The organism is Sphingomonas sp. TDK1 (assembly GCF_001650735.1).
In the GTDB taxonomy this organism is placed as follows: Bacteria; Pseudomonadota; Alphaproteobacteria; order Sphingomonadales; family Sphingomonadaceae; genus Sphingomonas.
This window is the reverse complement of the sequence record NZ_LXVY01000017.1, coordinates 106,557-153,516: the sequence shown is the minus strand read 5'-3', so window position 1 is coordinate 153,516 and position 46,960 is coordinate 106,557. Positions and strand designations below refer to the sequence as shown.

Below are 46,960 nucleotides of genomic sequence, written 5' to 3'. Positions count from 1 at the left end.
CGTGCATCCGCCGGACGGATACCTCCCCTCCGATCCCCACCAACCTTCCACATGTTCCCTTTACGTTCTACCATCGTAGCCTTTCCGAGTCGCCAGGGAGGAGCAGATATGTCGATCAGAATCGAACCACTGGAGAACGGCCGGCTGAAGCTTTCCGGTGACGTCGAGGACGAGATTCGCCTGTCCGCACGGGCGCTCGACGAGGGCTTCGCCATCGCGATCTCGGACGGCACGCTGGTGCAGGGACGCTTCGATAATTGGGTCGACGAATGCCGATTTTCGGTGATCGTCGAGGGCGCCGGTATCGCTACAATCAGCCGCGCGGAGCGCGGCGACGTGCTCGATCTGGCGTGGAAAATCGAGTGGATCAGCGTCGCGATTGCCCGCGACATGCGCTGCGCCAAACGCAGCGAAGCGCCGCAGATGCAGCGCGAATTATCGTTCATCGACGCCGGGAAAATCGCCGCCTAGATTAAGCGGCGGCGCTGCGTTCCAGTGCCGCGATCCGCTCTTCGCAGATCACCTGCACCGCCTGACCAAGTGCCTCGACACGCTCGCCGAGCCACGCTAGTTCTTCCTCGCTGATGCGGTAGTGCTTCGAATAGCGCGCCTTCACATAGGCCTCTTTGAGCTTCTCGAAGCGGGCACGATCGGTGCGCTGGTCACGCGGCCAGGCATCGACAAGGCGTGGATCGATGCGCTCTGCCTGGGTCCGCAGAAAGCCCAGATTATGCACGTGCGGCGTGTAGAAGGTGCAGACCAGCAATACGCAGTGGTAAAGGCGTTCCGTAGCCTGATGAAGCATGAAGGCCGATTCTTTCAGCCACCCCCGCTTTAGATCATCCTCGAAATTGATGTGTGCGCGCATCGCAGACGGGTACCACTCGCTGTAATACTCCTGCGCCATGGCAAGCGCCTGCTTGGGCGTTTTCGGCTTGGGCTGGTGAAGTTCGGTGTCGTTGCTCTGGTACAGCGCGATGCCGTCTCGGGCGACATCCATGAAAAAATAGCGGCCATGTGCGAGCCCGTCATTCACCTCCCGCAGCGTGTGGACGATGAAATTGACCGGCGTGCGCAGCGTTTTGGTGATCGCCAATTCGCGGTTGAGCCGGTCCTCGGCAGTGGCCCAACATTCGACGCGATCGGTGAGCTTGTCGTGGTTGACGATGACCAGCAGGTCGAAGTCCGACTGATAGCCCTTGGCAGTGTGGGGCTCGTCGACCCAGCCGCCGCGCGCATAGCTGCCGTAGAGGATGACCTTGAGGATGCGCGCCTGTTTCTTCCAGTCCGAGGTGGCAATGGCAATCGCGTCGCCAAACTCCTCGAACAGGATCTGGACGACACGCTCCAGCTCGCGCTGCTTCGCTGGTGGCAGATGGTCGAGGCTGGTCCTCATGGATCAATCCTAACGCGCTGATGCGGCGGCGTACACCTCGCCCGGTGTCGCCGGGCGTGGTGTCGCATCGCTCATGGCTGTTCGCCTCGCTCTGCACGACCGAGCGCTATCAGCACGCGGGCAACGGTTTTCGTCACCTCGTCCACCGTGCAGCCATGCAGTTCGGCCGTTTCGATGTAGTCCAATTCATCGAACCGCACCGATCCGAAGATCGCCCGGTCCCGTTCAAAAAGGGCACGAAAAGCGCGGCGCATCCGCCGCAGGCGAAGCCAGCGCATCATAGCCCCGCCTCCTCGTCCGAGGTGAACCCAAGCAGGTAATCAGCCGCCTTGCTGGCAGCGCTCGCCGCGCGGAAGATCGCCCTTTCATCCTCGCGCAGCACTGCCAGCCAGCTGCCGATATAATCGGCGTGCCGAACGGTCGGCCGGATCGCCAGAGACGCGCAGGTGAACGCGCTTGCCATTTCGGCAACCAGCTCCTCGCGGGCATAGGCCGCGCTGCCGAATGCGCCGGACTGGTCGCGAGCCAGCCGCGAGCCATGCCCGGTCCAGTGCCCAAGTTCGTGCAGCACGGTGCGATACCAGTTGATCCGGTTGTAGAATGCCAGCTGCGGCGGCACCGCGACATAGTCGCCGCCTGGGCTGTAATAGGCTTCGCCACCCCCGATCCGGATATCTGCCCCGCATGCTTCCATCAGCGCATGCGCGGCCGGAATGCGGTCGGCTTCTGCCACGGGCTCGCCCTGCGCCACCACCGTCAGCCGATCGGGCAATCCCTCGCACTGGTCGACATTGAATACGGTGAACCGCTTGAGAAACGCCAGCTGCCGCGCCTCGCGGTCCTCGTCGCGTGCCCGTTCGGCTTCGTCCTTTGGCGTGAAGCGATCCGCATAGCAGATCGTCGTCCCGCGCTCGCCGCGCCGCACGTTGCCCCCGGCCGCCTGCGCCTGTCGAAAGGTCAGCCAACGCTGCGAGCCATACCGCCCCTCGATCACCGCCGCCCAAAGAATCAGCACATTGATCCCCGAATAGCGTCGTCCGGTCACGGCATTGGCCGGCATTGCACAGCCACACGCCGCAGCATCCCAAGGCTGCACCCAGGGCAGCCGTCCCTGTTCCAGTTCGGCAATCACTTGTCCCGTCACCTCGACATAGAGGCTCGCCCGGTTCTCGTGTCCGACACCCATGGTCCCTTCTCCTTCCAAAACACCGCAACCGGCGCCGGAAGGGCGGGGGGAGCGGCAGGAGCGAACCGGCAGTCCTGCCGTCAGAGGCAGGCCGCACCCGCAGGGCCGTAACGGAGTGGAGGAGCCGGGCACCGCCCGGCTTGCGGCATGCCGCGGCAGGACTAGAGGCGAGCGACGCTCCCCCCGCCCTTTCCCGCGTGCCGGCGCACCAACGCCGCCGCGCATCCGCGCGGCGACCATCCTGTCAGCGCAACCGCGCTGCCGGGCGCCACCGGGGCCCGGACCAAGAACCGCACCCTTGCAACCGGGCGGGCCTCGCGCGGGCGGCGTGCGCGCGCCAGCACGTGCGCCAGCCGCCGCCCGTGCCTCCCGCCGGGCAAGTGTGCCACGCGGGCACCAACAACCCGCGCGCCCTGGTGTCGCCGCAGGCGTGCGCCAGCGCGCGCACCGCACCCGCGTTCCGCTGCCGGCACCTGCCGGCCGCCGATCCACAGGATCGGCCCTGCGTCAGCGATCAAAACCCGAAAGGGCCGAGACGGCCACGCCGACTCGGCGCCGCGTGAGCGGCGTGCGAGCGCAATCATGCAGCAAGCATGAGACGCCCAGAATGGTCCACCAAGCCGCCCGTCGATCAAATGGCGCGGCTGAACAACAATCGGCCCGCCCTCATTCAAATCCGTCTCGCCAAGGCGCTAGGACCACCACAGCACTGCCGAAAGCGCAGGTTAAATCGCAACGGAGCGACACATGGTCACGCGTGAGGACCTCTACCGCCTTATCTGGGCGATGCCGATGACCAAGGTCTCGGCGCAACTGGGCATCTCCTACGGCAAGCTGGTACAGATCTGCACCGCGCTGGGCGTACCAAGGCCGGCGCAGGGCCACTGGACACGCCTCGAGCTCGGCAAGGCCGATCCTGTCCCACCGCTACCCGCAGCAGCGGAAGGACAGCCCACCACATGGACCGGCGACGGCATGCCCCTCCCAAAGCCACGACCCGCAGCCCGCGCACCTCGGAAAAAGGCAGTAACCGGCACCACGCCTCCGGCGATGCACACGCTCCTGCGCGGCACGAAGGCACAATTCTTGAATAGCCGCCCGGCCAGGGATGATGGCTTCCTCCGACCGTACAAACGCGCCCTGCCCGACCTGCGCACCTCCTCCGCAGCGCTCGATCGTGGGCTGCTGCTGGCGAATGCCCTGTACAATGCCTTCGAAGAGGCTGGTCACCACGTGGTCCTCAGCGGGCTCAATTCTGCCGCCCGCCGCCTGCAGATCGACCCGAGAGAGGCACCAATAAAGGGACGGCAGTACGACCCGTATCCGCAACCATGGCGGCCAGATCGACCCACACTCGTCCAGACAGACGGGGTGAGCATCGGCCTCATCGTTCTCGAAATGACCGAGCACGTAAAAATGCGCTATACGAACAACGCCTTCGTCCGAGACAGCGCCGAGCTTGCCGCACGCCTGGAGCGGTCCCACGTCTCCGGCTGGACAACATTCGAGGATGTGCCGTCGGGTCGGCTCCGTATCGTCGCCTATGCTGCAGACTCGGGCATCGACTGGTCGCAAAGCTGGCAGGAATCGGAGGATCAGACAGCATCGCTATCCCCCGAAACCATCGTCAAAGCCGTGCTGGCGCAAAAGCGCCAGCTTTTGGATATGGCAGAGGAAGCCGCGCGCCGGGCCGAGCTTCGACACCGCGCATGGTTAGAGGAACAGGAGAAATGCCGCCGCCGCGAGGACGAACGCAACATCGCCAAATCATACGAGGAAAGCCTGGCAACTCTACAAAGCGCTATCCAGCGATGGTCGAGAGTGATGGAGATCGAGCAGTTCTTCTCTCAGGCCGAACAGCGCGCAGCAACACTCCCCAGCGAAGCCCGAACGAACGTGTTGGAGCGGGTCAGCCTTGCCCGAAACCTGATCGGTCATCAGGATCCCCTCGATCTCCTTCGAGAATGGAAGGCGCCTGCCGAGATATACCAGCCGCTACATGCCGACTCCGCCGATACCGTGCGGCAGCGAACGCGAAGCAAACTTTGAGCGGCCGATTGGCGGAAGCCGTGCTCTGGAGTCGGCTGAACATGAGGCCAGCCAGGGAGGCAGCATCCGACCAACTTACGACGCTCGACCAGATGCATTTGAAAGACAGCTTCCATAAAAAGCTGCCTCGCGAGCAGAAACGCTTCGATCACCGTGAACCGGTCCGACTAGATGAGCCGTGGCTCTTTAGATCGGCAAGGTTTCCCCGTCTGCGGGGATGAGCAGGCGCTGCGCATACCCGTCTCGCTTGGAGAAGGCACGAAGATCGGCGCGGCTGAGGATACAGTGGTTCACGCCCTCCATGTGGCTGGCGATCAGCATCGCGTTCGGCGCGGCACGATGCACCGCAAGAACGTCCGTCGGCCCCATGATGATCGGATCCAGTCCGATCACGGTCGCCATGCCAGCGTTCAGGATGATGACGTCGGGCGCGTAAGTGGCGATGGCGCGCTCGACTTCGCGGTTCCAGATCGTGTCGCCGGCGACGTACAGCGTCTTGTGCGCCGGGTGACGCATGACGAAGCCGCTGACAGGCCCGAGGATCTGCGGCAATGCCTTCAGGTCGGCGTCGGTGCCGTGCTGGCCGCCCGTGCGGCTCAAGCGCACGCCTCGGAACTCGGTGTTCTCGGTCAGAATACGGACATCTGCGAAGCCTGACGCATGGAGTTGGGCGGCATCGCTGGCGTTCTGCGCGAAAATCGGCAGCGCCTTGTTCAGCTTGGCCTTCGCCGCCTCGTCCCAATGATCGGGATGCAGGTGCGTGACGATCACCGCATCGACGTCGAGGATCGAAGCAAGCGGTATGGGCAGCGGCACGAGCGGGTTGCGCCTCTGGCTGTTTGCCGTCCCTTCGAAGCCGGGATAGGCGTCCTTGTCCGCCAGCACCGGGTCGACGAGGAAGCGGATGCCGCCATAATCGATGCGCAGGGTGGCATTGCGGACCTGTGTAAGGCTGGCGCTGGAGGCCGGGCGCGCGATGGCACCACGGATCGACAAGGGTGCAGCGAACAGCGCGGAGGCAAATAGCGTGGCGCTGGCCAGTGTAATCGCCTGGCGACGGTTAAGTGCATCGGGTGTGTCGGATGCATTGGCCATTCTACCATCTCCCTCAACTACATTGGATCAACCATCTGGCGAGTCAGCCTTTAAGTCGCACGCGGAGCTGGCCGCGCCGCAGGCGGAACGGCCCGTACGATGCATGGGCATGGCAGCGCCTCCTCCTGGCTGAGATGGGTTCCTCAAACCCCATCTCGGCAATCTCCGAGGGAGACGTCGGTATGCCGCCCCCGGGCCATCGGCCTAGTTGGCCGCGGCTGCGGCGGCCTCGATGAAGGCGGCGACATCCTTGGGGTGGGACAGCATGACGGCGTGGCTGCTGTTGATCTCGGTCAGCTTGGCCTTGGCGCGGGTCGCCATGAAGCGCTGGGTGGTCGGCGAGACCATATGGTCCTGCGTCGTCAGCATCCAGCGGACCGGCTTGTCGTGCCACGCCGCCGTATTCAGCTTGGTCTGCACGGCAGCCAAGCCCCAGGGGACCTGCGACACTGCCATGAAGCCCGTGATGGAAATGTCGACGTCCGCCGCGAAGGCCGTCGGGAACTTGACCGGGTCGACGAGGATGAACCCGTCTTCCGGCGGCAGTAGCGGCGGACCGGATTCGCCCGGCACCGGCCGGGTCGCCAGCTCGAACACCGATTCCCCGGCATCGGGCGCAAGCGCCGCGATATAGGCGAGGCTCTTCACCTTGGGATCTGCGCCCGCTTCGGTGATGACCGCGCCGCCATAGCTGTGGCCGACCAGCACGACCGGCTTGCTCGCCTTCGCGATCACCTGGCGGGTGGCCGCGACGTCCCCGTCGAGCGTGACGGTCGGGTTCTGGACGACCAGCACCTCATAGCCGTCCTTGGTCAGAATGTCGTAGACCGGTTTCCAGCCCGAGGCATCGACGAACGCGCCATGCACCAGCACGATCGAGACGGGCTTGTTCGGCGCGTTCGGGTGGGCGGTGGCGGAAACGGTTGTGGCCATAGCGAGGAGCACTCCTGCAATAAGATGTTTCATCGACGTCACTCCAGGTTGATCGGGGTACGCGCTCGCCGCCGGGGGCTCGTGAAAGCACCCAGACCGAAGCGTGCGCGCGGCGTGCGCGTTCAGATCGCGTTCGGCCGGCGGTCAGGCATGGCCGAGCTTGCGATCCAGCGCCGCGATGAGGGCCTCGGCGATCGGGTGGTCCGAGCGCGGATTCTGGCCGGTGATCAGTTCGCGATCCTCGATGACATAGGGCTCGAAGTCCGGACCGGTATCGACGACCGCGCCCGCGAGACCGAGCGCATAGGGCATGTCGAAATAGATTTTGGCGTGGAGGATCGTGTCCTCGATCACCTTTTCCTCGGACTTCTGGAACACGGTCATGCGGTAGCCGGCATATTGCCAGCCTCTGGACCATTCCTTCGCCTTGGCGTGGTCACCCGCAATCAGTGCGGCGCGGAACTCGCGCGCATAGGGCATGGCGGCGGTCGCGGAGATCGGGCCGTGACAGAGCATCGCCGTCGGCTTCTGATGCGCGTGGAAATGGCGAAGGATTTCGCCGAGTTCCTGCTCCTGCATCAGGTCGACGATGGGGGCCTGGCCGCCAGGGATAAAGACCCCGTAATAGGATTCGATACCCTCGTCGAGGATCGAGCGGAGCGTACGGGCCTGCATCGCCGGGGCGTCGATCCAGAACAGCTTGGCGTGCTCGTAGGCGTGCACGTCGCCCCCGAAGTGCGCGGGCGAGTCCGACGCCTTGTCCATCGTCGGGCGGGCACCATTGGGCGTTGCGAGCACGACGTCGTAGCCGGCATCGATGAGCGCCAGCATCGGGACCACGGTCTCGTTCAGGTAGTTGCCCGTGTCTCCCCAATATCCACCTTGGGTTTCGATGCGGTTCGCATTGGAACCGATGACGACGACCTTGCCTTTGCTCATCCTGTCCTCCCTGGCCTCCATCGGCACAGCAGCAGTGCAGGCGTATCTAAGCCCATTGATCCTCCAGGAGGCGTCAATTGCGGTAACGTCGCGTAAAGGGAGGTAGGTCGCTCCCTGAACTGCGCATTGCGCTACATTCTCCACATTTGACCGGGCTTAACTGCGATCCGGAGACGATCTGCGCTACGTCGGCCTTCGCCCGGCACAACCCCGTCTGGCGGCACGCTGCACCAGGAAATTGCACCGCAGCTGAAGAGGAAGCGAGATGACCAGCAACGTAAAGACCGTCGCCGTGCTGACCGCGGGACCGGGCAGGGAAGCGGAATTGCGGACGCTGCTCGAAGGTCTGGTGGAACCGAGCCGGGCGGAGCCGGGAAATCTGCGCTACGACCTATGGGCAGATCAGGCCGAGCCGGGAGTTTTCGTCCTCGACGAGCTCTATGTCGATGCCGCGGCGCGGGAAGCGCACCGCGCGACGCCGCACTTCCAGCACTATCTGGCGACCATCGCGCAGCTGGCGGAACGGAAGGCATTCAACCTCGAACCGCGCATCGTCGCCTGACCAGGAGGAATTCGATCATGGCCCTCAAAGATATCCTGCCCGGCAGGCTTGGCTTCGGCGCTGCACCGCTCGGCAACATGTTCCGCGCGATCCCCGAGGACGAGGCGCTGGCGACGGTGGAAGCGGCTTGGCAGGATGGGATCCGCTATTTCGACAATGCGCCTTTTTACGGCGCCGGGCTGGCGGAACTGCGCATGGGCATCGCCCTCAAGGACAAGCCGCGCGACGACTATGTGATCAGCACCAAGGTCGGCCGTATCGTTCTCGACGAGGTCGAGCAGGGCGCTCGCGACAATGGCGAAAAGGGCGATGTGTTCGCTCATGGTCGCGCGAACAAGGTGATCAACGATTATTCGGCCGACGCAACGCTGCGCTCGATCGAAGACAGCCTGAAACGGCTCCAGACCGACCGCATCGATATAGTCTGGGTCCACGATGTCGCCCAGGACTTTTACGGCGACGCTTGGCTCGAGCAATTCGAGAGCGCGCGCATGGGTGCCTTCAAGGTGCTCGACCGGCTGAAGGGCGAGGGCGTGATCAAGGCTTGGGGTCTTGGCGTCAATCGCGTCGAGCCGATCGAGATTCTTCTCGACCTCGACGCGCCGCAGCCGGATGGGTCGCTGCTCGCCGGCCGCTACACGCTGCTCGATCACGGCCGCGCGCTGCAGCGCCTGATGCCCAGGATCCTCGAACGGGACCTCGGCATCGTCGTTGGCGGACCCTATAGCTCGGGGGTGCTCGTCGGCGGGCCGAACTTCGAATATGCGCCGGCCAGCGCCGAGATCCTCGCCAAGGTCGCGTCGATCAAGGCCATTGCCGATCGCTACGGGATCAGCATGAAGGCTGCAGGATTGCATTTCGCGCTGGCCCAGCCGGCGGTCGCGGCGGTGATCCCCGGTGCGAGCAGGCCTGCCCGCATCGCCGAGGACCGCGCGGCGCTGACGGAGAAGGTCCCCCCGCAGTTCTGGGGCGCGCTGCGCGACGCAGGTTTGATCGATCCCGCCGCGCCTTTCGGCGCAGGGGGGTGAGGCTGCAGCCCGTGGTCTGGCCAGGAGTCGAGCCTTGCTGATAAAGGCGCTATTGTTCGGCGACGATATTTCTGGTGCCCGGCGGCACGAGGTCGATTACGAGGAGTTCGGCCGGCCGAGTCTCCAGGTTGCGGGCATCGTGCCATGTCTCCGTGTCCTCGACGATGAAGTCGCCTGCCTTGAAGACGCGGAAAATGCCTCTGCCCGCCGGCTGTCCCACAGCGATTGCGCCTGACAGAACAAAGCCGAAGCGGGGATAGACATGCTTGTGCAACGGCAAAACGGCGCGCGGACCGATGCGGTATTTCGTGACAACGGTCTCGATCTGCCCTTCGGGCATCACGATGGGCTTGCCCGATGTCGTCAGCGTCGTGCGTACGATTTCCCGGGTATGCACCGAGGCTGATCGAGGCCGCTCGCCCACTGCCGCATGCGGCACCTTTGCCGCAAGCGTGAGGGGCGCCGTCGCTAGAGCAAGTGCTGCCGCTACAAGCTGAAAAACTCGACTGTGGTGCAAGGCTCTTCCTCCCACGACGATGCTCGATCCAAGTGCCGGGGATGTCGACGCGTGTCGAGTTAACTGGGGTAAAAACCGGTGTCGGGGCGATGACCACGCATCTTGTCGCAGTCTCCCTGCTGCCTCGCAGCGCATCGGCGAACGCAGTAGGATGGTCATGGCTATCGTGGACAACACAATAATGGCCAGAAATGACGCAAGTATATGTTGCCTACCGACAGCACTTGCCAAAACCTGCCATTGCGGCGTCATTAGGTAAACGACAGCTTAGTCCCACTTTTCGCCATCGCCAGCGGGTGAACTCCGACACGAGCGCAAGTCTGGTGCAGGCGCCTCGCCGAGTCCACGCACGGATGGGATCATTGACTTTACAAGCGCCGGTACCGCGGAAGTCGAATACCCGCCGTTTCTTGCTCAGACTTGCATTTCTGGGCGCCAGATGCCAATGTCTCATCCTGCGTTAGACCCAAACAAAGCTGGAATCGCCAGCCATTTTGGAATCGAACCCACCCAACATTTGCCGGTGACGGTATATCGCGCGGTATCAGGGCTGACGGTATCTTGTTCAATTCTTTGAATTAACTTTCATATTTCAGCCAGTTCGATTCCGTCCCCGGCACCATCCACCTTTCCGCAGACATCCAGCAACGTTGTTGTCGCTTCGCCCATAAGAGGTGAAGTTCGCTCCCATATGTGGTCACATCCTCGCGACCCTCCGGAATCCGCCATTTTCCTGACGTTTCGCGTAATGGCGCCTTATGGGAAAGGCGGCACGAAGGCCCGCCGAGACTGCAGATACGGCTTGCGGAACGCCCGCTTTGGGCCCCCTGAGGTTTCGTCCGGACCCGCCTGAACCTTCGTCAGCTGCTTTGTCCGTCAGGATCTTGAACGGTCTCATGCGGAGGATTGGTAAGCGCCATCAACGATTGACGCCCGTTCTGATGGATTGGCACGTTGGCTTTAGACATTACTGACACGATGACCCCAAACGGCACGACGGGCGTCGGCCAGAGCCGGTCGTTTATGTGCGTCTGTTCGTACCGAAACCGGCCGCTGAACGTCCCTTGTATCTAGGCATCAGCCGTCGGCGACGGCGACATTCGATGGTTCGAGGCGGCCCCCGATTTCCGCTTCACGCAGCTTGCCCATGATCGCCTCCGGCTTGTACTTGTGACTCATTCCATTCCTCCCGCGTTGTCCCAACCGGGATCGTCGACGGGGCCCTCGGAAGGGGGCAGATCATAACGATGTCCCCATCGGTTCACCGGACCTATCACGCTTGGACATCCACGGTCGCGTACACAAAAACAGCATGGTTCGACGCTATCGGGGGCCTTGAAAGCCCTCGCCACACAGGGGGGATGACGAAGGAGGGACATATCCGACGTTTATTGCGCTCTGTCCCATCATCGGCGAGCGGCATCCCTTCCTATCTGCTGGCGCATTTTGCAAAGAGCCAACTCTGGCACGCCAGCACCCTGCTCTTCGGCTTCTTTCTCACGGAAATCAGCCGCGTCGCACCCGATGCCATGGGGTGGATATTGACAGCGTCGCTGCTGCTGAATGGGCTGGTCGACCTCGCGCTCGGCAAATGGTGGGGACAGCGTGTCGACAGTCTCGGCGCGGCCTATCGGATGCAGGCTCGCGCTGCCCCGCTGATCTGCGCCTGTTTCTTGCTGTTCTGCCTCACGCCGCTGGTGTGGGAGGCGGCCCGCCCGCTCTGGGCATTGGGGACGCTGCTCGGTTTTCGTGCCAGCTATCCGCTGCTCGACGTGGCGCAGAATGCGGCACCGTCGTTGCTGCCGATCACCGCCCGTGAGCGACGCGGGCTGATCGCCCATCGCAACATCGCTTCGGGGATTGCCGGAATCCTGGTGTGCGCGGTGGCAGCGCCGCTGCTCATCCAGTATCGCGATCCTTGGGGCTACCTGTTGTGGGCCGCGGCCGTGGCATCCTTGGCCTGCGCTTCCGCATGGCGATTGCCACGGGCCGGCGGCCGCGTGGCGCCCCTGCGGCCCGTGCTGTACCATGCGACGCCCGCGTCGGTGCCTTTCTCCACGGTTCTGGCCGCGCTGGCCGGCGTGACGTTCGCCGGCACCGTTTTTCGCGCCACCGAGCCCTATTACGCCGCCTTCGTTGGCCATAACGCGGCGTTGCTGCTCTGGACCGCGATCGGCGCCACCGTCAGCCAGCCGCTTTGGCTCTGGTGCCGAAACCGCTGGTCGATCGAGGCGATGCTGGCCGCAGCGGCCGCCCTGTCGCTACTTTCTGCCGCGGTCCTGCTCGGCACGCAGCGCGCATCGACCGCCAGCGCGATCGCCGTGGGACTGGGCTTCGGCGCGGGATCGGGCGGGCTGTGGCTGATGCTGTGGTCTGCGATGGCGGATCGGGCGGCGCAGGGCAATGCCACGCGCCATGTCGGGGCGTTCACCTGTGTGTCGAAGCTTGCCCAGTCGGCAGCGATGCTGCTGACCGGGCAGGTGCTCGCCCTTTCCTCCTATCGTACCGCGCTGCGCGACCCGTTTTCGCTGCCGTCGCTGCTGATGGTGGGGATGCTGCTCGCCATCGCCGGCATCTGCATCGCGCTCGCCCTCGACGTGGCGTTCAGGCGAACAAGGTCTGATGGAAGATCAGCGCCGCGGCGCCCAGCGGACCCGAGAGTTCGGGTTCGAGGCCGGCTACCTGGGTGAGGGTCGCGGGGGCGCGGCGCCCGCGACGGATCGGCCAATGGTTTTCCGGCCAGTCGATGCCGTCGAGGATCCGCTGCGCGAGCGCGCGGGGCAGGCGTCCGCCAAGGATCAGCGCCTCGCAGTCGAGCGTCAGCCGCAGCGCGCCGAACAGATAGGAGAAGGACGGCTGATGCGCCGCCACCCAGGCATCGACCCCCGGCCATTGGGGATCGAAGCGTGCGACCATGTCCGAAATGCCGTCGCACCGGGTGCCATGGGCGGCGAGACAGTCGTGCAGCGTTGCCAGATTGGGGGTGATCCGTCCGCTCGACAGGAACAGGCCGCCGATCTCGCCGGCATTGCCGTGGCGCCCGCGCAGCAGGGCGCCGTCGACGACGATCCCCGCGCCGAACCCGGCGGCGACGTTGATGTAGCAGAAGCTCGCATAGCGCGCACCGACGCCGAGCAGGCGCTCGCCCAGCGCCGCGGCGCTGGCGATGTTCTCGACCGCGACCGGCAGGGCGACCTGGCGGGCGATCTCGGCGTCCAGTGCGACCAGCGCCCATTCCTCCAGTTCCGGCGCCGGATTCACCGTGCCCGGATCGACGAAATAGCCCGCCACCGCGACGCCGAGCCCCAGCAGCCGCCGCCGATCGACGCCGGCCTGCGCCAGATAGTCGGTGCCGAAGCGCACGGCCGCGTCGAGCATCGCGCCGCGCGGCATGCCGGGCAGCGTCACCTCGCGTCGCGCCCGGACGGTACCGGCCAGATCGACCAGCACGACATCGGCCCGGTCGGTCATCACCGACAGGCCCAGGCTGAACGCCGCATCGGGCTCGATCTCGATCGACGTGCTCGGCTGGCCGCGGCCGGCGATGACGGGATCGCCGCTCCGTACCAGTCCCGCGGCCTCCAGCTCTTCGGTCGCGCGGAAGATCGCCGTGCCCGACAGCCCGCTCTCGCGGATCAGCACGGCGCGCGAAACCCGGCCATGGCGGCGCACCATCGCCAACACGCCCCGCGCCCGCTTGGACAAGCCCTGACTCTTCACGCCTCGTTCCTCATCGCGACTGGCTAATCGCGTCTTTCTCGCCGCGCCAGTGGCTGCTGTCAAAATAATATCATACAGAGTGATATATATCGAGTCGCGATCAACGCGAGAATCACTCAGGGGATGACAATGACGAACGGGAACGGAACGCAGCGCCTTGCGGCCTTGCTGGCGGGGACGATGCTGGCAGGATTGCCGCTCTCGGCGCTGGCCCAGACGGCGCCGGACGCGCCTGTCGCGGCGGGGCAATCGGCGGGCGAAGGCGGCGAGATCGTCGTCACCGGCTTCCGCGCGTCGCAGCGCTCGGCGGTGAAGGCGAAGAAGGACGCCGCCGTGATCCTCGACGCGGTGGCGCAGGATGATGTGGGCCGGCTGCCCGACCTCAATATCGTCGAGGCCAGCCGCCGCATCACCGGCGTCTCGGTCGTCGGCGGCGCCGACCCGACCAAGAACCGCGACATCTATCAGCGCGCCACCATCCGCGGGCTCGACCCGCGCTACAATCTCGTCACCATCGACGGGATCCCGCTCGCCTCGCCCGACTGGATCTATCGCGGCGCCCGGCTGGACATGCTGCCGGCCTCGCTCGTCGCCAGGATCGAGGCGATCAAGAGCCTGTCGCCGCGCTATGATCCGCACGCGCTGGGCGGCCAGATCAACCTGGTGTCGAAGAGCGCGTTCGACCAGAACGGCGACCGCTTCTTCGTCGTCAACGCCAATGCCGGCTATAACGACACGGCAGGCAAGCTGGTACGCGGCGGCAGTGCTGCGGTGCGTGCCGATGCCACGGCGGCGCGGCGGTTCGGGCCGGACGAACAGTTCGGGGTCGTCGCGTCGGTGGAATATCAGCGCCTTCCCTCCACGGCGCGCGCGGAGCTTCCCGGCGATACGCCCGGTGCGGGCTGGAGCTATTATACCGCCGCCGGCGCGCGCACGCCCTTCCCCGGCGCCTCGACCGGATTCCTGTCCCCGGTCCGCAACCAGGATTATTTCTTCGAGAATCTGCGGACGCGCCTGTCCGGCAATCTCAAGCTGGAATGGCACCCGGACGAGGCGACGCAGCTGTCGCTGTTCGGCGGCTATTATCACGATACCGACACGGAGACCCGCTACGAGGCGCTGACCCAGCCCACCGGCGCGCCGACCGCGACCACCGCCACCACCGGCCGCTTCGCGCAGGGCGACACGCAACAAGGCCTGACGTTCCAGCCGGTCAAGCGCGACACCTATCTGATCGACCTGAAGGGCCGCCATGACTTCGGCGCGGGCTGGGTGCTGGACGCCACGCTCGCCCGCTCCAAGGCGACCTATCGCGAGCATCGCGAGATGATCAAATATGACGTCGCCCCCAAGCCGGGCGCGGCGTCGAACGGCTTCCTGCCGGCCTATGGCTATAGCTACACGATCGTCGACGGGCGGCCGCGGCTGGCCTTCAACGATCCGGCACAGGCCGCCAACCCGGACTCCTACAAGGCGCTCTATTATCGCGACATCCACCGCGACCAGGATTCGACCGTGGACTTCGCGACGGTCAATCTCGGCTATAATGCGGCGGCCGAGGATCGCGGGTTCGGCGTCAATCTCGGTGCGGCGGTGACCCGCTCCGACGTCGCCTATGACCAGCGCTATCTGGAATATGTGCCGGGAACCGCGGCAGGCCAGGCAAGCGTCGGCACGCTGACCGGCCTGATCTATCCGCAGAAGCCCGCGACCTATGAGACGCCGGGCGTCCCCTATCTGCTGATCAACCGCGCCGCCGCCTGGGCGCGCTTCAACGCCAACCCGTCCGCCTTCGTCGCGACCAACCAGCTGGCCAATAATGTCGGCGACGACTTCCACGACCGCGAGACGGTGAAGGCGGCCTATCTCCAGGGGATTTTCCGCACCGATCGGTTCGATCTTCAGGCCGGCGTCCGCTACGATCATGCCGACCTGACCGTCGACACCAACCAGCTGCTGAGCGCGACCAGCTACACCCCGCAGCGGCGCCTGACCGACTATGGCTTCTGGCTGCCATCCGCCCTCGCCACCTATGCGCTGGGCGACGGCATGCGCCTGCGCGCGGGCGTGTCCAAGACGATCGGCCGCCCCGACTTCAGCCAATATGCGGCGCGCACCACCTATGGCGTGGGCACCGACGGCACGCTGACGATCAACACCGGCAACCCCGATCTGAAGCCGCGCGAGGCGTGGAATTACGACCTGTCCTATGAATGGTATCTCGGCAGCGCCGGGATGGTCTCGCTCGCCGCCTTCGCCAAGGACATTCGGAACGAGATCTTCACCTCGACGCAACAGGGCAGCCCGACCAGCTTCGGCGGCACGACCTACCAGACCGTGTTCGTCACCACGCCGCGCAATGCCGCCAAGGCACGGGTGAAGGGTCTGGAAGCCAGCTACACCCTCGATCGGATCGCGGCGGTGCCGGGCCTCGGCTTCAACACCAACGTGACGCTGCTCGACGGATCGTTCGACCAGCCGGTCAGCGCGGCGGGCATCGCGAGCGGTCTGCCGGCCGTTCGGCGGACCAGCGGCCTGATCCAGCAGCCCACCTATATCGGCAACGTCACCCTGTTCTACGCCACCGGCCCGGTCGAGCTGCGCGCCTCGTACAACCGGATCGGACGCGCGCTGCAATCGGCTGACGGCGATACCCCGACGCGCGACCTGTATCAGGAGCCCCGCCAGCAGCTGGACCTGCAGGCGCGATTGACGCTGCATCACGGCCTGGAACTGGTCGGCCAGGTGCAGAACCTGACCAAGGAGCCCTTCATCGTGCGCCAGGGCGTCGGGCGCGACTATGTCAATTACTTCTTCCCAGTGGGCCGGACCTTCTGGCTGGGCCTGTCGTGGAAGCCGAAGCGGTGAGCCGGCGCGGCTTCTGGGCCATGCCGCTGCTGCTCCTGACGGCGACGCCGTCGGGAGCCGCCGCGCAGCGGGCCGACGACAGCGTGCAGATCGTGCTGAAGTTCGCCAAGCGCGGCTCGCCGGGGGGCCCGGTCGCGCGCTTCGACCCAGCGTCTTGCCCTGCCTGCACGCCGGTCAGCACGCCCTTGTTCAACGCCGACAATCCGCGTGAGACGGTGGTGGCGCTGCGCGTTCCCCGACGCCGGACGCTCGAGCTTGGCTTCACGGGACCCAAGGGTGCCGTGCGCCGCGTGATCCTGTCGGGGGGCGACATTCCCTTCCGGCCCGTGGCGGGCGGCGTCCTCGTGCAACTGCCCCCGGTCGCGTCCGACGCGATCACTGCCGCCGAGGTCGCGACCCACATCGTCGAGCCGGGCATGGTGTTGCGGTTCGAGCATGCCGATCCGGCCCGCCGGGCGGGTGCCTATGCGACGGGCGTCTTCCCGGACCTGCAACGTCGCGCCGCCGACACGCTGGAATTCGCCCAGCGCGAGGTGGTGCGCCGGCTCGGCCTGGGCGAGGAGGTCGAGCGGCTCGGCCTCGGGCGCATCCAGATCATGGGGTTCGATACCAACGCCCCCCATGGCCATAGCGACGCGCCGCCGCACATCCACATGCATCTGCGCTGGCCCAGCGACACGGGAACGCAGATCGGCCATTTCTATATCGGACCGGACGGTCTGCTGTCGCACAACATCGTCGGCGTGAAGAACGGCGACGGCAGCGTGCGCCGCTATGGCCGAGGCGAGGTGTTCACCACGATCGGTCCCGACGGCCGCGCGGTCTACAGCCACCGGATCACCCCCGAAGGCTGGCTGGAGATCGGCCGCCCCGGCGCCGCCCCCTGCCGGATCCGCCCCGATGGCAGCGCGGGCTTCCAGACCGGCGGCCGCGTCGACTGCCCCGACGGATCCTCGACGCGGATCGCGGTTGCCGACGATCTTGCCGGCACGCTCACCGTGGTGAGCGGCGGCGTGACCGAGCTGTTCCGCTACGACCCCGATACCGGCGCGCTGCTTTCTCCGGCCGCCGCGCCGCCGCCGCCGCCTTCGGTCTTTTTCGGCCCGGAGACGCGCGCGCCCGGCCCCGTTCCCAACCCCGCCAGCGAACAATGAAGGATTTCCGCAATGGGTATTCGTCTACCGGCCATGACGGCCGCGCGTCTGGCGTGGGTGATACGCCATCGGCGCAAGCCGAGCGCTTGATACCGAAAGGATCGGCGCGATCTTGAAGGACACTGCGGGTTCACGAGCCGGGCGATAACGAGAGGTTGCGCGCCATATGGCTGCGAGGCACCGACATCGCCCGGCCGCCCTGTGGTCCTGTAGTCCTGCAAGGGGCCCCTGCGGGGCCCGCGATCAACCAAGGCCGAGGAAATTTCCGGCAGCAGCCTCCGCCGGCTGCCAGGACAGCCGCCGCTCCGCGAGCCACGCGTCACGATAATAGGTGCAGCTGTAGCGCTCGCCGCCATCGCACAGCAGCGTCACCACGCTGCCCTGCTCCCCCGCCGCCGCCATCTCCTCGACAATCTGCATACAGGCCCACAGATTGGTACCGGTCGACCCGCCCACGCTGCGACCGAGCGCCGCGGAGAGCGCGCGCATCGCACCGATGCTGTCGCCGTCCGCCACCGCGATCGCACGATCGATGACGCTGGCGAGGAAGCTGGGCTCGACGCGCGGCCGGCCGATCCCTTCGATACAGCTGGCACAGCCCTGGGGCAGCGTCGCCAGCGTGCGATCGGCGAAATGGCGGTGGAAGATCGAGTCGACCGGATCGGCGACGCATAGCCGGGTCGCGTGCCGCTGGTAGCGCACGAAGCGTCCGATCGTCGCCGAGGTGCCGCCGGTGCCCGCCCCGCACACGATCCAGCTGGGAATCGGAAAACGCTCCTCGGCCATCTGGCTGAAGATGCTTTCGGCGATGTTGTTGTTGCCGCGCCAGTCGGTGGCGCGCTCGGCATAGGTGAACTGGTCGAGATAATGGCCGCCGGTCTCCACCGCGAGCCGCTGGGCGACATCGTAGACGGTGCGCGGATCGTCGACCGCGTGGATCTCGCCGCCGTTGAAGCGGATCGCGTCGAGCTTGGGCGCCGCCGTCGAGGCCGGGACCACGGCGATGAACCGCAGCCCCAGCATCCGCGCGAAATAGGCCTCGCTCACCGCCGTCGACCCCGACGACGCCTCGATCACGCAGCTGCCCGGCCCGATCCATTCGTTGCACAGCGCATAGAGGAACAGCGAGCGGGCGAGCCGATGCTTGAGGCTGCCGGTCGGGTGCGAGCTCTCGTCCTTGAGATACAGGTCGATCCCCGGAAACCGGGGCAGCGGCACATGGATCAGATGGGTATCGGCCGAGCGGTTGAAATCGGCCTCGATCTTGCGCACGGCCTCGTCGAGCCAGGCGCGGCCCGCGCGTCCGGGTGCGTTGTTCATAGGATCGTCCGTACCTGCCATAATTCAGGGAAGAGCACGACGCCGAGCATCCGCTGCAGATAGGCGACGCCGGACGTGCCGCCGGTGCCGCGCTTGAAGCCGATCACCCGCTCGACCGTGGTGAGATGGTTGAAGCGCCAGCGGCGGAAATAGTCTTCGAAATCGACGAGCTTTTCGGCCAGTTCGTAGAGATCCCAATGCGCTTGCGGATCGGCATAGACCTGCGCCCAGGCGGCGACCACCTCGTCGCTGGCGCTGCGCGGATCGCGGAGATCGGCTCGCTCCGGCCCGATCGCGAAGCCGCGGCGGGCGAGCAGCCGCAACGCCTCGTCATAGAGGCTGGGCGCCGCCAGAAGGGCGCGCAGCGCATCCTCCAGATCGGGGCGATGGCCGTGCGGCTTCAGCATCGCGGGATTGCGATTGCCGACGATGAATTCAATCGCGCGATACTGATAGGACTGGAAGCCCGAGGACTGCCCCAGCGACGGGCGGAACTCCGAATATTCGCTGGGCGTCATCGTCCGCAGCACGTCCCAGGCGCCGTTGAGCTGTTCGAAGATCCGCGTCACCCGCGCAAGGTGCTTGAACGCCATGCGGGGCCGGTCTTCGGCGATCGCCATGGTCGCCGCCCGCAGCTCGTGCAGCGCGAGTTTGAGCCATAGCTCGCTGGTCTGGTGCTGGACGATGAACAGCAGCTCGTCATGCGCCTGCGACAAGGGGTGCTGGGCACCCAGGATGCCGTCGAGCCCCAGATAGTCGCCATAGGACATGCGGTCGCGGAAAGCGGTTTCCGCGCCGTCGGTCGCCGGATCGAAGGCTGCCTGCATCAAGCCAGCCCGCGACGCATCAGCAGCGCCTCGATCTCCGGGTCGCGCCCGCGAAAGGCGCGGAAGCTCTCCGCCGCGGGGCGGCTGGCGCCATGTGCCAGCACCTGGGCGCGGAACTGGTCGCCGATTGTCCGGTCGATTCCGCCGGCGGCGACGAATCGCTGGAAGCCGTCGGCCGCAAGCACCTCCGCCCAGAGATAGCTGTAATAACCGGCGGCATAGCCGCCCGCGAAGATATGGCTGAAGGCGTGCGGAAAACGGTGCCATTCGGGCGGGCGGACCACCGCCACTTCCTCGCGCACGATCTCGAGCACCTCCATCGGGTCGCTACCCAGCGTTCCGAGATGGAGCACCAGATCGAACAGCGCGAACTCGATCTGGCGGACGATCGACAGGCCGGACTGGAAACGGCGCGCCGCCAGCAGCTTGTCGAACAACGCCTGGGGCAGCGGCGCGAAGCTCTGGTAATGGCCGGACATGCTGGCCAGCACCGCGCGATCCCAGCCGAAATCCTCCATCAACTGGCTGGGCAGCTCGACCGCGTCCCATTCGAAACCGTTGACCCCGCCGATGTTCGGGCGATCGACCTGCGTGCAGAGATGGTGCAGGCAGTGGCCGGTCTCGTGCAGCAACGTGAGCACGTCGCCATGCGCGAGCAGCGGCGGCACGTCGCCGCCGCGGGGCGCGAAATTGCAGACCAGATAGGCGACCGGCATCGCGACCTCGTCGCCATCCCGCAGCCGGGGGCGCGCATCGGACATCCACGCTCCGCCCCGCTTGCCCGCGCGCGCATGGAGATCGAGATAGAGCCCCGCGAACACCGTGCCGGCCTCGTCCTCGACATCGTAATAAGCGGCGTCCGGATGCCAGAGCGCGATGTCGTCCCGCGCCGTGAGGCGGATGCCGAACAAGCGCTCGAGCAGCGCCCTCCAGCCCTGGAGCACGCAGTCGATCGGGAAATAGGCGCGTACCGCCTGCTCGTCGAGCGCATAGCGCGATACGCGCAGCTGCTCGCCCGCATAGTCGATGTCCCAGGGCTGGAGATCGTCGATGCCGAGCTCGGTGGCGGCGAAGGCGCGCAGCGTGTCGAGTTCGCGTTCGGCGATCGGCCGGGCGCGCTCTGCCAATTCGCGGAGGAAGTCGAGCACGCTCCCCGCATCGGGTGCCATCTTGGTGGCGAGCGACGCGGCGACGGGATCGGCAAAACCGAGCAGCCGCGCGCTTTCGTGCCGCAGCGCCAGGATCCGCGCGATGCGCGGGCCGTTGTCGAACCGGCCGGCATCCGGCCCCTGGTCCGAGGCGCGCGTGCCCGACGCCCGATAGACGCGGGCGCGCAGGTCACGATTCTCGGCGAACGTCAGGATGGCGCGGATGCTGGGAAAGTGCAGGGTCACCAGCCATCCGTCCAAGCCTTTCGCTTCGGCCGCGGCCGCGAACATCGCGCGATCCGCCTTGGACAGCCCAGCGAGCAGGCGCGGATCCGTAACATGCTCGGACCAGTGATCGGTGGCGTCGAGCACCGCACTGCCGAACTCGGTCGCCAGTTGCGACAGCTCGAGCGCGATCTCGCCATAGCGTTGCCGCGCCGCCGGTTCGAGCGCCACGCCGCCCAGGGTGAAATCGCGGATCGCGCGCTCCACTGCCACACGATCGGCCCGGGGCAGCGCGGCGAAGGCCGGCGTCGCGGATAGCGCGACCAGCAGATCGTACAGAGGTCGGTTCTGGTACAGGCGGGTCTCCGACTCCACCAGCCGCCGCATGCCCTCGGCATAGACCGGCCGCAGCGCCGGGCTGTCCGCGACACTGTTCAGGTGCGACACCGCCGACCAGAGCGCCCGGATAGCGCTGTCGGCGCGCTCCAACGGCATCCACAGGCCTTCGAACGTCGTCGGCTTGGTGCGCAGCAGCAGCGCGACCACCATGTCCTGATCGGCGATGACGCGGTCCAGCGTGGGCAGGATCACCTCGGGCGTCAGCGCATCGAAGGGCGGCAATTCGGTCGGACGAGTCAGTGCGGCGAGCGTCATGACAAGGTTCCCTTGATCCACGCGGCGACATCGGCCGAAAACTGGCGGTAGGCCTGGTTCGACGCCTCGAGCTGCGCGACGAAGCGTTTCGCCAGCGCGGGATGGCTGACCTGGAACAGGCCCGGGATTTCGTGCCGTTCGGGAACCCGCGTGCCGTCGCCGTCGGCGATGCCGTTGAGGATGGTCTCGGCCTCTTCCTGATCCCGCGTCGTCCACCCGCTCGCGCGCGACGCCTGGAAGGCGCGCAGCTGGCAGATGGCGCGCAGCAGCTCGACCAGCGCGGAGGCGGAGTTCCCCAGCGGCCAAGCGGCCGCCTCGGCAACCCGACCCAGCGCCGTCAGGTGCGGATCGCCCTCGTCGCCCAGTGTCACCGCCGCCCGACGCAGGCCGCGCCAGGCGGCGGGATCGGCCTGCCCGCCGCGATGTGCATCGAGCAGCGCCTGGAGCGTCGCCTCGGCCTGCGCGGGCCAAGGGCGGGTCGCCTCCAGCATCCAGGCCAGCAGCGCCACATCGGCATCGTCGCCGACCGGTGTCGATGCATCCAGTTTCACCGCCGGCAGCAGCGCGGCCATTGCGTGGCTGGTCATGCCGGCCGGTTTCCGTCTTCCAGGGCGGCATCCAGCATCATCGCCAGGCGGGTGCGAGTCAGCGCGCCGACATGCCGATCGATCGTCTCGCCGCGGCGGACGATCAGCGTCGGCACGCCGCGCACGTCGAACGCCTTCGCGATTTCGGGCGACTGTTCGATGTCGATCTTTGCCACGGCGACCTCGGCGGCATAGGCGGCGGCGATGTCCTCCACCACCGGGGCCATCGCCTTGCAGGGGCCGCACCAGGTCGCGCTGAACACCAGCATCTGCACCCGTTCGCCGGCCGCCGCATCGAGAGGCGCGAGGTCGTCGCCTTGGATCAGGATCAGGGAATTGCTCACAGCAACGTCTTTCACTTGGAGAGGGGGGGGAAGGGTCATGCGGTGCCGCCGCCGACCATCATCTGGTCGATGCGGATGGTCGGCTGGCCCACGCCGACGTCGAGATTCTGGCCCTGCTTGCTGCAGCTGGCGACGCCGTCGTCGAGCGCCAGGTCGTTGCCGATCCTGGAGATGTGCCGCAGCGCCTCATGGCCGACACCGATCAGCGTCGCACCTTCGACCGGCGCGGTGATGCGGCCATTCTCGATCCGCCATGCCTGGGTAGTGCTGAAGTTGAACCTGCCCGTGACGATGTCGACCCGCCCGCCGCCAAAGGCGGTGGCATAAATCCCGTCCCGCACCGAGGCGACGATGTCGGCCGGATCATCCTGCCCGGCGACCAGGAAGGTGTTGGTCATCCGCGGCATCGGCAGATGGGCATAGGATTGGCGGCGACCATTGCCGGTCGGCAGGCCGTTCATCAGCCCGGCGTTCAGCCGGTCCTGCAGCAGCCCGGTCAGGAAGCCGTCTTCGATCAGCGTCGTGCGCGCGCCGGGTACACCTTCGTCGTCGACGCCGAGCGAGCCGATTCGTCCGGGAAGGCTGCCGTCATCGACCACCGTGACGCCCGGCGCGGCGATCCGCTCGCCCATCTTGCCGTCGAACACGGAGAGTTTCTTGCGATGGTGATCGGCTTCCAGGCCGTGCCCGATCGCTTCGTGGAACAGCACGCCGGGATAGCCCGGCCCCAGCACCACCGGCATGGTACCGGTGGGCGCGGGGCGGGCGTCCAGATTGGTCACCGCCATCGTCACTGCCTTGGCGAGCATCGCATCGAGCCGGTCGCCGAGCAGTTCCGCTGCGCCGTGCCGTCCGCCGAGCCCGCCCTGGCCGCGCGCGCGGCGTCCGCCGGACTCGGCGACGACGTCGACGAAGAGCTGCACCATCGGGCGAAGGTCGCTGGCGAACCGCCCGTCGAGATCGGCGACGAGGATCGCCTGGTCGACCACGCGGACGAAAGCGCTGACCTGCACGACCCGCGGGTCCGCCGCCCGCGCCTTCGCGTCGATCGTGCCGAGCAGCGCGATCCAGGTGGCAGCATCGCCTGCCGCGTCGAGATCGATCGGCGGATAGAGCGCATGGTCGGGCGCGCGGGCGGCCAGCGGTACCCGCGCCTCGCCGCCGGACCCGCCGTCGAGACCGCGCACCGCCTCCGCCAGCGTCGCCAGCGCCGCCGGGCGCATATCGGCGGAATGGGCGAACGCCACCTGCCCGCCGCGCGCGACGCGGGCCCCGACGCCCTGGTCGATCTGGAACGATCCACCCGCGACCCGGCCGTTTTCGAGCCGGAAGCTGCGCGAGCGCTTCGATTCGAAGAAGAGATCGGCCAGGTCGATCCCGCCCATCGCCAGCGCGCCCAGGGTCCGCGAGAGATCGGTGGGGTCGAGGTCCGAAGGCGTGAAGATCCGCGCCGCAACCGCTTCGAAATTAAAGGGCGTCGTCATGCCGCGCCTCCGATCTGCAGGCCATCGATCAGCAGCGAGCCGGTGCGGATCGCGCCGTTGCGCTCCACATCGGTGCCGACCGCCAGGACCGCCTTCCACATGTCGCGAAGATTGCCGCCGACGGTCACGTCGGTCACCGCATGCACCGGCACCCCGCTCTCGACCCAGAGGCCGGAGACCGCCTGCGTCCAGTTGCCGGTCACCGGATCGGTCGCGCCGCCCATCATCCGGGTGATTACCAGCCCCTGCCCCATCTGTTGGCAGAGCCCGTCGAAATCGACGCCCGGCAGGCGGCTGCCGAGCCGCAGGTTCCACGGCCCGTCGGCATTGCCGGTCGACACCATCCCCAGCCGCCGCGCGGACCGCGTCCCAAGGAAATAGCCGAGCGCGAGCCCATCGTGCAGGATCGCCCGGCGCTGCCCCGCCACGCCCTCGCTGTCGAAGGCGCCGCTCGCCAGGCCGAAGGGCTCGTGCGGATCCTCGTGCAGTTCCAGATGCTCGGCGGCAACCACCATGCCGAGCGCCCCGGGGAGAAAGGTCCGCTTCTGGTCCTGGGCGCTACCGGTCAGCGCGGTGATCAGGTCGCCGAGCAACGCCGCCGCGATGCGGGGTTCGAGCAGCACCGGGCCGCGATGGCTCGCCACCGCGCGGGCACCCATCTGCCGGGCCGCCCGCGCCGCGGCACGCGCCGCCAGCGTCTCGACCGGGACCAGATTCTCGAAGCGCCGATCGTGGCTGTCGGCGAATTCGTTGCCCGCCCCGTTCGCGTCGCGCGCCAGCGCGACCGCCCAGGCGCTCTGGTTGGAGAATTCCTGGGTACGGCAGAAGCCGGCGCTGGTCGCCAGCGCCGCGACGCTTTCGCTGGTCGAGACGCCCATCGCGACGGTTTCCACCGTGACGCCGGCGGGCACCGTCGCCGCGCGGATCGCCGCGTCGCCTTTCAGGGCCAAGGCCCGCAGCGCGCCCGGATCGCGCCGGGATGGCGCATTGAGCAACGGCAGCGGCACTTCGGTCGCCATGTCGGCCAGCGATGCCGGCAGCCCATCGGGATCTTCCGGCATCAGCGCGGCCAGCGCGAGCGCTTCCTCCGCGGCGCGGCGCACCGAGTCCGGATCGAGCGCGGCGGTCGTCGCGACTCCGACCCGGGCGCCGCGATACAGCCGCAGGGTCAGCGACTGGCGGGCGTCACGCAGCGCGGTATCGATGGCGCCCTGGCGTGCCGTTACCTGCACGGCGGCGGTGGCGCGGGCGGAGACGACCGCATGCTCGGCGCCCAGCCGGCGAGCGGTATCGACAGCGGCCGCGGCGACGGCGCGCATCTGCACGGCATCGGTGGTGAGCAGGCTCATGATACGCGCCCTTCGATCGGGCCGGTGGTGGCGCGGCCGTTATCGATCACCAGCGCATGGTCGTGATAGCGGTGGAGCCGCTCGTCATGCACCACGCTGATCAGCGTCACGTCGGGCAGATACCGGTGGAGCTGTTCGTGGAAATGCTCGGTATTGGCCGGGTCCAGCGCGCTGGTCGCTTCGTCGAGGATCAGCAGCGACGGCCGCTGGAGCAGGATACGGGCCAGCGCGATGCGCTGCTGTTCGCCCGGTGACAGTTCCTCCTGCCACAGGCGCTCGGCGTGCAGATCGTCCCCGAGATGGGCAAGATGGACCTGGTCGAGCAACGCGAAGATTTCGCCGTCTTCATACGTGTCCGCCGGGTCGGGGAAGCAGATCGCCGCCTTGAGCGATCCCATCGGCAGGTACAGCCGCTGCGGCACGAACATCGCGCTGGTGCGATCGGCGAGTGCGACCTGCCCGTCGCCGTCTGGCCACAGCCCGGCAAGCGCGCGGAGCAGCGTGCTCTTGCCCGCGCCCGAGGGCCCGCGGATCACCCAGCGTTCGCCGGGGCGTACCTGCCAGTCGCCGACCTCGACCAGCGGCTCGCCATGCGGGCGCCGCAGCAGCAGGCCCGAGGTGGCGAGCGCGACAACGGCGGGCGCCGCCGTGCTGGTGGTGATCCCCGCCGGCCGCTCATAATCGATCGCCTGATCCAGCGCGCGGATACGCACAACGTACGAGATCTGGGTCGCGATCCGCGGATAGGCCTGCACGAAGAAGCCGAGCCGGGGGGTAAGATTCTGGAATGCGTCGCGCGCGCCCATCACCTGGCCGAAGGTGATCGCACCGGCAAAATAACGGGGGACGAGAACGAACAGCGGAACGATCCCGACAAGGCGATCATGAAGGCCGTTGACCGTATTGAGGCCGATGAGCGACAGGATGACCGACCGCCACCTCCGCCGGATATCGGCGATATGGCCACGCAGCGACGCGCGCTCGATTGGCACTGCGTCGGCAAGCCCGATCTGCGCCCCGTTGCGGCGGACATGGACAAGGTTGGAGCGGAAATCAGCCTCGCGATGCTGCCACCGGACCATCGCGCGGATATAGGGCCGGCCGAGCAGCACGATGGCGACGCCGCCGACCAGTTCATAGGCGACCGCGTACCAGACAGTGCTGCCAGGGATCGACACCGACATGCCAAACGCGGCGAGGTAGAGCGGCGGCGCGGTTTCCAACAGGATGCGAACGATCACCCAGACGCCAACCACGGCGTCGATGGCGCTCAAGAAGATGCCCATCGATCCCACCTCGGGATCGGTGATGAAGCGGATGTCATCGGCAATGCGCTGATCGGGATTGTCGATCATCCGCAGCCGCTCGATCTCGGCATAGCGATTCCGCGACAGCCAGCGATCGACATATGTCTCGGTCAGATACACGCGCCAGTTCAGGCACAGCAGCCGCCGCATCGCCGGCTCGACGACCACCAGCACCATCTGCAGCGCCAGGATGCCGAGAAACGCCAGCATATATCCCGCAAAAGCGGAGACTTGCCGCTGCTCGACGCTGTTGAAGAAGTTCTGCTGCCAGCGATTGGCCAGCAGGAAGACATAGACCCCACTGAACTGGAAGGCGATCTGGACGAGCAGCAACGCCCAGGCCGCCTTCCAATGCTTCGAGGTCCAGTAGCTGGTGTAGAAATGCCATGCGTGCCGCCAGCGCCCGGCGCTCGGCGGGGAGGAGATACCCCCCGTCAGGCGACGGGGGGTATCGGAGGGAGCGGGCTGGGACGGCATGGTCAACGGACCTTCTTCAACGGAAACGATAGCCGAGCGTCAGGCGCCAGGTGCGCGGCTCGCTGAGCGGGACATAGTTGGTGGCGATCGTGACGCCCTGGTTCACGCGATCGAACACGTTGCGCACGCCGAAATTGACGTCGAGCTTGCCGACCGTGAGGAAGGTGTTGAGGTCGACCTGGTTGTTCGGCCCGATCCACACCTTGCCGAGATTGTCGACCGCAGCGCTCGATCGGCCATAGACGCCCGCGCCCAGCCCCGCCGTCACCTGGTCCGCGACGCGGTGGCGATAGGAAGTATAGAGGCTGTACTGGTCGCGCGGCACCAGATTGACGACGGTGCCGACAGCGCCGCCCTTGGGATTGGGGACGAGATAGCTATACTCGGTACGGGTGAAGCTGCCGCTCAGCAGCCAGCCCTTCAGCGGCTCGCCCGACACACTGAGGTCGATCCCCTTGCCCACCTGGCCGGGCAGCGCGATCTGGAAGCCGCGATGCACCGGATCGGCAACGCGGACATTGCTCTGGCGCAGGTTGAAATAGGACGCATTGACCAGCACGCTCTTGTGGAACAGGTCGAGCTTGATGCCACCTTCCGCATTGCGCGTGCGCGTATCCGGCAGGAGGGTCACCCGGGTATAATCGGTCTGGAAGCTCGGGATGAAGCCATAGGCGAGCGAGCCATAGGCCGACAGGTTCGGGGTGATGTCCAGCACCGCACCGAAGCTGGGCGTGGTCGCGCCGTTCGAATGCGTGGTGAGCGTTGGCCGCCCCACCACCTGTGAAATCGCATCGGCATCGGTCTTGCGAACACTCGCCATCAGCGCCAGCTTCCACACCTTGGCCAGATATTGGGCGTAATAGCTCTTCTGCTTGCCCGACACGGTGAAGGAGGGTGCGTAATTGGTCGGCAGCGCCAGCGGCGGGCCGCTCTTGGTGATGAAATTATAGGGGAACATCCGGCCGTCGGACGCCTGATCGGCAGCGACCGCATATTTGTAATACATGCCGCCGACGATGAGCTTATGTTCGATCGGGCCGGTCTTCACCTTGATGCGGACATAGCCGTCGATCGCATCGTTCTTGCTGCGCTGCCTCACGCCGCTGGTGGAAACGAGTAGCAGGCCGGTGGGGTCCAGCACCACGAAGGGCGAAAACTGGCGCAGCAGCAGCGTCGTGTCCTGATGCTGGTAATGCGCCGAGACGGTCAGCCAGGAGGCGACTTCCTGCTTGGCCTGCAGGTCATAGGTGCTCGGCTTGATCTGGATGAACTGGTTCTTGTCGCCCAGGATCGGCTTGCGGCGATCGACCGGATAGGGCTTGTTCGTCTGGGGATTGAAGATCGTATAGGGCGACATGCCCATGACCTGGTTGCCCAGGGTGATGCCGGCGATGATGTCGGTATGCGCGTTCTTGAAGCGCAGCGACGGGGCGAACAGGTAATCGCCATTGCCGCGATAGCCGCCGTAATTGTGATTGGCATCCGCCGCCGTCGCGACGATGCGCGCGCTCAGATGCTTGTCCGCGGTGATCGCGTTGTTCGCGTCGATCGAAACCCGCCCGGAGGTGAAGGAGCCGCCCTCCAGCGACACGTAGAGCCGCTCCTCGGCGCTGGGCTTCTTGGTGACGATGTTGACCGTGCCGCCCAGGCTGTCGCCGCCGAGCAGGATCGCATCGGGGCCCTTCAGCACTTCCAGCCGCTCGACATTGGCCAGCGGCTGGGTGCTGCCCGCGGCGAAGTTGCTGTTCGACGGGGTCGGCAGGCCGTTGATCGCGCCGCCGGTGGAGAAACCGCGGACGGTGTAGGTGGTGCCGCTCTGGACGTTGGCGGTGTTGACCGTCACGCCGCCGGCATTGCGCAGCGCGTCCGGCAGGCTCTGCGCCTGCTGTTCGGCGATCAGCTTGGCGGAGATCACCTGGGTATTGCGCGGCTGGTCGCGCAGCGACTCACCGGTGCGGCTGGAGCTGGTGTCACCGCGGACGAGAACGTTGAGCTCCGCCTCGTCGGGCCGCGCGAGCACCGTGATCTCGTTGGCGACGATAATACGGCCCTTGCGCTCCACCTGGACGCTGACGGCCTGCCCGCGGGTGGCCTCGCGCACCGCGGCGATCGCGTCGTGTGCGCCTTCGACCGGGTTGGAGGTGAGGTCCCGCACCGCATCGGGGTCGATGTCGATGACCGCCCCGGTCTGCTGGCGAATGCTGTCCAGCGCTTGCTGCAGCGGCATGGCCGGCAGCCAGATGCCGCGCTGCTGCGCGATCGCCGTCGTCGGCGCGAGCAGGCCGATGGCAGGCAGCACCACCAAAGCGGCTGCGCTCGACAGGAAAAATCCGCGACTCCCCTGCATGTAGTATCCCTCCCATTTGCGTGCGGCAGGCGACAGGGCCCTGCGAATCGACCAGATTCACAGATGCCGGCGGATCGCCGCTGCACGTTGATGCAGTGAAGCACCCCGACTATTCGGAGCGCTCGGTTGCCGGCCGCGCTCGGCGCGACGGCTGTTTCTTCTGCGGGGTCGAAGGCCTTCGTCTTTTTCGGGAGTTCCCGTTGCGCCGGCTCGTCTCGACCTGGGGAGAAACTGCGCGCAACCCAAGGCGTCATCAAATTGTAAAATCTTATGCCCTCATCCGATTTGCGGATGGGGGGCGCCAATCGCGCGCGCGCCGCGCATCAGCGCGTCGATCAACCAGGCGATCACCGGCTCCCGCGCGCGATAGGGCTGCCATTGCGCGACCAGTTCGGAGGAGGCGTTCAGGAACGGCAAGGTCACCAGCCGCAAGGGCAGGATCGCGGCATTATATTGGGCGAACCAGTCGCTGGCCGTGACGATCAGTTCCGATCCCAGCGCGAGCAGCGGCAGCATCGAATAGAGTCCCGTGCGGATCACGACGTCCCGGCGGGCGAGCACATGCTCCGGGCCATAGGCGCCGAACATCGCGCCCTCGATCTCTTCGGAAGCCGCGCCATGCTGCGCGGCGAGATAGTCGGCCTCGTCCATGCTCAACGCGGTAAAGGGATGCTCCCGCCACACCATGCCGGTCAGCCGGTGGCTGAACAGCGACTGCGAGGACAGATCCGGGTCGACCATCGCATCGGGCACGATCGCCATGTCGACGCCGGCGTCGAACAGGCGGTGGACCGACCCATGGACGAAGGGCACCGTCCGAATCCGAAGGCCGGGCGCGCGTGCCCGCATATTGGGGATGACCCGGCTGAGGAACATGAGCTCGATCGCCTCGGGCGCGGCGATCGTGATCGTCTGGCGGGCAGTGGCGGGATCGAAATCCAGCGTGAGGTTGAAGGTGTCGTCCACCTCGCGCAGGAGCCGCCCGGTGCGCGCGCACAGCGCCTCGCCCAGCGCGGTGCGCAGCTTGCGATCGCCGTAGATCACCAGCTCGTCGCCGAAATGGTCGCGCAGCTGGCGCAGCTTGGCGCTCATGGCCGGCTGGCTGAGCGCGACCGATCGGGCCGCGGCGGTCAGCGTCGGCGCCTCCAGCACCGCGTGGAGCGCATAGAGCAGGTTGATGTTCAGGCGGCGCAGCCTGGTGCCGGTTTCCCCCATGGTTCGATCCCTACTCCAAAGACCCGATATGGCTTGTTCTTTGGCCACCGGATCGCGCGGACCCGCAGCAAGGGGATCGTGCAATCCCCGCCGCCGTCCGGCAAGCCCGGGTCGCTACGGGGGCGAATGCAGGCCGGTGCCCCAATGATCGCCACGCCGAACCTGTCAGAAAGCGATCCGGTCAATCCAAAGCCGGAATCACCAGCGATGTCGGAATCGAACCAATCCAGCATCGCACGATGCTCGTATGCCGCATGACATCAGGCCTGACGGCACCTTCTACATATTTGAATCAGCGTTATTTTTTTACAGCCAGTGCGATTCCGCACCCGACATCCGGGATGCTGTCGAACACTGCGTGGCGTGCCGCCCTTCGCGTCAACCCGCTCGGCATCCGATCGTAAAGAGCACCGTTCCGGCGACCATCCACGCCTGCGCGCGGGGCGCATCCGGAAGACGGACGATTCCCAGCGCGGAACGCCCTCAGTTGTATGCCGCCGATACCGTGAGCACGCCCGTATAGGTGCCGGGCTCGGTCGTGCTCGCGAGAGCCACGCTGCCGCCCACGCGAACCTCCAGAGACCCCGTCGTTTCGGGCGTGCCGCTGAGCACCTGGGCCGCCAGCGCGCCCGTGAGATTGCTCGTCGTGGTGACCAGCAGCGCATGCGTGCCGCTGCTGAGCGTGATCGACGGCGGGATCTGGATCGACAGCGCACGGCCACCCGCGCCCGCGACCGTGAAGCGCGCAGCCTGCGGCGTATCCCCGGCGCTGAGTGCCTGGACACCGTCGCTTACGCTCCGCACGCCGGCCGTGGAGATCGCGACCGACCCGCTGGCCGAAGGTTTCACGATGCTGCCGAACCGCAGGTCTGCGTCCTTGGTGATCGTGAGCGGCTGGACGATCGTCAGCGATCCTGTCGCCGTCTCGGCTGTCTGCGCCATCGCGGCGTGCGGCAGAAGAAGCGCGAGCGCCGGGCATAGTTTGCGGAGTATCATCTACCATTCTCGTTATGACGGCAGCCGATTTTCGGTCTGCCCGCGACCATGAGAAACGCGATAGACGCGCGCCGGTTACAAATGCCTGCGTGAAAATGGTTTATGCGGAAGACCTGTCCGAAAGGGCAACGCCACCCTTGTCAGACGAAATCCGCGTTCACGGTGTAGCGGGTGGTTGCCACGCCCCGCTGCCCCGCGGCGACCGTGATATCCATGCCGAATTGGATAGTGACGACGTTGCCGAGACCCATCGGGTTGAGCTGGAAATTCAGCGTGCTCGCGTCCGCCGGCGGGCCGCCGCTGAAGCTGGTGCCGGTCACCGCGCCGACGCGGAACATCGTGACCGACGCGATGGTGCCGCTCACCTGGGGTGCCATGGTGATGCGGATGTTGCGGACCAGGCACAGGCTCGCCAGGTTGAGCAGCCCGCAGGTCAGCCGCATCGTCGGTGGCGTGACCGGCGCGTTGCTGAGCCGGACGGCGTCACCTGAGATTCGCGTCACCGAGCCGTCCACGCCGATGCGAAACACCGTGGGCATCGTCCCTGCCACGATTTCGCCGAGCGCCGGCGTCGTCGAGGCCGGCAGGGTCACGGTTACCTCGGCGGCGGCGGGGCCCGCGGCAAGGCACCACAACGAAGCGGCGATGCCGCCCAACCTCCTCGAACGTTGCATCATCTGTCGTCAACCCAATGCGCCAGAATGGGTTTCACGCGCAGAAAACCGCCCTCGGCGGGCACGTCGACCGCTTCCGGCGCTTGCAGCGCCAAATGCAACTGCGCCGCCTGGGCAGGCAGCAGGCGTACGAGATAGCGGCCGGGCGGAATCCCGCCGAACACCGCCGTCCCCAGATTGTCAGTCCGCGCAGGGAAGGACGTGCCGCCATGCTCGGCGACCAGCTCGATCGTCACCGCGGTCAGCGGCTGGGTACCATCGGCAGTCGCGACGTGCAGCTTCACTTCCACTTCGCCGGCAGCGCGCAGCGGGATTTCCAGCGGCGTCGTCCGTCCGCGGCGGGGCACCAGCCGGATCGCGCCGGGCATCTCGGCCAGGTACAGTTCGCTGCTCTGCGACACGTCGACGCGGAGCTGGGCGGGCAGCGTATCGCCCAGGTCCTCCGCCAGGACCTGGCCGTGCGCATCGGTCATCACGGTACCCGCTGGGGTGTAGACCTGCACGCCGCCCACCGCCTTCTCGCCCGGCTGCCAATGACCGTCGCCATTGGCATCGAGGAAGGTGCGGATCGCCGCCCGCCCGCTCATACCCACGCTTGTCGGTGCGAGGCCATAGCCCTGCCGCACGGTCTGGGCGAACGCGAAGGTGACTTGCAGCGCCGCCCGCCAGCTGCGCGTGCGAACATCATAGCCCGCGGCCGTCGACAGATCGAAACGCCGGAAGCGATGGCGATACGAGGCGTCCAACCGAAGCCGGGACGGCGGTCCGCTCTGCCGGGACAGGATGAACTGCATGTCGCCCTGCGGCATCGCGATCTGCGTCGACACATAGGCGCTCTCGATGCCTCGCCTGCCGGTGATCCGATAGGCCAGGCCCGTGCGCAGCTGGAGCGCCGCGGCGAGCGGTGTCGAGGTCTCGACCGAGGCGAGGTGCTGGGCCCCGGCGATGCCGCCGCCCCACCCCTGGCGGCTGACCATCACGTTGACATAGCTGGTCCCGACCATGGCGGCGGCGCGCGCATTCGCCTCGATCCGGTGCGTGCCGTCCTGCTGCTCGATGCGTCTCAGATCGAAAGCGATCGGCATCCGCTGCCCCCCGGGCAGCGGCGCGACGAGATCGACCTGCGCCTCGGTTGCGCGCCGCAAGGCCACGCCGCCCGACATCGGATCGCGCGTTTCATCGACGAAGCCGCCGGCATATTCCGCGTGCAGCATCCGCACGCTGACGCCCCGGATGCGGGATCCGGCCAGCAGGCTGGCGGCACGTCCGCCGCGGCTGTCGAGGCCGAGGACGCCATCGAGCGCGGCGCCCGCCAGCATCGCCTTGATCCCGGCGGTCCCGGCAAGGCGTTCCTGACCATACCAGGGGCGAAATCGCGTGAGGCCCGCATGCGCCGTGATCCTGCGGCTCAGGCCGCGATCGACCAGCGCGACCACCCGCAAGGCGTTCCCCGTGCGGGGCCAGGGTCCGTCCTCCATCCGCAGCAGCGGCCGTTCGGGCTGGACCACGCTGAAGCGGATGGCGGTCTGCCCCGGTTGCAGCAACCCGGAACCCAGCTGGAACGACCGGACATCCTCGCGCACCTGCCCCTGCGGGCCATAGAACAGGATGCGGACCTGGTGATCCCCGATGCCGAGCGAAAGATTGTCGAAGCGGTAGCGGCCACCGCTGGCTGCGGCACGCCCCGCGCGGAGCGTGCCGTCGACATAGACTTCGATCTGCTCGCCATCGGCCACATCGCCCTCCAGGACGAGCGGGTGCGAAAAGTCGAAGGACTGGAGTGGCGCGGAGGAATAAAAGATGCCGCGCCCGGGCACGCTCCGCGCGCCGAGCTGGGCATCGGGCGTCGCCACATCGCCGATGGCGACCCGGCTGCCGCCGAGCATGCCGAGCGCGCGATTGTCCGCACTGGTACGCTCCAGGGTGAGCTGGACGTTGGTCGCCCCCGCCGAGTCCAGGCCCACAAAGCCGCGAAACCCCGCAAAAGCGAGATCGCCGGCCGCACGCACGCCCAGCCATCGCGATTGCAGCGCCGCATCGCTGCCGAAGCGTTGCCCGGCATTTACCTCGACCGCAGGGATGCTGAGCAGCCGATAGGGATCCCTGGCCAGCACCGCGGTTTCGGCACGCGCCAGCTGCGACAAGGCGGCGCGGCGCTCGGCGACCTGCCGGTTGCGGACCATCGGCAGCACCCCCATCGGGGTGACCTGCAGCAGCTGCGCGTCGGCAGCGACGCGCAGGCGCACCGGCAGCAGCGTCTCCATGGTCTCCGCGGCCAGATAGATGTCGCCCTTGCGAACGCACGCACCGGGGCCGAGCGCGACCTTGGTCGTGCCCACCTGTGCGGTGCCGGCATCGAGATCAACGGTGACCTGCGTCCGCGGATCGATGGCACCGCTCGCATGCCGGCCATCGGCGGCGACGACGATCCCCAGGTCGAGGATGCGGGCAAACTGGCCAAGCGGCAGCAACGTGCCGCCTGCGCCGGCATACGCATCCATGGTTTCCGCGAGGAGATCGGTATCGGTCCGCACCTCGAGCCAAAGGAGCATGTCCTCCGGCGGGCAGGTGGTCACGCCTGCCGGGCCGCTCGCCTGTGCGCTGGCCATCACGGGCGCGCTGATCGTGGCGAGGAGCAGCCCGCATCCGGCCGCTCGGGCGGGTTTCACGGGATCGTGAGGTTCGCCGAAGCGACCTCGACCGAAGCAGGTGCTTCGCGATTGCTGAAGATCAGCCGTGCGGCCTGGCCCGTCGCCACTGCGGGCGCGGCGAGCTGTACGGTGCGGTGATCCGTCTCCGGATAGAGCGCGATGCCGCGCATGCTGCCGAGCACGCGCTGATCGCGCCCGCGGCCGGACACCAGCTCGACATCGCCATACACCGATCCCGGACCGTCACGGACCAGGTCGAACGTCAGCATCGCGCCCGCGGACGTGCCACTGCGCGCAACCTGGAGCTTCTCGATATGCGCGGAAGCAGCCTTTGCATTGGTCCGCACCACGATCGGGATGCTGACACTGAACAGCGTCGAGATCTGCACCGCAACGCCATTTGCCACGCCATTGTCGAGGCGCGCGATCTTCGCCTCGGCGTCGACCGATGGCAAGGCGGTGATCGCCAGATGGCTGCGCAGCTCGCCCGCTGCCTCGGGCGGCCGCACCCGGATCCGTACTGCCTGGCTCTGCTGCGGGCCGAGCAGGACCCGGCGCGGCGTGAATTCCAGCACGTCGCGTGCCGAATGCTCTGGCGCGGCCGCATCGGCAGCCACTGGCCGGATGACGCCGTCGCTGGACATCGTCATGTCGACCAGGTCGATCCGGAACGCGGCGGGCACGCTGCCGCGGTTGAACAGGTAGATGGTCGCCGTCCGCGACGTACCGTCGAACACGACGCGGTGGTGCGACAGGCCGAGATTCCCGGCCTGCGCCGCAGCCGGCGACGCCGCCAGCAGCATTGCCGCCCCCACCACGAGGCTGCTCAGCCCCAACGCCCCGGAAGCCCGCAGCATCTTAGTTGTACGCCGTCGAAACGGTGAAGGCGCCGGTGTAGAGCCCCGCCGGGGTGGTCGTCGCCAGCGCGACCGTACCGCCGACGCGCACGTCCAGCGTTCCCGCGCCACCGGCGGTGCCGCTGAGCGTCTGCGCGCTGAGGGCGCCGGTGAGGTTGTTCGTGGTGGTTACGACCAGCGACTGCGCGCCATTCGCCAGCGTGAACGAGGCCGGGATCGTGACCGACAGGGCATGGCCGCCCTCGCCCGAGATGGTGAAGCGCGCGGCCTGCGGCGTGTCGCCCGAGGCCAGCGCCTGGATATCGCCGGTTACGGTGCGGGCGCCCGTCACCGCAACCGCAACCGCTCCTGCCGCCGAAACCGGGCGAACGACACTGCCGAACTGAAGATCGGCGTTCTTGGTGATCGTCAGCGGCTGAATGACCGTCAAGGAACCGGTGCCCGAAGCAGACGTCTGCGCCATTACTGCCGCAGGCATCAACGTCGCCGAAACGCAAATGAACAATCGTGCAAACATTTTCATTACCCCCGCCAAGGTCTACAGTGGAGGCACTGTCAGCCTGCACTCACAAATACTTATAGCTGGCAATTGGGAAACCTACGCTGATACGTATTTGTACGTTTCATCGTTACGGATAGGTACCAACTTATCGAATATGTCGCCCAGCCTTTGTCGCTCGGGACGCTGGAAAACTTCAAAGCTATTTTGATCTTGAGCAACGGATCACTTCAACGCTGCCGAACGTCTCACCCGGTCGCGCGACTTCTTTCCGGCGTCCCCAAAAGTTGGTTGCAAAAGGACACTGCGGTTGCAGCCGTTCGCGGGGTCCGTTGTTGCACCGCTCGATACGGCCGCACTGAAGGACGGTTTTCAGCGGGGGTCGCGCGCGGATGGGATGCTGGGCGCAGCGCGCTGGTTCTGGATCAGCTCTCGGATGCGATCGACAGCATCGGCTCTGTCGGCCAGCACAGCGGAGCCCGTGCCCAACTGGCCGAGCATGTTATTGGCGATCCGCCCGCCGTCCTAACGGTCGGCGAAGCAGCGCGTCGTTCAGCACCCGGCCCGCCGCGTTAGAACTCTTTCCCGACCACGACGCGCAGCGTTCCCGCGGTTTCCTGTCCGCCGCCGCGATAGCCGCTTTCCAAATCGACCGTCCAGTTGCGCGGCAGCGCCATCCGCGTGCCAAGGCTCAGCTGATACTGATCGCGCGACCAGCCGAAAGTGCTGATGCTGTAGAGTGCCTGGCCGGGAATGTCGGCATAATCGAGCCGCTGCGCAGCCGCATCCTGAAGCTCATGATTCCACTCGACTCGAAGCCGCGGGGTCATCGTAATCCCGCCATAGTGCCGTTCCATCTCGAGCCGCGCGCCGAGCGTGCCCGTCAGCGAGTGGACGTCGCGACTGTCGAACCGCAGATCCATGCGCCCGGCCCCGCTCTCCGTATAGCCGTTGAGATTGGCCCTGAAGAACTCCCCGCGCGCGTAGAGCGACCACCGCAGCGGCCCACCCTCCCGATCGATCCCAAGCGCCAGCGCGCCGAGGGTGAAGGTGCCGTCCCGGCTTCCGAGTGCGGTGGCGTTCGTCGTTCCCTCCAGCCGGCGCGTGGTGAAGCTCAGATCGCCAAGGCCCACCATGCCGTCGATGAAGGCGCCCTCCACGGGCATCAGGCTGGCATAGGCAGCGACCAATCGGCTCTCGCTGCGCACCCGTGCCTTGCTGCCGCCGATGCGGCTGACATCGTTACTGTAGCCGCCGCCGATGCCGACGAGGATGCCGTCCGCCAACTTGATGTCCGCGCCCGTGCTGAGGCCCGAGGTGGTCGCGGTGATCTTCGAACGATCGCTCGTCGCATCCTGGGTGCCGATATCGATGGCGCCGCCGGTCCACAGGGCCACGGAGCCCTTGCGGCGCGTGCCGTCACCACCGTCGCCATCGTCGTTCCCCTGGACGGTCGGGCGCCCGGCAGGCGCGGTGGCAGCCGGGGAGCCGGCCATCGCCATTCGCCGCGCGTCCCCATCAACCGCGTCGGGGGTGCCGCCGCCGCTCATCGCGGAAGGCCTGCGACGCGCGATGGCGCCCAGCGCGGGATCCTCACCCGACATGCGCATCCGCTCGGTGATCGTCGCGGCGTACGAATCGAAGGCAGGGTTGTCGCGCATCACCGGATGCTGATCCCGCGAAGCCAGGCTGACGCCCATCTGCGACTTGCTCGAGCCGCCACCGTTATGCAGCTGCTCGGTGCGGCGCATGAAGTTTGCCACCTGCGCGCGCCCGAAGCGACGCGCCGCTTCGGCCTGTGCGTCGCTGAGGCCACGCACATTGGGATCGAGCGTCGGGTCGGGACGCGCCGCAACCGTGACGGTAACCGTCGCCGGCGCCGACGTGCCGAAGGCGTTGCTCAAGGTATATTGGATGACGATCGTGCCGCCGAAACGCGCCGCCGGAACGATGTCGAGGCGATAGGCCTGGGTTGCGCCCGAACCGCTGGCAACCACCTGGGTGACCGCCGCGTCCGTCGGCGTCATGCCCACCACCGCCGCACCGGTGAACGGACCATTGAGCGCACCGGCAGTCAGGTCGACCGACACGCGCTGGCCGTCGCCGGTCTCCGCCGTCTTGGGCAGCGCCTGCGGCAGGGCGGCGACGACCTGGATGGTCACGGCGGCGGGCGCCGAGCGCCCGCCCGGTCCGACGGCGACGAAGCTGAAGCTGTCTGTACCGACATAGTTCACGTTCGGCGTGTAGACCGCCGTCACGGCTGTTACCGCGAGCGGGCGCACGCCGCCGCTCGGGGAAGCGTTGAGGTTCCGCAGCGTCAGCGTGCCGTGCGACGGTGGCGTCTGGATCTCGATGGTGGTGAAGTTGCCGTTGACCAGCTCGGACAAGTTGATTTCGGTGTTCATGCCGGGCTGCGCCGTGGTTGCGGCGGGCACCGTGCTGCTGCTCGGTTCCACGGCCGGCGGTGGCGGCGTCGCGACGGTGACGGTCACGGTAGCGGGCGCGGACGTGCCGCCCGGTCCGGTGGCCGTGTAGGTAAAGCTGTCCGCCCCGAACGAGTCTTTCGTCGGAATATAGGTGATCACGCTGCCCGAAACGGTGGCGGTGCCATGGGCCGGCGCACCGGCGACCGCGATGCTGGTGTAGACACCGGTCACGGACTCCGCGAGATCGATCGGCGTGCCGGGGCTGTTATAGCCCACCGCCACGCTCCGATTGGTCGCACTCGGCACCGCCGGCGCGGTCACGGTGATGCGCACGGTTCCCGGCGCCGAGGTGCCGCCCGGGCCTGTCGCCGTGTAGGTGAAACTGTCTGCCCCGGCATAGCCGGCCGTGGGCGTATAGGTGACCACGTCGCCCGCCACGCTCGTCGTGCCGTGCGCGGGCGCGGTGGCGATCGCGATGCCGGTGTGCATGCCCGTGATCGAGCTGCCGAGATCGATCGCGGTACCGGTGCTGCCATTCGGTACCTCGACGCCGCTGCGATCGGCGACCGTCGGCGCGGCCGGCGATGCGACGACGAGGCCCACCGTTGCGGGCGTCGAGGTGCCGCCGGGGCCGGTGGCCGTATAGGTGAAGCTGTCCGCCCCGGCATAGCCGGCAGCAGGCGTGTAGGTGACCACATCGCCCGCCACGCTCGCCGTGCCGTGCGCAGGCGCGGTCGCCACGCTGATGCTGGTATGCACGCCGGAGATCGATGTGGAGAGATCGATCGCGGTACCGGTGCTGGTATACGGGATCGCCACCCCGCTGCGATCGGCGACCGTCGGCGCGGCAGGCGATGCCACGACGAGGCCCACCGTTGCGGGCGTCGAGGTCCCGCCAGGGCCGGTGGCCGTATAGGTGAAGCTGTCCGCCCCGGCATAGCCGGCCGTGGGCGTATAGGTGACCACGTCGCCCGCCACGCTGGCCGTGCCGTGCGCAGGCGCGGTCGCCACGCTGATGCTGGCATGCACGCCGGAGATCGATGCGGAGAGGTCGATCGCGGTGCCGCCGCTGTTATACGGGATCGCCACGCCACTGCGGTTTGCGGCGGTGGGCGCTCCCGGCGCGCCGACGGTGATGCTCACCGTCGCCTGGGCCGACGTACCCCCCGCATTGGTTGCGGTATAGGTGAAGCTGTCGGCGCCGAAATAGCCGGCCGTCGGGGTGTAGTCGATCGCAAGGCCATTGACCGTGGCGGTGCCATGCGCCGGCGGCGTCGCCACCGCCACGCTGGCGGCGGTCTGCCCCGACAAGGCGAGCGCGATCGAATTGGCGGACGAATTATAGGCGACGGTAACGTTGACCGGCCCGGCCGTCGGCGCCGAGGGCGGGCTGACCGTGAAGGTGTAGCCACTACCGACCCGGAACGGTCCGGCGGGACCCGTGGTGCTATCCTGCGCGACAACCGCGAAGTTGAACGTTCCCGCAGAGGTCGGCGTGCCCGACAGGGTCCCGTCGGATCCAAGCGCCAAGCCTGGCGGGAGCGTGCCGCTGAACAGGGAATAGACATAGGGTGCGGTGCCGCCGCCGGCGACGAAGTGGCCGGTATAGGCCACGCCGGCCGCACCCGACAGGGTAGGCGCGGTGAGCGTGAAGAGCGGTATCCCGACATTCGTCGAATATGCCTGGCTGCCGCTATAAGGAGCACCGGCGCCGATCGATTGATCGGTGGCCGTGATGGTGAAATTGAACGTGTTGCTTTCCGTGGCGGTGCCCGACAGCACGCCGCTGGGCGACAAAGTCCAGCCCGGCGGCAGGGCACCTGCCGTCAGCGCGAAGGTGTAGGTGCCGTTGCCGCCCGAGGCGGTCAGCGCCTGGCTGAACGGCGTTCCCGCGCGCGCGCTCGGCAGCGTGGTCGGCGCGACCGTGACCGTCGCCGCAGCAACGGTCAGCGAATAGGCACGACTGCCGGTGAACGGCCCCGTCCCGCTCGAGCTATCCGTGGCGGTGACGGTGAAGGTAAAACTGCCGCCCGCACTGGGCGTGCCGGACAGCGTCCCGCTGCTGGAGAGGGTCAATCCCGCAGGCAAGGCCCCGGCGGTGATCACATAGGTATAGGGCGTGACCCCGCCGCTCGCCGTGATGTTCTGGTTGTACCCGACCCCAGCGGTCGCGCCGGGGAGCGAGGTGGGGGTCAAGGTGATGGTCGGCGCGCTGACGGTGATCGAATAGCTCTTGGACACCGAATAGGGACCGCCGCTACCGGCGGAGGCGCTGTCCGTCGCGGTGACGGTGAAGTTGAAGGTGCCGTCCTGGAATGGCGTGCCCGCAACCGTGCTCCCCGAAAGGATCAGTCCCGCAGGAAGGGTGCCCGCGGAGATGGCGTAGCTGTAGGGCGCGGTGCCGCCGCCCGCGGTGAAGCTTTGCGAATAGTTTGCCCCCACGGTGCCGGCCGGAAGCGCCCCGGCCGCAGGCGACAGCGTCAGAGTTGGCGAGGCGATGACGAGCGAAAGGGAACCCGTCGCCTGGGTGAAGCCCGATGGCACCGAACTGTCGGTCACGTTCGCGGTGAAGCTGAACGTGCCGCTCGCCGTCGGCGTGCCGGTGATCGTGCAATTGGTGTCGAGCTGGGTGCCGGCAGGAAGCGCGCCCGAGGCGAGCGTGGTGCTGCAGCTATAGGGCGCGGTGCCGCCGGTGGTGACGACCTGCACGCCGCTCAACGCCGTGCCGCGCGTGCCGCTGCCGGTCAGGCTGGCGGAAAGCGTGGGATTGCTCACCGGCACCGTCACCAATGCCGACCCCGAGGTGCCGCCGCTATTGCTGGCGGTGTAGGTGAAGCTGTCGTTCCCGCGATATCCGGCCGGTGCAGAATAGGTGACGAGGCCCGCATTGTTGATCGAAACGGTACCGCCATTGGCGGTGGTCGAGGATCCGACCGCGAAGCTGGTGGGGCTATTGGTAACCTGGCCTGCGAGGCTGAACGTCGCGCCCGTTGCACCATAAGCAACGGCTGGTGCGGTATAGGCCGATGCCGAGGGTGCCGCGACATAGGTGAATTGGTCGGCCGCGCTGGTCGCGCTCGTGCCGCCCGCGGTGGTCACCCGAACATCGACCGTGCCGGTGCCGGCCGGCGACGTCGCGGTGATCTGCGTGGTGCTGTTGACGGTATAGCCCGGGGCAGGCGCGGCCCCGAAGGACACGCTGGTCGCACCGCTCAGGTTCGTACCGGTGATCACGACGCTGGTGCCGCCCGCCGACGATCCGGACGTGGGCGCGATCGAGGTTACCGTCGGCGTGCCCACCACCACGGTGGAATCGGATGCGCTCGGGGTATTCGATGCGCCGCCGCCGGAAAGCTGGACGGAGGGACTGAGCGGACTCGACGCGTTACTGGCGAAAGCGGCGTTCAACGTGATCGTTGGCCCCGAGCCGGCGCTGAATCCGGTCGTGCGCGTGCACGAACCCGTTTGGCCCGACCCGCTGCAGCTCCAGCCCGAGCCCGAAGCGCTCGAATAGGTCATGCCGCTCGGCAGCGTGAAGGTGGCGGTCAGCGTCGCGCTGGTGGTGGCGCCGCCCGAGACGCTGGGCGTGATCGTGTACGCGAGCGAACCGCCCTGAACGGCATTGCCGCTGTGGTTCATTGTTACGCCGAGCGTCGTTCCCGTTGAACAGCTGATCGTGATCTGGACGCTTCTGGCGGTTCCGAAGGGCACGGGGGTGCTGCTGTTAGTCACGTTGTAGCTTGATAGTCCCAGCTGCAGATAATCGCCGCTGCTGGTCCCGTTGAAGGTGAACGACCCGCTCCCGCTCGATGCGGTAGAGTCTTGTAGCGAGTCCGACGCATAGGTGGCCCCGCTGCCGCCATCCCGAGTATAGACTATGAAGACATGGGCGGCCTGCGTGTTGCCCGACCAGGAATAGTTTACCGTCTCTCCATTGACGAGCGGCTGGGTAGTAAACTTTGAATTATCGGAATCGCCAGCCGCATTGACCGTGTAGGTACCGCTGAAGGTATTTATCTCATTGCAGGCAGCTGATGCCGCCATGGCTTGCGCAGGCGCAAAGAGAAAAAGGCCGCCCGCGACCGCTGCATGAAGTTGCCGCTGCATCCGCCAGGGAGGACGCGCGCTGCTACGCCGCACTCCAACTGCATCCGTACAAGGCTTCTCACTGAAAACAGCCTTAACAATCCGACCACAGGCGGACTGCGCCCTCCCCAAGCCCCAGATCATGTACAACGCCCCCAGCTGCCCCAGTGGACACCAAGCTACTTATAGACAACTCTATTTGCTCGCAACCGTATAAGATAAAGGGGTAAAACGAAGGTTACGATAATCGCGTCAAAGGCTTCCCGGTTTTACGATTTCGCCATTTATTTCGCGATGCAGCATAGGATATCGATTTCGGTACGCACGCGTACCGACAATTTCGTGATGCAGCACATCATTTTTTTCTTATCGTATAGGCCCGTTCGAAATCTGCTTGCGAATCGCTTTGATCGGGTATCTACAACGCATCAACTCCTATACCGAAATACTTCGATACGGTTCCGTTATAAGGCGAAGGAGGTAGGGCTTGTCCGATCCATTTATTGGCCAAATCATGCATGCCGGCTTTAATTTTGCACCGGCGGGCTGGGCTTCGTGTAACGGTCAAATCATCCCCATCAGCCAGAACAATGCGTTGTTCGCGTTGCTGGGCACCACCTTTGGCGGCAACGGCGTGAGCACCTTCGCATTGCCGAATGCCGCTGGCCGTTCTTTCCTGGGTCTCGGATTGAGCACGGCGAGCGGCCAGACATATGAATGGGGTGACGTCGGGGGCGCCGAAAACGAGACGCTGACGATCGCCAACATGCCGCAACATAACCACGCGGCCGTCTTTAACGGTGTTGCGGGGCAGACATCGGCCACCGGCTCGCTTCAGGCGTATACCGGTCAAACCACCGCGCAGGTGAACACGCCTGCCGAGGGCTCCTTCCTCGCGAATTGCGCCAATGCCGGCCCAAGCCAGGTGAAAATCTATGTGCCGGCGGGCACCACCGGCACGCCGGTGAACCTCGGCGGCGTCAACATCACGGGGGGCACCTTCACGCCGCAGGGGTCCGTTCAGGTCGGCGTCGCGGGAAACAATATCCCCTTCTCGACCATGAGTCCCTTCCTCGCCGTCCAGACCAACATCGCGTTGAGGGGGATCTATCCCACGCGCAATTGATCCGAGAGGTCCGCGTCCCCCCGGCCCAACGCCTGGACGTGGACCAAACCTCGCCCCCCGCGGTCAGGCAAAGACGGCCTCGTAAAAGCGGCGGTCGGAGGGTCGCAGCTGTGTCAGCAGGACGGCGTGCGGGCCGCCCTTGCCGCAATCGAGATCATAGGTACCGTCGACCAAGAAAACGTGCAGCGGCGACTCGAAGAACAGCGAAAATGGTTCGCGAACATCGAAGCCGCGCATCGGACTGCGCCGATCAACACGCTCCAGCGTAATTTCCACGGGCTCGGGGAGCGTTGCTACCCGGACCTTCCGGCCGATCCAGGGCTCGAAGTCTTCGGGTGTAAGCAGATGCATCTTTCCATCCCCTCCACATCGCGCGCATTGTTGTCCGCGAGACACCCTGCCGTGAAATATGTACTGTGGGAAGCGCAAGAATATCAGAATGTCATGGCGAAGATCTGCCGGTGACCGCTGCATCCCCGCGCCTTCGACCTTTTCCTCCGCGTCGTCGGGCTGCGATCGATACCGGCGCGCTGCAACGCGTCGGAATTGCGCTCCGCCCCGCCTCGTTGGACGACCTTCCCGAACTGGCTGCCTGGTACGCGCAACTCCGCATGCCCGAACTGTTGTTTCACCCTTGGTCCCAGGCGGAGAAGCAGGCCTTTGTCGACGAGCAGTTCCGGCTGCAGCACCATCATTTCGTTCGCCGATGCCCGCGCGCGGATTTCTGGATCCTGCTCCGGGACGAGGTGCCGATCGGCCGCCTGTATCTCGATCGGAGCACCTCAGAATGGCGCATCGTCGACATCCTGCTCGCGACCGGTTGGCGGGCCCAGGGACTGGGCTCGCGGCTGATCGCCTGGGTCCAGCAAAGCGCCGCCGCCGCCGGCGCGCGCGCCGTGGCGCTGACGGTCGCCGTCGATAACCGTCGCGCGCACGCGCTCTATGCACGTCTCGGCTTCAGCGACACGGATGCAGGCGACGGCCTCCACCAGCCCATGCGGTGGTGCGCGACCTCAGGCCCTGCCGCGTAGTTGGGCGTCGAGCCACGGGCTCATTTCCGCGTCGATCACCAGATGGACGCGCGCGTCGGCGCCGGCATTGTCAACGCGGTGCGGATCGCTCAGCCGAAGATACCAGACTTCGCCGGGCGCCATCACCACGGGGTCGCGATTGACCTCGAACCGCACCTGAGAATTGGTAAGGATCGGTATGTGCAGCCGCGCCAGCCCATCCTCCGCGCAGAGCCCGAGATCGCGATGCTCGCGAATGCACGATCCGGGGCCCAGCCGCATCAGCCGTACGGAGCGTAGCGTGCAGTCGAAGTGGCTGAGCACCTCGCGCAGATAGGGCGCACGCTGCAAGGCCGGCCTGTCGACGAAGTCGCGCGCGTCCGGCATCGCGGCGATCTGCAGGATGGGATGTTCGGCGCCGAGGGGCGCGCGGAGCGGCATCACGCCCCAATCTCCGCTGTAGTTTTGCGGCACGAAATGCGGCGTCCATGTGCCGGCTGCGAGCGTCGCGAGATCGGCGCGGAGCCGCACCGGATCGAACACCAGCGGCAAGCGTACGCGATCGGGATAGACGTAGCGCATTCCGGTTTCCACGCGACGATACCCTCCCGAGCATGGACTGCGCTGCTTGCAAAAGCGCCGGCGCGTGCGATCATGCAATGGGGGAGAAGAATGCGCAACGCATTGCACGCCTTTCAAACGGCAGTGATGTCGGCTCCCGAACTGCAACGGCAGCTCGGGACGTGCGAGCGCCACGAACGCTTTTCCGCGCAGGCGATGGCGGCAGCCGGTCGGCTGGGACTGACGCTGGCCCCGGATGCCTTGGCGCCCCGTGCCCGCGCCCGCGCCGCGTCGGTCGTGCCGACCCCCGCCTGGCCCCCGCTCGAATGGTTGCCGGTACGGATCGTCGATTCCGATGACGGGCCCTTGGTCGACTGGGCCTATTTTGGCGACGACCCGCTGAAGGACAGCTTCTTCGAAGATTCGATGCAGCGCGCGCTGGCGCGGCCGTTCAATCGTGTTTTCCGCCACGTCACCAAGCTCGACGACTTCATCGACAATGCGCCGGACGACGGGGCCGCCGCCCCGTTGCGCGGGCTGGTCTATCACATGTCACGCTGCGGCTCGACGCTGGTCGCGCAGATGCTGGGCGCACTCCCTGCAACATTGTCCTTGTCCGAACCCGGCCCCTTCGACGCGGCGGTGCGTCTTGCCATGGCCGGGGCTGGCCTCCGGGGCGATCGCGGCACCGCACTGCTTCGCGCAATGGCATCGGCGCTGGGCCGCGCGCGGCATGGCGAACGGCAATGTTTCATCAAACTGGATAGCTGGCACATCCTGGCATTCCCGCTGATCCATGCCGCCCTGCCGCACGTGCCATGGGTGTATCTGTTTCGGGACCCGGTAGAGGTGCTGGTCTCGCAGATGCGGATGCGCGGATATCAAACCGTGCCTTCGCTCGTGCCGGGCGGGTTGTACGGCATCGATGACGATCTGCCTGGCCCAGAGGATCTGTGCGCCCGCATCTTCGCGAAGCATCACGAGGCAGCGATTCAGGCGCTTGCCAGGTGGCATGGCCTGGTGATCGACTATGCTGACTTGCCGGAGGCTTTTGTCGATAGGATAGCCCCGCATTTCAGGCTTTCGCTGACATGTGCCGAGAGGGCGGCGGTGGAACGCGCCGGTCGCTGGGACGCGAAGGCGCCAGCCGACCTATTCGTCCCGGATAGCGCGCAAAAGCAGCACCGCGCGAGCCGGGCCGTGCTGGAAGCCGTTCGGCGCAATCTTCGCGACCTGCATGCCGAGCTGGGCCGAAGACTCATACGCCCGCAGCCACACCCGCATTGAGGCACGCCGGACCATGGCGACGCGGCAGAAGCACGTCCGCCCCATGGCGGGACCCC

Annotated in this window: 37 protein-coding genes; 11 read left to right on the top strand and 26 right to left on the bottom strand. The window is 66.6% G+C overall.

Annotation, left to right across the window (positions count from 1 at the left end):
* A partial coding sequence (locus A7X12_RS11275) for a hypothetical protein (protein ID WP_232318467.1) occupies positions 1 to 471 on the top strand: 471 nt, incomplete at its 5' end.
* A gap of 1 nt (position 472) precedes the next feature.
* On the opposite strand, the gene A7X12_RS11270 is transcribed toward A7X12_RS11275, so the two are convergent.
* The 3 genes from A7X12_RS11270 to A7X12_RS11260 all read right to left on the bottom strand — a co-directional run bounded on the left by A7X12_RS11270 (position 473) and on the right by A7X12_RS11260 (position 2,582).
* Positions 473 to 1,396, bottom strand: a complete 924-nt coding sequence (locus tag A7X12_RS11270) for a HEPN domain-containing protein (RefSeq protein ID WP_064311709.1) — start codon at positions 1,394 to 1,396, stop codon at positions 473 to 475.
* Between the two features lie 71 nt (positions 1,397 to 1,467).
* Positions 1,468 to 1,677, bottom strand: coding sequence for a hypothetical protein (locus tag A7X12_RS11265; protein ID WP_064311708.1), 210 nt, complete (start codon positions 1,675 to 1,677; stop codon positions 1,468 to 1,470).
* A complete protein-coding gene (locus tag A7X12_RS11260) occupies positions 1,674 to 2,582 on the bottom strand; it encodes an ArdC family protein (protein ID WP_084445361.1) in 909 nt (302 codons plus the stop codon). The genes A7X12_RS11265 and A7X12_RS11260 overlap by 4 nt, the downstream gene beginning before the upstream one ends.
* 747 nt (positions 2,583 to 3,329) lie before the next feature.
* Here A7X12_RS11260 and A7X12_RS11255 point away from each other — a divergent pair.
* Entirely contained in the window at positions 3,330 to 4,631 is a 1,302-nt protein-coding gene (locus tag A7X12_RS11255) for a hypothetical protein (RefSeq protein WP_064311707.1), read from the top strand.
* A 186-nt stretch (positions 4,632 to 4,817) separates the two neighbouring features.
* Here the strand turns inward: A7X12_RS11255 and A7X12_RS11250 are convergent, their stop codons facing one another.
* The 3 genes from A7X12_RS11250 to A7X12_RS11240 form a co-directional block, all read right to left on the bottom strand.
* On the bottom strand, positions 4,818 to 5,726 hold the full coding sequence (locus tag A7X12_RS11250; protein ID WP_064311706.1) for an MBL fold metallo-hydrolase: 909 nt from the start codon (positions 5,724 to 5,726) through the stop codon (positions 4,818 to 4,820).
* Between the two features lie 204 nt (positions 5,727 to 5,930).
* On the bottom strand, positions 5,931 to 6,692 hold the full coding sequence (locus A7X12_RS11245) for an alpha/beta hydrolase (protein ID WP_084445359.1): 762 nt from the start codon (positions 6,690 to 6,692) through the stop codon (positions 5,931 to 5,933).
* Between the two features lie 111 nt (positions 6,693 to 6,803).
* Positions 6,804 to 7,598: a type 1 glutamine amidotransferase domain-containing protein gene (locus A7X12_RS11240; protein ID WP_064311704.1), complete on the bottom strand. Its 795-nt coding sequence runs from the start codon at positions 7,596 to 7,598 to the stop codon at positions 6,804 to 6,806.
* A 265-nt stretch (positions 7,599 to 7,863) separates the two neighbouring features.
* Between A7X12_RS11240 and A7X12_RS11235 the strand changes: the two genes are divergently transcribed.
* Complete coding sequence (locus A7X12_RS11235; protein WP_064311703.1) at positions 7,864 to 8,160, top strand: putative quinol monooxygenase; 297 nt, start codon at positions 7,864 to 7,866, stop codon at positions 8,158 to 8,160.
* A 17-nt stretch (positions 8,161 to 8,177) separates the two neighbouring features.
* Entirely contained in the window at positions 8,178 to 9,188 is a 1,011-nt protein-coding gene (locus A7X12_RS11230; RefSeq protein WP_064311702.1) for an aldo/keto reductase, read from the top strand.
* A 49-nt stretch (positions 9,189 to 9,237) separates the two neighbouring features.
* On the opposite strand, the gene A7X12_RS25925 is transcribed toward A7X12_RS11230, so the two are convergent.
* Positions 9,238 to 9,705, bottom strand: a complete 468-nt coding sequence (locus tag A7X12_RS25925; RefSeq protein WP_064311701.1) for a cupin domain-containing protein — start codon at positions 9,703 to 9,705, stop codon at positions 9,238 to 9,240.
* Between the two features lie 1,247 nt (positions 9,706 to 10,952).
* Here A7X12_RS25925 and A7X12_RS11220 point away from each other — a divergent pair.
* The gene (locus tag A7X12_RS11220) at positions 10,953 to 12,395 is read left to right on the top strand and encodes an MFS transporter (protein WP_084445356.1); all 1,443 of its coding nucleotides are present in this window, start codon (positions 10,953 to 10,955) and stop codon (positions 12,393 to 12,395) included.
* Here A7X12_RS11220 and A7X12_RS11215 read toward each other — a convergent pair.
* Positions 12,310 to 13,425 carry an ROK family transcriptional regulator gene (locus A7X12_RS11215; RefSeq protein WP_157105574.1) on the bottom strand — a complete coding sequence of 372 codons (1,116 nt, stop codon included), beginning with the start codon at positions 13,423 to 13,425 and terminating at the stop codon, positions 12,310 to 12,312. The two genes, A7X12_RS11220 and A7X12_RS11215, sit on opposite strands and share 86 nt — an antisense overlap.
* Positions 13,426 to 13,554: 129 nt before the next feature.
* On the opposite strand from A7X12_RS11215, the gene A7X12_RS11210 reads away from it, so the two are divergent.
* Both A7X12_RS11210 and A7X12_RS11205 read left to right on the top strand, forming a co-directional pair.
* A complete protein-coding gene (locus A7X12_RS11210) occupies positions 13,555 to 16,293 on the top strand; it encodes a TonB-dependent receptor (RefSeq protein WP_064311698.1) in 2,739 nt (912 codons plus the stop codon).
* Positions 16,275 to 17,447: a hypothetical protein gene (locus A7X12_RS11205; RefSeq protein ID WP_198161999.1), complete on the top strand. Its 1,173-nt coding sequence runs from the start codon at positions 16,275 to 16,277 to the stop codon at positions 17,445 to 17,447. The genes A7X12_RS11210 and A7X12_RS11205 overlap by 19 nt, the downstream gene beginning before the upstream one ends.
* Positions 17,448 to 17,690: 243 nt before the next feature.
* Here A7X12_RS11205 and A7X12_RS11200 read toward each other — a convergent pair whose 3' ends face one another.
* From A7X12_RS11200 to A7X12_RS11130, 15 genes are all read right to left on the bottom strand, one after another.
* Entirely contained in the window at positions 17,691 to 18,767 is a 1,077-nt protein-coding gene (locus tag A7X12_RS11200; RefSeq protein ID WP_064311697.1) for a PLP-dependent cysteine synthase family protein, read from the bottom strand.
* Positions 18,764 to 19,594 carry a tryptophan 2,3-dioxygenase gene (kynA, locus tag A7X12_RS11195; protein WP_064311696.1) on the bottom strand — a complete coding sequence of 277 codons (831 nt, stop codon included), beginning with the start codon at positions 19,592 to 19,594 and terminating at the stop codon, positions 18,764 to 18,766. The genes A7X12_RS11200 and kynA overlap by 4 nt, the downstream gene beginning before the upstream one ends.
* Positions 19,594 to 21,621, bottom strand: a complete 2,028-nt coding sequence (locus A7X12_RS11190) for a M3 family metallopeptidase (RefSeq protein WP_064311695.1) — start codon at positions 21,619 to 21,621, stop codon at positions 19,594 to 19,596. Before A7X12_RS11190 ends, kynA begins: the two co-directional genes overlap by 1 nt.
* A complete protein-coding gene (locus tag A7X12_RS11185) occupies positions 21,618 to 22,208 on the bottom strand; it encodes a hypothetical protein (RefSeq protein ID WP_064311694.1) in 591 nt (196 codons plus the stop codon). Before A7X12_RS11185 ends, A7X12_RS11190 begins: the two co-directional genes overlap by 4 nt.
* Complete coding sequence (locus tag A7X12_RS11180) at positions 22,205 to 22,552, bottom strand: thioredoxin family protein (RefSeq protein WP_198161998.1); 348 nt, start codon at positions 22,550 to 22,552, stop codon at positions 22,205 to 22,207. Before A7X12_RS11180 ends, A7X12_RS11185 begins: the two co-directional genes overlap by 4 nt.
* 35 nt (positions 22,553 to 22,587) lie before the next feature.
* Positions 22,588 to 24,036, bottom strand: a complete 1,449-nt coding sequence (locus A7X12_RS11175) for a metallopeptidase TldD-related protein (protein WP_064311693.1) — start codon at positions 24,034 to 24,036, stop codon at positions 22,588 to 22,590.
* Positions 24,033 to 25,385, bottom strand: coding sequence for a TldD/PmbA family protein (locus A7X12_RS11170; RefSeq protein ID WP_064311692.1), 1,353 nt, complete (start codon positions 25,383 to 25,385; stop codon positions 24,033 to 24,035). The genes A7X12_RS11175 and A7X12_RS11170 overlap by 4 nt, the downstream gene beginning before the upstream one ends.
* On the bottom strand, positions 25,382 to 27,169 hold the full coding sequence (locus A7X12_RS11165) for an ABC transporter ATP-binding protein/permease (protein ID WP_064311691.1): 1,788 nt from the start codon (positions 27,167 to 27,169) through the stop codon (positions 25,382 to 25,384). The genes A7X12_RS11170 and A7X12_RS11165 overlap by 4 nt, the downstream gene beginning before the upstream one ends.
* A 16-nt stretch (positions 27,170 to 27,185) precedes the next feature.
* Positions 27,186 to 29,516 (bottom strand): TonB-dependent siderophore receptor, encoded by a 2,331-nt coding sequence (locus A7X12_RS11160; RefSeq protein WP_084445350.1) that lies wholly within the window; start codon positions 29,514 to 29,516, stop codon positions 27,186 to 27,188.
* Between the two features lie 276 nt (positions 29,517 to 29,792).
* Entirely contained in the window at positions 29,793 to 30,731 is a 939-nt protein-coding gene (locus A7X12_RS11155; RefSeq protein ID WP_064311689.1) for a LysR family transcriptional regulator, read from the bottom strand.
* Positions 30,732 to 31,214: 483 nt separating this feature from the next.
* Positions 31,215 to 31,727 carry a DUF4402 domain-containing protein gene (locus tag A7X12_RS11150; protein ID WP_064311688.1) on the bottom strand — a complete coding sequence of 171 codons (513 nt, stop codon included), beginning with the start codon at positions 31,725 to 31,727 and terminating at the stop codon, positions 31,215 to 31,217.
* A 140-nt stretch (positions 31,728 to 31,867) separates the two neighbouring features.
* A complete protein-coding gene (locus A7X12_RS11145; protein WP_157105573.1) occupies positions 31,868 to 32,404 on the bottom strand; it encodes a hypothetical protein in 537 nt (178 codons plus the stop codon).
* Positions 32,401 to 35,070: a carboxypeptidase-like regulatory domain-containing protein gene (locus A7X12_RS11140; protein WP_064311686.1), complete on the bottom strand. Its 2,670-nt coding sequence runs from the start codon at positions 35,068 to 35,070 to the stop codon at positions 32,401 to 32,403. The genes A7X12_RS11145 and A7X12_RS11140 overlap by 4 nt, the downstream gene beginning before the upstream one ends.
* On the bottom strand, positions 35,067 to 35,909 hold the full coding sequence (locus tag A7X12_RS11135; protein WP_064311685.1) for a hypothetical protein: 843 nt from the start codon (positions 35,907 to 35,909) through the stop codon (positions 35,067 to 35,069). The genes A7X12_RS11140 and A7X12_RS11135 overlap by 4 nt, the downstream gene beginning before the upstream one ends.
* A gap of 1 nt (position 35,910) precedes the next feature.
* Positions 35,911 to 36,339: a DUF4402 domain-containing protein gene (locus A7X12_RS11130; protein ID WP_232318465.1), complete on the bottom strand. Its 429-nt coding sequence runs from the start codon at positions 36,337 to 36,339 to the stop codon at positions 35,911 to 35,913.
* Here A7X12_RS11130 and A7X12_RS26235 point away from each other — a divergent pair.
* On the top strand, positions 36,329 to 36,619 hold the full coding sequence (locus A7X12_RS26235; protein WP_232318464.1) for a hypothetical protein: 291 nt from the start codon (positions 36,329 to 36,331) through the stop codon (positions 36,617 to 36,619). The two genes, A7X12_RS11130 and A7X12_RS26235, sit on opposite strands and share 11 nt — an antisense overlap.
* 361 nt (positions 36,620 to 36,980) lie before the next feature.
* Here A7X12_RS26235 and A7X12_RS11125 read toward each other — a convergent pair whose 3' ends face one another.
* Positions 36,981 to 42,878 carry an Ig-like domain-containing protein gene (locus tag A7X12_RS11125; RefSeq protein WP_198161996.1) on the bottom strand — a complete coding sequence of 1,966 codons (5,898 nt, stop codon included), beginning with the start codon at positions 42,876 to 42,878 and terminating at the stop codon, positions 36,981 to 36,983.
* 529 nt (positions 42,879 to 43,407) lie between these two features.
* Between A7X12_RS11125 and A7X12_RS11115 the strand changes: the two genes are divergently transcribed.
* Positions 43,408 to 44,046 (top strand): phage tail protein, encoded by a 639-nt coding sequence (locus tag A7X12_RS11115; protein WP_064311681.1) that lies wholly within the window; start codon positions 43,408 to 43,410, stop codon positions 44,044 to 44,046.
* Positions 44,047 to 44,109: 63 nt separating this feature from the next.
* Here the strand turns inward: A7X12_RS11115 and A7X12_RS11110 are convergent, their stop codons facing one another.
* Complete coding sequence (locus tag A7X12_RS11110) at positions 44,110 to 44,397, bottom strand: DUF6916 family protein (protein WP_064311680.1); 288 nt, start codon at positions 44,395 to 44,397, stop codon at positions 44,110 to 44,112.
* A gap of 110 nt (positions 44,398 to 44,507) precedes the next feature.
* Here A7X12_RS11110 and A7X12_RS11105 point away from each other — a divergent pair, with 110 nt between their 5' ends.
* Positions 44,508 to 45,077, top strand: a complete 570-nt coding sequence (locus tag A7X12_RS11105; RefSeq protein ID WP_232318463.1) for a GNAT family N-acetyltransferase — start codon at positions 44,508 to 44,510, stop codon at positions 45,075 to 45,077.
* On the opposite strand, the gene A7X12_RS11100 is transcribed toward A7X12_RS11105, so the two are convergent.
* Positions 45,060 to 45,638 (bottom strand): aspartyl/asparaginyl beta-hydroxylase domain-containing protein, encoded by a 579-nt coding sequence (locus A7X12_RS11100; protein ID WP_064311679.1) that lies wholly within the window; start codon positions 45,636 to 45,638, stop codon positions 45,060 to 45,062. The genes A7X12_RS11105 and A7X12_RS11100 overlap by 18 nt on opposite strands.
* 90 nt (positions 45,639 to 45,728) lie before the next feature.
* On the opposite strand from A7X12_RS11100, the gene A7X12_RS11095 reads away from it, so the two are divergent.
* Positions 45,729 to 46,904, top strand: coding sequence for a hypothetical protein (locus A7X12_RS11095; RefSeq protein ID WP_232318462.1), 1,176 nt, complete (start codon positions 45,729 to 45,731; stop codon positions 46,902 to 46,904).
* Positions 46,905 to 46,960 lie beyond the last annotated feature (56 nt).

What these genes read in the sequence shown, in the direction of transcription:
- A7X12_RS11270 (WP_064311709.1), bottom strand. Translation starts at nt 1,396, where the DNA reads ATGAGGACCAGCCTCGACCATCTGCCACCAGCGAAGCAGCGCGAGCTG.
- A7X12_RS11265 (WP_064311708.1), bottom strand. Translation starts at nt 1,677, where the DNA reads ATGATGCGCTGGCTTCGCCTGCGGCGGATGCGCCGCGCTTTTCGTGCC.
- A7X12_RS11260 (WP_084445361.1), bottom strand. Translation starts at nt 2,582, where the DNA reads ATGGGTGTCGGACACGAGAACCGGGCGAGCCTCTATGTCGAGGTGACG.
- A7X12_RS11255 (WP_064311707.1), top strand. Translation starts at nt 3,330, where the DNA reads ATGGTCACGCGTGAGGACCTCTACCGCCTTATCTGGGCGATGCCGATG.
- A7X12_RS11250 (WP_064311706.1), bottom strand. Translation starts at nt 5,726, where the DNA reads ATGGCCAATGCATCCGACACACCCGATGCACTTAACCGTCGCCAGGCG.
- A7X12_RS11245 (WP_084445359.1), bottom strand. Translation starts at nt 6,692, where the DNA reads ATGAAACATCTTATTGCAGGAGTGCTCCTCGCTATGGCCACAACCGTT.
- A7X12_RS11240 (WP_064311704.1), bottom strand. Translation starts at nt 7,598, where the DNA reads ATGAGCAAAGGCAAGGTCGTCGTCATCGGTTCCAATGCGAACCGCATC.
- A7X12_RS11235 (WP_064311703.1), top strand. Translation starts at nt 7,864, where the DNA reads ATGACCAGCAACGTAAAGACCGTCGCCGTGCTGACCGCGGGACCGGGC.
- A7X12_RS11230 (WP_064311702.1), top strand. Translation starts at nt 8,178, where the DNA reads ATGGCCCTCAAAGATATCCTGCCCGGCAGGCTTGGCTTCGGCGCTGCA.
- A7X12_RS11220 (WP_084445356.1), top strand. Translation starts at nt 10,953, where the DNA reads ATGTCCCCATCGGTTCACCGGACCTATCACGCTTGGACATCCACGGTC.
- A7X12_RS11210 (WP_064311698.1), top strand. Translation starts at nt 13,555, where the DNA reads ATGACGAACGGGAACGGAACGCAGCGCCTTGCGGCCTTGCTGGCGGGG.
- A7X12_RS11200 (WP_064311697.1), bottom strand. Translation starts at nt 18,767, where the DNA reads ATGAACAACGCACCCGGACGCGCGGGCCGCGCCTGGCTCGACGAGGCC.
- kynA (WP_064311696.1), bottom strand. Translation starts at nt 19,594, where the DNA reads ATGCAGGCAGCCTTCGATCCGGCGACCGACGGCGCGGAAACCGCTTTC.
- A7X12_RS11190 (WP_064311695.1), bottom strand. Translation starts at nt 21,621, where the DNA reads ATGACGCTCGCCGCACTGACTCGTCCGACCGAATTGCCGCCCTTCGAT.
- A7X12_RS11185 (WP_064311694.1), bottom strand. Translation starts at nt 22,208, where the DNA reads ATGACCAGCCACGCAATGGCCGCGCTGCTGCCGGCGGTGAAACTGGAT.
- A7X12_RS11175 (WP_064311693.1), bottom strand. Translation starts at nt 24,036, where the DNA reads ATGACGACGCCCTTTAATTTCGAAGCGGTTGCGGCGCGGATCTTCACG.
- A7X12_RS11170 (WP_064311692.1), bottom strand. Translation starts at nt 25,385, where the DNA reads ATGAGCCTGCTCACCACCGATGCCGTGCAGATGCGCGCCGTCGCCGCG.
- A7X12_RS11165 (WP_064311691.1), bottom strand. Translation starts at nt 27,169, where the DNA reads ATGCCGTCCCAGCCCGCTCCCTCCGATACCCCCCGTCGCCTGACGGGG.
- A7X12_RS11160 (WP_084445350.1), bottom strand. Translation starts at nt 29,516, where the DNA reads ATGCAGGGGAGTCGCGGATTTTTCCTGTCGAGCGCAGCCGCTTTGGTG.
- A7X12_RS11155 (WP_064311689.1), bottom strand. Translation starts at nt 30,731, where the DNA reads ATGGGGGAAACCGGCACCAGGCTGCGCCGCCTGAACATCAACCTGCTC.
- A7X12_RS11150 (WP_064311688.1), bottom strand. Translation starts at nt 31,727, where the DNA reads ATGATACTCCGCAAACTATGCCCGGCGCTCGCGCTTCTTCTGCCGCAC.
- A7X12_RS11145 (WP_157105573.1), bottom strand. Translation starts at nt 32,404, where the DNA reads ATGATGCAACGTTCGAGGAGGTTGGGCGGCATCGCCGCTTCGTTGTGG.
- A7X12_RS11135 (WP_064311685.1), bottom strand. Translation starts at nt 35,909, where the DNA reads ATGCTGCGGGCTTCCGGGGCGTTGGGGCTGAGCAGCCTCGTGGTGGGG.
- A7X12_RS26235 (WP_232318464.1), top strand. Translation starts at nt 36,329, where the DNA reads ATGACCGTCAAGGAACCGGTGCCCGAAGCAGACGTCTGCGCCATTACT.
- A7X12_RS11125 (WP_198161996.1), bottom strand. Translation starts at nt 42,878, where the DNA reads ATGGCGGCATCAGCTGCCTGCAATGAGATAAATACCTTCAGCGGTACC.
- A7X12_RS11110 (WP_064311680.1), bottom strand. Translation starts at nt 44,397, where the DNA reads ATGCATCTGCTTACACCCGAAGACTTCGAGCCCTGGATCGGCCGGAAG.
- A7X12_RS11100 (WP_064311679.1), bottom strand. Translation starts at nt 45,638, where the DNA reads ATGCGCTACGTCTATCCCGATCGCGTACGCTTGCCGCTGGTGTTCGAT.
- A7X12_RS11095 (WP_232318462.1), top strand. Translation starts at nt 45,729, where the DNA reads ATGCGCAACGCATTGCACGCCTTTCAAACGGCAGTGATGTCGGCTCCC.